The sequence below is a fragment of the uncultured Nitratireductor sp. genome (genome assembly GCF_913053745.1).
Classification (GTDB): domain Bacteria; phylum Pseudomonadota; class Alphaproteobacteria; order Rhizobiales; family Rhizobiaceae; genus Nitratireductor.
Genome location: NZ_CAJXGF010000007.1, coordinates 1 through 57,671 on the forward strand (window position 1 = coordinate 1; position 57,671 = coordinate 57,671).

Genomic DNA, 57,671 nt, shown 5'->3' on the forward strand with positions numbered 1-57,671 from the left:
CTTAAAGCAATACATCAAAACGATTGGTTTATTCAACAGCAAGGCTGAAAATGTCATCAAGACCTGTCGAATTTTAATTGAGCAACATAACAGTCAGGTCCCAGAAGATAGGGAAGCACTGGAAGCCTTACCTGGTGTTGGTCGCAAGACCGCTAACGTTATCTTAAACACCGTTTTTAAACACCCTGTCATTGCCGTAGACACGCATATCTTTCGTTTATCTAACAGAACAGGGCTGGCAAAAGGAAAAACGGTTAAGGCGGTCGAAGACAAACTTATGAAAGTTGTCCCGAAAGACTATCTGTTAGATGCGCATCACTGGCTAATATTACATGGCCGCTATGTCTGTCTGGCGCGTAAACCAAAATGTGACACCTGCTCTGTCACCCAATATTGTGACTATTACCGTGACCAGCAACGTCGTCAGTCACGAACTGCATCATAATGTTTGGTCAAAACCGACAAGAAATCAGACAAGTCTATTTCGATGTGTGGAAGAAATTCCATACTAGCGCCCCCCTCACTGAGCTCGAAAAACACATCGCTCATATCATTGAGCTTCATCCCGAATATCACGCCTTATTTAATCAACCAGATAAAATCGATCAAGACTACTTCGTTGAAGCTGGCGAAACCAACCCTTATTTACATATGGGGTTACATCTGGCTCTGCACGAACAGATTCAAACAAACAGACCCCAGGGTATTCGTGACATCTACCAGCAATTACTTCATGCCAAACAAGACCCACATCACTGTGATCACATGATGATGGACTGTCTGGCGCAATCAATATGGCAAGCGCAACGTGATGGCATGCCACCATCAGAAGACGAGTACCTAAACGCTTTGAAGCAGCTTTTGCCATAAATCACAGCAACTTAATTCATACTATTGGGTCATTAACATCAAATAGCCACAAGCGGAGCAAAGTGAATGAAAGCCTATGGATTTTTTCAAGCCAATGGACAAGCACAAGAACTTGAGCGCGAGACACCCTCACCCAAAGGGCATGATCTTCTTATCAAAATAGAAGCGATTGCTGTTAACCCTGTTGATACAAAAATTAAAGCCAGCCTGGATGACAATAATGACAAGGCCAAAATTATTGGTTGGGATGCCTCTGGCACTGTTGTCGAGACAGGTGACGATTGTGAATTATTTAACGTGGGTGATAAAGTTTTCTACGCTGGTGATGTCACGCGTGATGGCTGTTATGCCTCACATCAATTAGTTGATGAACGCATTGTCGGCAAGGCCCCACAAAATTTCACTGCTGAACAAGCTGCTGCCATGCCGCTTACCAGTATTACTGCGTGGGAAGCCCTATTCTCAAGAATGCGCATTCAGCCCGATATGGATAAAGGTAAAACCATCCTGATTGTTGGCGGTGCCGGCGGTGTAGGCTCAATTGCTATACAACTGGCTAAACAGGTTGCAAAGCTCAATGTCGTGGCAACAGCATCTCGTAAAGAGTCTATCGATTGGTGCTATGCAATGGGTGCAGATCACGTCATCAACCATCAACAATTAACGGATCATTACTCAGCATTAAATATTGCTGCTCCCGATTATATTTTATGCTTAGCAGATACTGACCCATACTACGATGAACTCACCGATTTGCTAGCCCCTCAAGGCATGATTTGTTTTGTTGTCACAAGCCAGCAAACTCACAATATAGACAAGCTCAAAAATAAAAGTGCAGGCATAGTCTGGGAGTTTATGTTTGCCAGACCTATGTACAAAACAGCCGATATGATCGAGCAACATCATATACTGAATAGCATCTCAGAAATGCTGGATATTAAAACGCTTAAATGTACTCACAAACAGACATTGGGGCCGATTTCTGCCAGCAATATTGAACAAGCCCACCAACGTTTACTATCCGGTCGTACTATAGGGAAAATATGTTTATCAGCAATAGAGAACTAATCCTTTCTGTTGCTTTTCGTGGCACAGAAAGTTCGTTAACCGTATAATCATCGCCATTATTAAAATAAGCAGAGGTTTTCAGTGAATAATAATAATTCTGGTCAATTTCTAATTGGTAGTATTGTCACCGTATTAATACTTTTCGGTTTGGTATTAGTTGTGCTGGATAACGCACTTGAATTAGGCAAGAATGCAACTGCTCCGGCCAGCATGGATGAAGAAGCCGTCGCTGAACGTATTAAACCCGTTGCAGAAGTCAATATTGGTGAGCCACCTGCTGTACAAGCAGCACCTGCAGAAGAAGATACCAATACTGGTGGCGGCGGTGAACAAATCGTGACGCAAGTCTGTGCTGCCTGCCATGGTGCTGGACTGATGAATTCACCAAAAATTGGTAATGCTGCAGACTGGGCTCCACGTATTGAAAAAGGTATCGACACCCTGCATAAACATGCTATTGAAGGATTTAATATGATGCCTGCTAAAGGTGGTCGTTCTGATCTGAGTGATGAAGCAATAATGGAAGCGGTAGACTACATGGTTGCTCAATCACAATAGCGTAAAGTCTGAAATGAACAAAAAAGCACTGTAGAGCGCTGCTCTACAGTGCTTTTTCATGTATAAATATAGAATATGAGCACCCGTTAGATAACAGGAAAATCAATGAATTTATTGGCGTTCAACTTACCTTTAGTTGCTCTAATCCCTTTTCTGGGCGCACCTATTGCCGCATGGGCTGCAAGATTTAATCGTGTTGCCTCAGCCTGGGTGGCGGGCATTGTCACCCTTTTAGCACTATTGATCTTGATGCCAGCTGTTCATATTCCTTTCGATAATGAAACACTGGTTCAGAGCTGGTCATGGCTACCTGCACTGGGTTTAGATTTCGCGTTTCGACTTGATGGCCTGTCGCTACTCTTTAGTTTTCTGATCTTACTGATTGGACTACTTGTCATTCTGTATGCACGCTATTATTTATCGGCTCAGGACTCAATGGGCCGTTTTTTTGCGTATTTATTGATGTTTATGGGCTCAATGTTAGGCATTGTGCTTTCAGAAAATTTAATCCAGCTTGTTATATTCTGGGAATTAACATCCTTAACGTCATTTTTATTGATCAGCTACTGGCAGTACAGCCAAGATGCCCGCGATGGTGCAAGAATGGCACTGACCATCACTGGTGCCGGTGGTTTAGCTATGTTGGCTGGCGTATTAATGATTGGCAATATGGTTGGCAGCTTTAATCTCACCGACGTGTTGGCATCAGGCGATCTTATTCGCCAAAATGAACACTATCTGACGGCATTAGTATTAATTTTATTGGGCGTATTTACCAAATCGGCTCAATTCCCTTTTCACTTCTGGCTGCCTCACGCCATGGCAGCACCGACCCCTGTATCGGCCTACTTACATTCAGCCACAATGGTGAAAGCCGGTATTTTTATTCTTGCTCGACTATTTCCGGTTCTTTCAGGCACTGAGGCCTGGGGTTGGTTAGTGGGCGGAGCTGGTATGATAACTATGGTGCTGGGCGCCTATACCGCACTCTTTAAGCATGATTTAAAAGGCTTGTTAGCCTATTCCACCATAAGTCATCTGGGATTAATCACGCTGTTGTTTGGTTTTAGCACCAAATTAGCCGCTGTGGCGGCCATCTTCCACATCATTAATCATGCGACCTTCAAAGCATCGTTATTCATGGTGGCTGGAATTATCGATCATGAATGTGGCACCCGCGATATGCGCAAAGTAAATGGCCTCTTAAAATACATGCCTCACACCGCATTACTCGCCATGATTGCGGCCTCTGCCATGGCAGGTGTTCCCCTTCTGAATGGCTTCCTGAGTAAGGAAATGTTTTTCCAACAAGCTTTAACCGCAACGGATCACCATACTCTTAGTTGGGCGATTCCCGTCATTGTGACATTCGGCGCCGTTTTTTCTGTTGCTTACTCGCTAAGATTTATCCACGATGTATTTTTTAATGGTGAACCTCAGGGCTTAAGCAAAACACCACATGAACCACCACGGTTTATGAAGATACCTGTCGATATTCTGGTATTGCTGTGTCTTGGGGTGGGTATGGTACCCATGCTGATTGTCGCCCCGATTCTAAGTGTGGCTGTCGCGGCGAGCATACAATCTGTACCACCTGATTATAGTCTTGCTATCTGGCATGGTTTCAATATCCCTTTATTAATGAGTTTTATTGCTCTGTTATTCGGCGTTATTGTCTATTTCTATCGGGAAAAATTATTCCGCTGGCACGATACAAATTTACCTCGTCTGGATGCGAAAACACTGTTTAACAGAATCACACACGGCTTGTTAGTGCTGAGTGGCAGAATCAGTCGATTATTTGATCGTGGCTCTTTGCAAAATGCCATTAGTTGGGTATTGCTATCTGGTGTCGCGGCAACGTTGTATGGATTTTTACAGTTTGATAGCCCACTGTTTGGTGACCGTACTTTACTGGATGCGAACCTGCTCACCATGGTGCAAGTGGGTATTCTTGTGATTGCCAGTATATTAACGGCGTTATTGCATCATCAAAGACTTGTTTCACTGATTATTATCGGTGTGATTGGTTTGATCGTCTCCCTGGGCTTTGTGAAATTCTCAGCACCTGATTTGGCTTTGACGCAATTATCCGTTGAAGTCGTCACGATTGTGCTGCTGTTATTGGCTCTGTTCTTCTTACCACAGCACAGTCCTCAGGAAAGAAGTCATAGACGACTGTTTCGCGACCTGGTTTTATCCATTTCTGCAGGTGTCACGGTGATGTTATTAGCCATGGCTGTAATGAGCCGGGATTACGCGAGTATTTCTGGATTCTTCCTTGAGAACAGCAAGCCTGGTGGCGGTGGCACTAACGTGGTGAATGTTATTCTAGTGGATTTCCGTGGCTTTGATACATTGGGCGAAATTGTTGTACTAGCCTTAGCTGGTCTGGGTATTTTTGCGCTACTCAAAGATCTGAAATTACCTGCACCGCAACGTGACATAGAGGGACGTGAGTGGAGTCATGATCCTCACCCGCCGATTATGCAAACACTGACAAGACTGCTATTCCCATTAATGTTAATGGTTGCCGTCTTTATCTTCTTGCGAGGTCACAACTTACCTGGTGGTGGCTTTATCGCAGGATTGATTGCTGCAGTAGCACTCATTTCACAGTATCTTGCAAACGGTATTGCCTGGACAAACGCCAGAATCAAAGTGGATATGCATAAAGTCATTGCGGTTGGTTTAACAGCAGCTTTTGTCACCGGGTTAGCAGCCATGTTCCTGTCTTATCCGTTCCTAACGACGACATTCACCTATCTGACATGGCCGATTGTTGGCAAATTTGAAATTGCCAGTGCCATGATATTTGATTTAGGTGTATTTCTGGTGGTCGTTGGTGCAACCGTACTTATTCTGGTCGAACTGGGTAAGCTCAGTCACGCATCTCATGGTTTAGCTCAACAGGAGAAAAAATAGATGGAGTGGTTAGTTGCCATCGCGATAGGTGTCATGACATCAAGTGGTGTCTACCTTGTGCTTCGGGCTCGTACCTTTCCTCTGGTACTGGGGTTAACGCTGATTTCCTATGCAGTGAATGTATTTTTATTCGTTATGGGACGCTTACAAATTGGTGAGGCTGCCATTATCTCTGCGGAAACAACCAAATATACCGATCCTCTTCCTCAGGCGCTGGTATTAACCGCCATCGTCATCGCATTTGGCATGACGGCCTTTTTGATTGTTCTGGCTTTAAAAGCACGTAGTGAACTGGGTAACGATCATGTCGATGGCATGAGTTATGTGGCTGAAGAACAGGAGAATAAAGTAGCAGGAGGAGATGCCAAATGACACTGTCACAGCTACCAATCCTGCTAATTTTGTTACCTTTATTGGGTGGCATACTGACATTATTTTCTCGGCCCAAAGGTATCCCGCTACAGCGTATAGTTAGCCTGATATTTACTACGGCTCTGCTCTTGCTGAGTATCTATACCGTCACTATCGCCAATAGTGGTGATTATTCTGTTTACTTACTTGGTAACTGGACAGCGCCATTTGGCATCGTGATGGTGTTGGATAAGCTATCTTCCTTGATGATACTGCTGACATCCATACTGGCAGTTATTGCATTGGCTTATGCCATTTCTCAGGGTACCGATAAAAAAGGTCAACATTTTCATGTGCTCTATCAAATCCAGCTTTTTGGTCTGAATGGTGCTTTCCTGACTGGTGACTTGTTTAACCTGTTTGTCTTCTTCGAAGTGCTGTTACTCGCATCATATGGCTTATTACTCCATGGCGGCGGCCGCCTTCGCACTAAAGGCGGGCTGCATTATGTCGTCATTAATCTGGTCGGCTCCAGCTTGTTTTTATTCGCTGTGGGCACACTCTATGGCATTTTGGGCACATTAAATATCGCTGATATGTCTACGCACATTGCTCAGCTGGACAGTGCTGATCAAGGTATTGTGGCAGCAGCTGGACTGCTTCTTTTAGTGGTGTTTGGTATCAAAGCGGCTATTTTCCCGCTCTATTTGTGGCTACCTGGTGCCTATGCCAATACCTCTGCTGCCGTGGCTGCTTTATTTGCGATCATGACCAAAGTGGGGCTCTACGCGATTATTCGTGTTCACGGCACCTTATTCTCAGAACAGGCAAACGCGCTATCTGGCTTGCATGCTGAGGTAGTATTAAATCTTGGCTTGGTCACGTTAACAATGGCCGTCCTTGGCGTATTTGCATCCCGTGCATTAAAAGAACAAACCGCTTTTCTGATACTGGCTTCCGTCGCCACGCTTTTGATTGGTATCGGGATTAATACAACCGAAGCGTTAGCGGCTACCTTGTATTATCTAATTCATTCCACGCTGATTGGTGCCGGATTATTTCTGGTAGCCGACATCATTGCTCGAGCCAGAGGCTCATACTCTGATAGGTTACGTCCTGGCGCCCCAATGAAACATGCCATTCTTTTAGGCTCTGTGTTTTTCATTACCGCTATTGCTATTGTAGGCATGCCACCACTGTCAGGGTTTATCGGTAAAGTAATGATTTTGGAAGCCGCGCTGAGCAGCACATTAAGTACCTGGATCTATGCCATCATTTTAATAGGCAGCTTATTAATGATTATGGCGATGGCACGGTCAGGCTCAATCATTTTCTATCAAACGGATACCTCTCTCGATGATGACAGTGAGAAGCTGAATATACGTGCATTGGCTCTGGCTTTAGTTTTAGTGCTAGCCAGTCCGATATTAGTCATTGCAGCCGGTCCTATATCTGATTTTACCCAGAGTGTGGCTTCACAACTGAATGATCATCAAGCTTATATTGATGCAGTAATGGGCCAGCCTGCCTATCAGGGAGGAGAATAATATGTGGCGAAAATGCTTTCCTCATCCATTTCTCACTCTGGCCTTATGGGCTATCTGGCTTTTATTGAATAACACCTTATCGGCTGGCCATATGATTTTAGGTGGCTTACTCGCAATATTTATTCCTTGGTTCAGTGCTGGATTCTGGGAGGAACGCGTCATGGTACGTCGGCCATGGTTGCTGATTAAGTTTTTCAGCTCTGTGCTCTGGCAGATAGTGATTGCCAATATTCACGTGGCGCGTCTTATTCTCATGTCCTCAGATAAACTGCGACCCGGTTTTGTTGAGATACCATTGGATTTAACATCACCATTGGCCATCAGTATTCTTGCCAATACCATTTCACTGACTCCCGGGACTGTCACCTGTGACTTGTCTAAAGACCAGAAAAAGCTGTTGATTCATGCCCTGCATATCGATGATGCCCAAGCTACCATTGATGAAATCAAACAGCTGTTTGAAAAACCGTTAAAGGAGATTTTCAACTAATGCTGAATATCGCCATCATTACAGCCTGCGTTATGGTGTGTACGGCCCTGCTATTGAGCCTTTATCGACTACTTATCGGTCCTAGTGTGCCGGATAGAATTCTGGCCCTCGATACACTGTATATTAATTCAATTGCCCTACTTATCCTGCTGGGTATTTTCCTGCGAAGCAATCTTTATTACGAAGCCGCTCTATTGATTGCGTTGATGGGGTTTATGGGTACACTCGCGCTAAGCAAATACCTGCTGCGCGGCGATATAATGGAATAAATCATGTTAGAAATTTTATTATCTATTCTGATTATTCTGGGTGGTTTCTTTACGCTGGTCGGTTCCCTAGGCTTATTCAAACTGCCTGACTTTTATATGCGTTTACATGGTCCCACCAAAGCCAGTACTCTAGGTGTCGGTGCTGTTCTGGTGGCATCTGCCATTCATTTCAGTACCAAAACTGATGGTATCAGCTTGCATGAAATACTGGTGACTTTATTTTTATTTATCACCGCTCCAGTCAGTGCACATTTGATGGCAAAGGCTGCACTTCATATTAAAGTCAGACAAGAAAAACGTACGTTGAATAAATCTGACCAGGAAGAATAATGCATATCTGGGTCGATGCCGATGCTTGTCCGGCTGTTATTAAAGAAATCCTGATTCGGGCTTCAAGACGCACCTCCCTGCCGCTGACCTTTATTGCAAACCACGCGATTAAGGTGCCGGCAGATAATCAAATTCAGTTTATTCAAGTCGCCTCAGGTTTTGACATGGCAGATGATGAGATAGCCCGCCGTGTTCAAATGAAAGATTTAGTTATCACTGCTGACATTCCACTTGCCAACGATGTGATTGATCGTGGCGGCATCTGCCTCAGCCCACGTGGTGAACTAATGGATAAAAGCAATATTGCTGCACGTTTAACCATGCGTAATTTTATGGATACCATGCGTTCAAGCGGTGTGGATACAGGTGGACAGAATGCCTTTAATCACCGTGACAGAATGCAGTTTGCCAATCAACTCGACAAAATTATTCAATCATCATTTTAATAAAAACCGAATAACCGGAACAATTGTATTGATAATTCTGTCTCAGCGATGGTTTTCACAAAGGAGAGAGAAATGATAAATGATTCGATAGACCGATATGGCAGTGTGACGCGTTTTTTCCACTGGTTAGTAGCCGTACTTGTTTTCCAACAATTTTTTAAATTTGCTGATCGGATTAACGATGGTAAACACTGGCTGGGGGATACATTTGGTCCCTATCATGTGTCGATAGGCGCAATCATTATGATTCTCGCCATAGTACGTTTGTTGTGGAGTATGAAACAAAAAAATCAACGTCCGATTATTGAAGGCGCCAACAGCAAACTGGTAAAAACGGTACATAGCATCATGTATTTTTGCCTGATTGCTATGCCACCACTGGGTGCACTGTATATCCATGGACATGGGTATCCAGTCAAAGTATTTGGTCAGGTACTCATTGAAAAACCAGCTGATAAAGTGCAATGGGCTCATGACATCGGCGAGTTACACTCAGTATTAGCTATCGTACTGGCTATTTTGGTGGTCGGCCATATTGGCGCTGCACTCTACCATCACTTTATACGTAAAGACGACACGCTTCGTCGCATGGTTTAGCATAAAAAAGCCCGGTCACTTCAGTCACCGGGCTTTTTTTTTATTTCAGCATTTGCCGAATATTAGAGAGATGCGCCTTACCACGCTCTTTGCGTTCTTCCGGATCAGCCTGTGTTTTTTCAGACATCCAAATCAGATCATCTGATGGTAACTCACGAAGAAAACGGCTTTCCTCACACTCCATCTTCTCACCATAACGCTTACGCGTATTAGCCATCGTCATGACCAGACTGCGTTGGGCTCGGGTAATACCGACATAGGTCAGGCGACGTTCTTCTTCGATGGTGCCTTCTTCGATACTGGTACGGTGAGGCAGGATTTCTTCTTCCATGCCAATCATGAAGACATGTGGAAACTCCAGACCTTTTGCGGCATGTAAGGTCATCAAATGCACGGCATCCGCTTGGTTTTCGTCTTCCTGACGATCCAGAATGTCCATCAATGTCAGTCTGGCTGCAATATCGCCAATACTTTTCTCTTCGGTATCATTTTCGATGATACGTTCAATCCAGCTCAACAGCTCGAGCACGTTGTCCATGCGCCGCTCTGCTTTATTCGGATCGCCACTGGTTTCTTCCAGCCAACCACGATATTCGATTTCTTCGACCATATCGCGGATCGCACTCATTAAGTCACCACGTTTAGCTCTATCTGCAATATCAACCAACCAATTAGCAAAATGGGTCAGATTCAGAATCGCTTTTTCAGGCAATTTTTCAGCCAGGCCCATCTCAAAGCAGGCACCAAACAAACTGGTTTTACGCTCAGTAGCATAATTTCCCAGAGCTTGTAGAGTGCTTGAACCTATACCACGGCGCGGCGTATTAATAACCCGAAGGAAGGCATTGTCATCATCCTGATTCGCCAGCAATCTCAGATAGGCCATGATGTCTTTCACTTCAATCCGTGAGAAAAACGATGTACCCCCGGTTAAGAAGTAAGGCACATTATGTTCACGTAATACGCGTTCAATCGGTCTGGACTGATGATTACTGCGATAGAGGATCGCATAATCTTTGAAACTCGCCTGATGTTTCAGCTTGTGATAAAGCAGCTCAGACACCACTTTTTCTGATTCATGATCATCATCTCGACAGCCGATCACCCGTATCGGATCACCCGCTCCCAGTGCACTCCATAATTGCTTTTCAAATACGTGAGGATTATTGCGTATCAGAGTATTAGCCACTCGTAGAATGCGGCTCATGGAACGGTAATTTTGTTCGAGTTTAATCAGTTTCAGACGAGGATAGTCGGTCTGTAGTTGTGCCAGGTTTTCTGGTCGTGCACCTCGCCATGAATAGACAGACTGATCATCATCACCTACCACTGTCAGTGCTTCACGAATGCCGACCAGCTGCTTGACCAGCTCATACTGGCAGCCATTGGTATCCTGATATTCATCCACTAACAAGTAGTGAATACGCGCTTGCCACTTTTTTAATACTTCAGGATTTTCACGAAACAACACCACTGGTTTGAGGATCAAATCATCAAAATCAACAGCGTTATAGGCTTGTAACGCAGCGGTATAAAGTGGATACACTTTCGCTGCGGCCATTTGCGTACCTGCTTCAGCAATTTGCATGGCCTTGTCAGGCAGAATCAGCTGATTCTTCCACTCTGAAATTTGCCACTGCACCTGTTCAGCATGCTCACTATCTGCAGCAAAATCACGTCCCATCAGATCACGTAATACCGCCAGACTGTCTTGAGCATCAAAAATAGAAAAACCACTGCGATATCCGAGTGATTTATATTCACGGCGTAGAATATTCAAACCAAGTGTGTGGAAAGTTGAGACCATCAAACCACGTGCTGCCGCCGAGTTTTGACGGCTGGCCATCAATTCAGACACACGTGTTTTCATCTCACGCGCCGCTTTATTGGTGAAAGTGACTGCAGCAATATTTTTGGCTGGAATACCACACTGCTCAATCAGATAGGCAATCTTTCGGGTTATTACCCGCGTCTTACCACTACCGGCACCAGCTAAAACTAAGAGGGGTCCATCTATATGACGCGCAGCTTCCTGCTGCTGCGAGTTAAGATCATTGAGCATTAACGCCTCTGAAAACTACATGATCAAACGAGTGTTTCCACTCAACAAATAAGGTAAAAAGCGGCAACATTAGTGACCTACATCAAGCCGACGATAGCTAATGGCTTCGCTGAGATGTTCAGTTTGTATTTGACGACTTCCTGCAAGATCAGCAATCGTTCTCGCCACTTTTAGAATTCGATGGTAGGCCCGTGCTGATAGTCCAAGGCGAACAATCGCCTTTTCCACTAGCTGATAATCGTCTTCACTCAACAGACACACATCCTCAATTTCTTTTTGGTCTAACAAATTATTGGCTTTACGCTGTCGTTCGAGCTGTCTCTTGCGGGCTTTTTCTACTCGATGCCGCACCTGCTCAGAATATTCGGCTGTCGCATCGACATGTTGATGTCTTAATAAGCTTTTATCTACCGCAGGCACGTCAACCAACATATCAATTCTGTCCAGCAATGGGCCGGAGACTTTAGCACGATAGCGACGAACTTGCTCTTCTGTGCACCGACAGCGAGACTCGCCCAGATAACCGCAAGGACAAGGATTCATGGCTGCCACCAGTTGAAAGCGGGCTGGAAACTCCGCCTGATGAGCTGCTCTCGACACCGAGATTTTGCCAGATTCTATTGGCTCGCGCAGCACTTCCAACACACGCCGGTCAAACTCAGGGAGTTCATCAAGAAAAAGTACGCCATTATGCGCTAATGATATTTCTCCCGGTCTCGGATGACTGCCTCCCCCCACTAAAGCCACAGCAGATGCTGTGTGATGAGGTGAACGAAATGGACGCTGACGCCAATGACCAGGATCAAAACCGTTAGAAGCAATAGAATGTATGGCTGCCGTTTCTACTGCTTCAGCTTCAGACATCGTGGTTAATATGCCAGGTAATCGGCTGGCAAGCATGGTTTTCCCTGTGCCAGGCGGTCCACAGAACAAAATACTGTGTGAGCCTGCTGCGGCAATCTCTAGTGCTCTTCTTGCATGAGACTGCCCTCGAATATCAATGAGATCTGGATAGTCTGCTGCATCAGATAAATCTGGCGAACTCGCCAGGTTAAGTCGTTGTTGTCCATGTAAATGCGCACATACGGCGAGCAAGTTATCTGCCCCAAAACTCTCACATTGTTCAATCAAGGCAGCTTCACCGGCATTGATTTCTGGCAGAATCAATGTACGTTTGGCTGCCGATGCGGCCAGTGCGGTTGGCAATACGCCACGCACAGAACGACATTCGCCAGCCAGCCCTAATTCACCAATAAATTCCTTATCAGCAATTGCTCGCAGCGGAATCTGGTTTGATGCCGCTAAGATGCCTAATGCTATGGGTAAATCAAACCGTCCACCTTCCTTGGGTAAATCTGCAGGTGCCAGATTGATAGTGATACGTTGTTGAGGGAAGGTAAACTGGGAGTTCAATATGGCAGAACGCACTCTATCCTTGCTTTCTTTCACCGCTGTTTCTGGCATCCCGACAATCGACAAACTAGGCAAACCATTCGATAGGTGCACTTCAATTGTGACTTCTTGGGCATGTATGCCTGTCACCGCACGGCTGTAAACCTTTGCGATACTCATACTCCATCCTTGGTTGAGTGTAAAAAAGAAATATTAGCCTAACTTTTTTTGAGATGCCGTGAAACTTGTCGAATAAATAAAGGACAAAAAAGCGTTGCGTTTTTACGAGCGAGGTTGCTTGTGTTAGTTTAGTAGCGCGCAACTCATCTAATACAAATCTCCGGAGTTTATATGTACAAGCCTAGCTTGAGGACTATTTTTTTATTAATTTCAAGCACATTGACCAATATCGCAGTAGCTGACCAAGTCGTTCTTGATGATGGCAGTATGCTCAAAGGGACAGTAAAACAAGTCGCAAATGGTCAATTAATCATGGACACAGCCTTCGCTAATGAAGTCACGATTGATTATGCTCGCGTCAGCCAAATCACTACTGATAAAAAATATCTGATTGAGTTAGACAGCCGCGACAGAATAGTCGGCCAACTATCTGTTGATAATAACGGCCAAGCGCAACTGACTAATACAGCATTCGGTAATGTGGATATTAACCCAAAAAATATCAAAAACGTTTGGGCTACTGATGCCACAAAACCTCAAATTCTTGCTGTACAACAAGAATATCAAGACGAAATCGAAACCATTAAAGCTGACAAAGAAAAAGAAGTTGAAGACATAAAAACGTCTTATGAAACAGCGATTAACGCGCTACGTGAAGAACGAAATCGTCTGCGTGATCCATGGAGCGGCAGCATTGCAATGGGTGTCACGGGTGCATCAGGTAATACAAATCGATTTGGCGCGCATGGTCGTGGTGAGCTGAACCGTGAAACAGATGCCGAACGCATGAATCTCTACATGGAAATTAACTTCCAGAAAGAAGATGGCGAACAAACCGCCAACCAAAAGCTGGCCGGTCTATCTTTAGAACGTGATATCAGCGAAATGTGGTTTGCTCGTGGTTCAGCCGACTTTGAAATTGATGAGTTTGAAGAATTAGACTTACGAGCCATTGCCGCAGCGAGTTTAGGTCGATTTTTCATTCGTGAAGATGATCTCAAATTCAAAGGCTTCGCCGGTCTGGGTTATCGCTTTGAAAGCTACAGCGATGGCACAAAAGATAAAGACCCAACAGGTGTATTAGGCTATGACGTCAAATACAAAATGAACAGTAAACTCAGTTTATTTCATGATCTGACCTACTACCCATCATTCAGCAGCCCTGGCACCAACTATCTGATTGTCACCAATTTTGGTGGAGAAATGCCTATTACTGAAAAAGAAGACTGGAAGTTACGTGCTAGCTTGCGTAGCAAATATAACAGTCAACCTGCTGAAGACGCTGAGACAACTGATACCACGTATCAAATGAACTTAGTCTATGATTGGGAATAAAGCTCTCTCTTAAAGACATAAAAAAAGGCGCTTGAAGCGCCTTTTTTATTGCTGATAGAAAAATAAAATTAATCTAAGTAAGTACAGCAGTAATCCACTAACTCTAAAATCTGGATATCGAATGATGAGTTAGCAGGCACATTGAAAGACTCGCCAGCTGTCACATCAATCCACTCTGCATCTCCTTTCAATCGATAGCTGAGTTTACCTGCCAGAATTTCCATCAATTCGGCTTTTTCAGTACCAAAGGTAAACTCGCCAGGCATCATAATGCCTAATGTTTTGTAGCTGCCATCAGCAAATGTCACTTTACGGCTGGTCACATTACCATCGAAATAAACGTTTGCTTCACGTGTGACCGTGACATTAGTAAATTCAGACATAGTGTTTCTCTTATTTAGGTGGGTTTTCTAACTCGGCGACACGTCGTTCCAGTGCCTCCAACTTTTCACGGGTACGCAGCAATACTTGCGCCTGTACATCAAACTCTTCACGCGTGACTAAATCCAGCTTGGTGAATGTCGCGGTGAGGGCTGAACGAATGTTCTTTTCAGCATCTTCCTGCATTTGCACTAAACCCGGTGGTAATGCTTTGCTGATGCTTTGTACGACTTCTTCAATTTTCTTAGTATCAATCATCATCTTTCCCCTTATATCTTCATGACTATTCTACGGCATTTAAAAACAGACTCAATTTGTTATTTCTTGCCTAATAAGGAACCCAGAATACCTCTGACAATTCGACGACCTAATTGACTGCCAATTGCACGCATCGTACTTTTTGCAAAGGCTTCCAGCACGGTTTCACGCCTTCTCTTAATTGTTTTGGGTTCGTCTTCAGGCTGATTCTTTTCAGCCTCCTGGGCTTTTAATGCACGCTCTGCCAGCACTTCATAGGCTGACTCTCTATCCAGCGTCTTGTCATAAACACCGGCCACTAAAGACGTGCTCAGCAGACTCTGTCTTTGCTGCTCAGTAATGGGACCAATCTGACTCTGTGGCGGTTTGATAAGCGTTTGCTGCACCACCTGCGGGCGACCTTTATCATCCAGTGTGGAGATCAGGGCTTCGCCCACACCTAAACTCGTCAGCTTTTCGCGGGTATCAAATTCTGGGTTATCACGGAACGTTTCAGCAGCTGCTTTTAACGCTTTTTGGTCTTTTACGGTGTATGCACGTAAAGCATGTTGAATGCGGTTGCCATGCGTGTAGCGTCCAAGTATCCACGCTCGCGCATCGCTTCGTCCAACGCCTGGATCTGATCCTCGTCGACGAACACTTTGAGATCGCCGGCATAGGTGAAGTCCACCTGGGTTGTGAGAAAGGTCGCCGAAGCGACGCGCTCGTCCTCGTCGGCCGCCATCAACGCCAGACCTGCTGCGAGCAAGGTGCCGCCAACGCAATAACCCATGGCATTGACGTGTTTTTCACCGGTTGCCTCTTGGATCGTGTCGAGAGCGAAGCGGATGCCCTCATCCACATAATCCGCCCAGTCGAGGCGCGCATGGCGCTCATCCGGATTGACCCAGGAAATGACGAAGACGGTGTGTCCCTGTTCCACCGCCCACCGGATGAACGAGCGCTTCGGATTGAGGTCGAGAATGTAGAACTTGTTGATCCAGGGGGGCACGACCAGGAGCGGGCGCTTTAGAACCTTCTTGGTGGCAGGTTCATACTGCAGGATTTCCACGAGCTGATTGCGCGCGATGACCTTTCCGGGCGTGGTGGCGATGTTCTCACCCACCTTGAACTTGGAGCTGTCCGACTGGCGCAATTTCAGATCGCCCTTGCCGGCAGCGATATCCTCGGCAAGCATGCGCATGCCTCGGACCAGATTTTCGCCATCGCTGGCCATCGTTTCCCGATAGAGTTCGGGATTGGTGAGCAGAAAATTCGACGGTGATAGCGCTTGGCTCATCTGCTCGACGTAGAACCGCGCCTTGTGACGCGTGACGTCGTCAAGATCGTCTGCGCCATCGACGAGGTCTACTGCCCAGCGCGAGGTGACGAGATAGGCCTGTTTCAAGAAACTGAAAAAGGCGTTGCGGCCCCATTCAGGATCTTGGAAGCGCCTATCATTCTCGGATGCCGATGCATAGTCGACGACGGTGTCTTCGCTCATGCGGCGGATGGCATTGGCCCAAATGCCCATGAACTCGGCAAAGAGCCTGGTCTGCGCTTCCAATGCGCGGGTGGGATCGCTGAGCCAGTATTCGCTCACACGGGAGAACGTTCTGATCATGTCGGCGAGTGGCGCCGCGGAGATGTCGCTCGATTCGCTCTTCTCCCGCGCTTCTGTCCACGAGGCGGCCGCTTTGCCAAGTTCCTCCAACGCTCGCGCAAGATTTTGCGCGAGACGATCAGGGTCTTTTGCGAAATACTGGTTTATCGTTGTATCTGTGTGATCTTTTGCGCCATTGGTCTTCTTGTCTTGAGCCATGATCTGCGCCCGAAACCTGGATACGCCTTTTAAGCGGCGCGGAGTTAACATAATCTCACGGGAGGCTCCCCGCGACCATCATGCATGGTAGTGGCTCGAATCGGAAGAGAATATGAAAATCAGATCTCAAGGCAGATTTTTTCGCGCTACCGGATTGATCGTGCCAACGGCGGTGCTTTTGCTGACCCTCGCGGGTTGCGTCAGCGCCAGCCTGGAAGACGCCGCACCTTCCGCTGCTGTCAGCACACCGACATCGCGGCCCGCGCCTGTGTCTGAGGTCGCCAATGCGCCCGGGGTGCGCAACACGGGCGCATATCCGGATCTCAACATACCGCCGGAATCGGCGGCAATCCCGATCGATGCGACTGAAAAGGATACGCTGACGCGTGATCTGTCAGCCGCTCGGGAGCGTTTGGCGGGAAGCGTGCCGTCCAGCAACGCAGACGCTGAGGCGCTTCGGTTGCGTCGCCTTGCGAAAACGCATGCATCGCGGCAGCTCGAAGAAATCGAAAAGTCTGAATAAGGCGAGCCGGCATCCCCTCGACCGGCTGTGGGATTGGGTATATGAGGACCGGGCGCGGGTTCCGCGCAACCCGCATTGAGGTACGACGATGGAAGAATTCCATAAGATCCGCCGGCTTCCGCCTTATGTGTTCGAACAGGTCAACCGCCTGAAGGCGAGCGCGCGTTCGCGTGGTGCCGACATTGTCGATCTGGGCATGGGCAATCCCGACCTGCCAACACCGCAGGCCATCGTCGACAAACTGTGTGATGTCGTGCGTGATCCCCGCACGCACCGCTATTCCTCGTCACGCGGCATTCCGGGCCTGCGCCGGGCACAGGCCGCCTATTACGAACGCCGCTTCGGGGTGAAGCTCGATCCCGAGACGCAGGTGGTCGCGACGCTGGGTTCCAAGGAAGGTTTCGCCAACATGGCCCAGGCGATCACGGCGCCGGGCGACGTTGTTTTGTGTCCGAACCCGACATATCCGATCCATGCCTTCGGCTTCATCATGTCAGGTGGCGTGGTGCGCGCTATTCCCGCAGAGCCGGACGCGCATTTCATCCCCGCACTGGAGCGCGCGGTGCGCTATTCGACGCCGAAGCCGCTGGCGTTGATCCTGAATTATCCCTCGAACCCGACGGCCTGTATGGCCTCGCTCGATTTCTACAGGGATGTTGTGGCGTTCGCCCGCAAGAACGATCTCATCATCCTGTCGGATCTTGCGTATTCGGAGATTTATTTCGACGGCAATCCGCCGCCCTCGGTTCTGGAAGTGCCCGGCGCGATGGATGTGACGGTGGAGTTCACCTCCATGTCGAAGACGTTTTCCATGCCCGGCTGGCGCATGGGGTTTGCGGTCGGCAACGAGCGCCTGATTGCCGCCTTGTCGCGGGTTAAGTCCTATCTGGATTATGGCGCGTTTACACCAATCCAGGTGGCGGCTGCGGCTGCACTGAACTCCGACGGTATGGAGATCGAAGAGGTGCGCGCAATCTATAAGCGCCGTCGCGACGTTTTGGTGGAATCCTTCGGTCGTGCGGGTTGGGACGTTCCACCTCCCCCGGCGACCATGTTCGCCTGGGTGCCTATCCCGCAGGCTTATAGCGATCTCGGGTCTTTGGAGTTTTCCAAACTGTTGGTCGAAAAGGCCGATGTGGCGGTTGCGCCTGGCATCGGTTTCGGTGAGTTCGGCGACCGGCATGTGCGCATCGCGCTTGTGGAGAACGAGCATCGGATTCGTCAGGCTGCACGCAGCATCAAGCGCTTTCTTGCAACCGCACCGGAAAACACCGACAACGTCATTCCGCTCGGCGCCCGGCGCTGAGCCCAATTCACTGAACTTTCGAGAAGGAGCACGCCGCATCATGGCCGAAGCGTTGCGTATTGGAATTGCGGGTTTGGGAACCGTGGGAGCTTCCGTCGTGCGCTGCATGACGGACAAGGAAGCGGAACTGACCCGGCAATGCGGACGCACGATGGCGCTGACGGCGGTTTCGGCGCGCGACCGCAACCGCGACCGCGGCATCGAGTTGGGGAACGCGCAATGGTTCGACGATCCGGTAGAACTGGCCGGTTCGGCCGAGATCGATGTCTTCGTCGAGTTGATTGGCGGTGACAGTGGGGCGGCTTACGATTCGGTGAAGGCCGCGCTCGAGGCTGGGCGTCACGTGGTGACGGCAAACAAGGCGCTTCTTTCCAAACACGGTGTGGCCTTGGCGGCGATCGCCGAAGAGAAGGGGGTTCTTCTTAATTATGAGGCTGCCGTCGCAGGCGGGATTCCGGTTATCAAGACCATGCGCGAGGCGCTGGCCGGAAACGAAGTGAGCCGCGTGTTCGGGATCATGAACGGCACGGCCAACTACATCCTGACGCGTATGGAAGAAGAAGGGCTTTCCTTCGAAGACTGCCTCGCCGAAGCGCAGCGCCTGGGTTACGCCGAGGCCGATCCGACCTTCGACATCGAAGGGCACGACACGGCACACAAATTGTCCATCCTTACCAGTCTGGCCTTCGGCTGCGAGATTTCGGCCGACGACATTTATATGGAGGGCATCTCCAATATCAGTCAGGCTGACATTCGCGCCGCCAGCGAGCTCGGTTACCGGATCAAACTGCTCGGCGTTGCCATGAAGACCGACAGCGGCATCGAGCAGCGTGTGCATCCGACCATGGTGCCGAACCAGTCGGTTATCGCGCAGGTGCATGGCGTGACCAACGCCGTCGCCATCGAGACCGACGTGCTTGGCGAGCTCCTTCTGTCCGGCCCGGGCGCCGGCGGCAGTGCAACCGCCTCAGCGGTGATCGGCGACATGGCCGACATTGCCAAGAGTCGCCCCGGCTTCCAGCACGGTCCCGTGTTCGGGCGCCCGGCTGCCAGGTTGAAGCCATACCAGCGCGCGCGCATGCGTTCGCATGAGGGAGGGTATTTCATTCGCATGACGGTGCATGATCGTGCCGGCGTCTTTGCTGCAATCGCCAAGCGTATGGCCGACAACGAGATTTCGCTGGAATCCATTGTGCAACATGCCGACGGGGGGCTTCCAGACGCACAGAAAAACGTGATTCTGGTGACACACGAAACGACCGAGGCCGCCGTGCGCAAGGCGGTTGACGGTGTGATGCGGGACGGTCATCTGGTCGATAAACCGCAAGTCATCCGCATTGAGCGGGCAGCCTGAGCCACAATTCATGGCTGTCACATTTATTCAATCGATTCATGTTTTTGACGGGGTGGCAGGGGACTTGCCGTCCCGCGCCGTCTTTGCCACAAGAAGCCGGCCCGCTCATGAGGAGTGGGAGAAAATCAGGATTTGGATAAATGTTGAAAGCCTCGCAGGCGGGTCTCGACCGCATTCTCACGCTGGAACTCGTTCGTGTGACGGAGCGCGCGGCCGTGGCTGCAGCACGTTTGCGCGGACGCGGCGACGAGAAGGCGGCGGACCAGGTGGCCGTTGACGCCATGCGCTCCGAACTCAACCGCCTGCCCATCAAGGGTACGGTGGTGATCGGCGAGGGGGAGCGCGACGAGGCGCCGATGCTCTATATCGGTGAGGAAGTGGGTGTGGGCGAGGGACCGGAGGTCGATATCGCGCTCGATCCGCTGGAGGGCACCACCATTTGCGCCAAGAACCTGCCGAACTCCCTGGCGGTGATTGCCATCGCCGAGCGTGGCAGCCTGCTTTATGCGCCCGATGTCTACATGGAGAAGATCGCTGTCGGCCCGGGCTACCCCGAGGGCGTCGTCGATCTGGATGCGCCGGCGGTGGAAAACATCGAGGCGTTGGCCAAGGCCAAAGGCGTTGCCGTTAATGAGATCACGGCTTGTATTCTCGACCGTCCGCGGCACGCGCGCCTTATCGACGAGGTGCGCGGCACGGGCGCTGCAATCCGCCTGATCGGCGACGGCGATGTGGCTGGAGTGATCCACACGACCGACCCGGACGAGACGGGCATCGACATTTATTTGGGCATCGGCGGTGCGCCGGAGGGTGTGCTGGCGGCGGCGGCACTGCGCTGCATCGGCGGCCAGATGCAGGGGCGCCTTCAGCTCAACACCGAAGAAAAGGTGGCGCGTGCGGCCAAGATGGGTATTTCCGATCCCACCAAGGTTTACCGTATGGACGAGATGGCCAAGGGTGACGTTCTGTTTGCGGCGACCGGTGTGACCGACGGCAACCTGCTTGCGGGCGTCAAGTTCGGCCGCGAGCAGATTTCCACTCACACCATCGTGATGCGTTCTTCTTCGCAGACGGTGCGCGAGATCATCGCCCGACATCAGGACCTTGATAAGTTCTGAGGGTGGGCCCCTGGGTTTTCTTTCCGGCCGCGGGACGGGGAGAAGGAAAAGGCCGCATTCCACTTTGCTTCGTCATCCTCGCTTTTGTCCGGAAGAACCATGCCAAAGCGGTTTTTGTAGTTCAGACCACAGCAATTCCACGGGCCGCTGCGGTGTGCGCTTGCCTTTGATCCACCGCTGTGAAACCTAGGCGGCGATGACTGGCGAGAAACGGTATTTCCTCGACGTTCGACACTCCGCGCGCGGTCTCGCGTGGGAGCATCGGCTCGACTTGCGCGGCGAGAATGCAGCCTTGGCCATGGCACAGACGCATGGCATTCCCGAAATCGTTGCACGGGTTCTGGCCGGGCGCGGGGTCGATATGGACGCGGCGGAGCGTTTCCTCGATCCCACCATCCGGGATCTGCTCCCCGATCCGTCAACCCTGACCGACATGGACAAGGCAGCCGAGCGGCTCGCGCATGCGGTTCGGCGCAGCGAAAAAGTGGCGATCTTCGGCGATTACGATGTGGACGGTGCGGCTTCATCGGCCATGATGAAGCGCTTCCTTGCCCATTACGGCCTCGATGCTGAGATCTATATACCCGACCGGATCTTTGAAGGTTATGGGCCTAATCCCGATGCGATGCGGGATCTGGCAGGGCGGGCTGGCTTGATCGTCACCGTGGATTGCGGCGTCAACAGCGCCGCCGCCGTCGCTGCCGCCAACGAGGCGGGGGCGGATGTGGTGATACTCGATCATCACCAGGTAGGTGGCGATCTGCCTGAGGCGATTGCGGTGGTAAATCCCAATCGCGAGGACGACTTGTCGGGACAAGGGCATTTGTGTGCCGCAGGCGTTGTGTTCCTTGCGCTGGTGCAAACGGCGAAGCATTTGCGCCAAGGCGGTTTCTCGAAGGTTCCGCCGGATTTGTTGGGTTTTCTGGACCTCGTCGCGCTTGGCACCGTTTGCGATGTGGTGCCGCTGGTCGGCGTCAACCGCGCCTTTGTCGTGAAAGGCCTGTTGACCGCCCGGCAGATGAAAACTCCGGGTCTGGCGGCATTGGCGCGGGTGTCGCGCATCGGGGAGCCGCTAACCCCGTATCATTTTGGCTTCATGATCGGTCCACGGATCAATGCGGGTGGGCGTATCGGCAATGCAGCGCTGGGCAGCAATCTGCTCGCCAGCGACGATCTCGTCGAGACCGCCAAAATCGCCGAGACGCTCAACCGTCTGAATACCGAGCGTCAAGATATGGAAACGGTCATGCTGGCAGAAGCGAAGGCGGAGGTCGACGCCGAGCTGATGGCCGGTGAAGGGCCTGCCGTTCTGGTAACGGCGAGCGACCGCTGGCATCCCGGCATCGTCGGACTGCTCGCTTCGCGTCTCAAGGACCACGCGCGGCGTCCCACGTTCGCCATTGCATTCGATCCGAACGGAAAGGGTACGGGCTCTGGACGCTCGATTCCCGGTTTCGACCTTGGCAAGGTCGTTCGCGAGGCGGTGAGAGAGGGACTGTTGGCCAAGGGCGGCGGTCACGCCATGGCCGCCGGCATTACGATTGAGCGCGAAAAGCTCGGACCGCTTCGGGCGTTTTTCGAGGAACGTGCCGCGGGGGCCGTCAAGCAATTGCGCGATGCGGAAAGCCTCAAGATCGACGCAGCACTTTCAGCCGACGGTGCGGGCTTTGCTCTCCTTGACGTGTTGGAGACGGCGGGCCCCTACGGTTCGGGTCATCCGACGCCAGTGCTGGCACTGCCACGCCATCGCCTTGCCGAAGCGCGCGTGGTGGGGAATGGTCATATCCGCGCAGAACTGCGTTCGCAGACCGGTGCACGCATGGAGGCTATCGCTTTCCGGGCCGCTGAAACCGATCTTGGAAACTTCCTGTTCGACAATCGCGGTGCCACCATTCACGCGGCGGGAACGCTTGCGGTCAATCACTGGAACGGAAACAAGCGCATTCAACTGAGATTGCAGGATGCGGCGAGCGCCTGAGTTGCGCATTTACCCGAGTACGGCAATCAGCCTATCGAGCTCGGAAAGACGTGCCTGGGTGGTTTCGTAGCCGATGGCTATGGCTTCGTCGGCACGATGAAATTCGGTAAGGCCGATATGCCCGAGTTTCGGTTGAAGCGACAGATCCGGTGGATCGCCGGCCATGCGGGCACGCGAAATCCGATCCTGGATAATGTTGAAAGCTTCGACCATGACGCCGGTAATGCCAAGGCGGTGATCGTGCTGGTGCGGCCCCTTGTCGACAATCAGCGCCGCAGGTTCGCCGTCTTCGGTTTCCTGTGGCAAGCCGGCCGAATGCTTGATCACCGCCGCGCGACCGAAAAGATCGTAATGCAGGTTCACTGCCATGACGAGCGGTTGCTCATAGGCGCGGCACGCAGAGACCGGGACGGGATTGACGAGTGCGCCGTCGACGAGCACGCGGCCGTTGCAGGTAACCGGTTCAAAAACACCGGGCAGTGCGTAGGAGGCCCGCATCGCCGTAATTAGCGATCCGCTCGAAAGCCAGATTTCGTGGCCGGTGCGGATTTCTGCTGCCACGCAGACGAAGGGTTTCGAAAGATCGTCGAACGAGACGTCTTGCAAGTGCTCCTGCATGCGTGCGGTCAGTTTCATGCCCCCGAACAGGCCGCTACCGCGGAAATTGATGTCCAGAAGGCCGAAGATGCGACGCTTGGTCAAGGAGCGGGCAAATTCTTCCAACTCGTCGAGCTTGCCGGCCAGATAACAACCGCCCACAAGTGCGCCGATAGACGTGCCAGCGATCATGCCAATGGGAACGTTGGCCTCGTCCAGAGCGCGCAGAACGCCGATATGGGCCCAGCCGCGAGCTGCGCCCCCGCCCAGAGCAAGCGCGATCCCGTTTCTGGGTTTCGGCTTTGGCACAGGGTCGATCACCGGCGGCTCCGGAGAAACCATATCGATTTCCCGGTTTTCATGCTTCCTGCGTAGAGATGCCCAATCGAGCATGTTCATCTCCTCGTCCCCTTTGCATCATGCCCGGGAACTGTATCGAATTGGTGAATATGCGTCGCTTTGGCGAACCGAACGGTTCAACGCAGTCTCACCGGGGAACCCGTAAAATGCTCATTTTTAGATGGGTGTTCCCTAGAAGAAAGTCTACGCTCGCAGCGTTCAAGAAATCGAGACCGACTTTCGGTCAAGCGTGTCCATCGTTATCAGCCAAAGGCTTCATGCCGAGGTCGATCAAAACGGCTTTGCCATCACGAATGCTTACATTGCGGTAGAAGCAGGAGCGGCGGCCGGTGTGGCAGGTGGCGCCGTCGCCGGCGACCTTGACGCTTAAATGCACCGCATCCTGATCGCAATCGGTGGCGATGGAGACGATGTGCTGAACATTGCCCGAGGTCTCCCCCTTCTTCCAAAGCTTACCGCGCGAGCGCGACCAGTAATGAGCCACGCCGGTTTCAAGGGTCGTGGCCAGTGCTTCGGCGTTCATGTGGGCCACCATTAAAAGCGCACTGGTTTCGGCATCCGTCACCACTGCAGTGACGAGGCCGGTGGCATCGAAGCGGGGTGAGAAAGCCGCACCCTCTTCGAGTGCGGCCTTGTCGGATGGAGCAGGGGGGAAGGTGATTGTCGTCATCAGCCGTGTTTGTCGCGCAACATGGTCATGAAACGCGCCTGTTCCTGCAAGTCTTCCCGGTAGACGCCGGTGAACGTGGTGGTGAGTGTTGTCGACCCCTGCTTGCGAATGCCGCGCATGGCCATGCACATATGCTCGGCCTCCACCAGTACGGCAACGCCGCGCGGCCTTAGAACGTCCTGGATCACGTGCGCGATCTGTGCAGTCATGGCTTCCTGCGTCTGAAGGCGCCGGGCGAAAATATCGACCACGCGGGCGACTTTGGACAGACCGACCACTTTGCCGTCCGGTAAATAGGCGACATGCGCCTTGCCGATGATCGGCACCATGTGATGTTCGCAATGGGAGTGGAACGAAATATCCTTGATCAGGACCATGTCGTTATAGCCCTGCACCTCCTCGAAGGTGCGGCCCAGTTCCTCTGCCGGGCATTGGTCGTAACCGGCGAACATTTCGCGGTATGCCTTGGCGACACGCTGTGGTGTTTCGATCAGCCCTTCGCGGTCGATGTCGTCGCCGGTCCAGCGCAGCAATGTGCGCACAGCGTTTTCCACCTCCTCTTGGGATGGGCGGTCGGTGACTGGCTTATCCATGTAGGATTTGTTCTCCGCTTTTTTTTCGCCTTGATCGGCGTGAGGCGGAAAGTTTTTGATAACAGCGTCCATAGAAGGCGTCTCCCGTAGTTCCTGTCTCAGCAGGAACGAGTTGAACGGTTCACGGCCTTATCCAGCGGGTATTGGAGAAATAATCTCAGCCCGGCCCGACAGCGGCGTGCGCGAAACTTGGATCCGCATAAGGCGCTCATGCCTTGTCGCGGACCCACAGCGGTCATTATATAAGGGATAGGAAGCAGAAAGAAAGGTGCCGAAACGACATTGATGTGTTTCGGATACGGCAGATCGGAAAATCTATGCTGGACGACGTCTACAACGCGAAAATTCTTGGTTTTGCCGGTAATATTCAGCGGATAGGGCGTCTGAACGATCCAGATGCCAGCGCCAAGGCGCATTCGAAACTCTGCGGATCGACAGTGATTGTCGATCTGAAGATGGAGAACGACACAGTGACCGACTTCGCGCATGAGGTGAAGGCCTGTGCGTTGGGACAGGCCTCTTCATCGATCATGGCGGCCCATGTGGTGGGCGCGAAGGCTGACGAACTGCGGAAGGTCCGCGAACAGATGTATGCCATGCTTAAGAATGAGGGGGTCCCGCCAAACGGCCGTTTTGAAGAGCTGAAGTATCTGGAGCCGGTGCGCGGTTACAAGGCACGCCACGCTTCCACGCTTTTGACCTTCGACGCGGTGGTCGACGCCATCGATCAGATCGAGAAGGCGCGCGCCGGAGCTGCCGCCTGACCCATGGCGCGGCCCGTTCGCAGCCGCAACTGGCAAGGGATATGGCCGAAGACACCCGGTCGCCTGTTCGGCACGGGTTGCGTGCGTCTCTACCAACTGACGCTGTCCGGTTTCATTGGCAATTCCTGCCGCCATTTTCCCACCTGTTCGGAATACGCCTATGAAGCGATTGCCCGGCATGGGCTCTGGTCGGGCGGCTGGATGGGACTTTTCCGCGTGGTGCGATGCGGGCCGGGTGGCACGCATGGGGTCGATCCGGTTCCCGACAAGCTCGACATGGACCTGAAATGGTGGGCGCCTTGGCGTTTCTGGCGCGTGGCCAGGCAGAAGGATGGACGTCGATGACGGTTCCAATGGACTATCTGCATGCCAGCCGCGATTTCCGGCGTTTTCTGGATGCGGTAAAAACGCAATCGATGCTCGCCACGCACAACCAGTGCTATGCGATGACACGCGCGGTGCTGCATGTTTTCCGCAGTCATATATCTATGAAGGACGCGCTGGAATTTGCGGAAATACTGCCGCCTTTGTTGCGGGTGATCTTTATCGAAGGCTGGAATCTAGACGCGGAGATCACCCCGTTTCCCGACCGTCAAACGCTCCTCGCAGAGGTGAAAGCGGTGCGCGCGCCACACAATGTCGCACCAGAGACCGCTATTGGCGATATCGCCGCCATCCTGCGTGCGGAGGTGGGGGAGGCGACCTTGCGGCGGGTCCTCAAATCGATGCCGCATGGAGCGGAAGCCTACTGGCTGACAAAGCCGTGACACGGCAGACCCCGGTTTGCCCTTTACGTTCGCGGTTGAAACGCTTATTCCGACCGCGCAAACTCAAACTGCCCAAACCACCCGCGCTCGTTGGCGGGACTGGATAAGGAGAAGTCTTATGGCCGAGGCCGTTTCCCTAAAATTTCCCGATGGCTCTGTCCGCGACTATGAGGCGGCGACGACTGGTGCCGACATTGCAGCCGGCATTTCCAAGTCGCTTGCCAAGAAATCGGTCGCTTATGCGCTCAATGGCGTGGTGCGCGATCTTTCCGATCCTGTCGGCATCTCCGGCGATTTCGAGATCGTCACGCGCGACGATCCGCGTGCGCTGGAATTGATCCGGCACGACGCCGCGCATGTGCTGGCCGAAGCTGTGCAGGAGCTTTGGCCTGGCACACAGGTCACCATCGGCCCGGTGATCGAGAACGGGTTCTATTACGATTTCGCCCGCAACGAACCCTTCACGCCCGAAGATCTGCCGGTCATCGAGAAGAAGATGGCGGAGATCATTGCGCGCAACAAGCCGTTCACCAAGGACGTGTGGTCGCGCGACAAGGCCAAGAAAGTGTTCGCCGAGAAAGGCGAGAGCTACAAGGTCGAACTGATCGATGCGATCCCCGAGGATCAGGACGTCAAGATCTACGCGCAGGGCGACTGGTTCGACCTTTGCCGCGGTCCGCACATGGTCTCGACCGGCCAGATCGGCAAGGCGTTCAAACTGATGAAAGTGGCGGGCGCCTATTGGCGCGGTGACGCCAACAATCCGATGCTGACCCGCATCTACGGCACGGCCTGGCAGACACAGGAAGAGCTCGACCAGTATCTGCACATGCTGGCAGAGGCCGAGAAGCGCGACCATCGCCGGCTCGGCCGCGAGATGGACCTGTTCCACTTTCAGGAAGAGGGGCCGGGCGTCGTTTTCTGGCACTCCAAGGGCTGGCGCATGTTCCAGAACCTCGTGAGCTACATGCGGCGCAGGCTCGCGACCGATGGTTATGATGAGGTGAACGCGCCCCAGGTGCTCGACAAGAGCCTTTGGGAGACCTCCGGTCACTGGGGCTGGTACAAGGAGAACATGTTCAAGGTCGAGTGCGCGGACGATGAGGCGGAAGATACCCGCACCTTCGCGCTGAAGCCGATGAACTGTCCCGGTCATGTGCAGATATTCAAGCACGGCCTGAAGTCCTATCGCGATCTGCCGATCCGGATGGCCGAATTCGGCAATGTGCATCGCTACGAGCCTTCGGGCGCGTTGCACGGCCTGATGCGCGTGCGCGGCTTCACGCAGGACGATGCGCACATCTTCTGTACTGAAGAGCAACTCGCCGCCGAATGTCTCAAGATCAACGATCTGATTCTTTCCACCTATGCTGATTTCGGTTTTGAGGAGATCACGGTCTTCTTCTCGACGCGGCCGGAAAAGCGTGTCGGTTCCGATGCGCTTTGGGATCACGCCGAAGAGATCATGAGCAAGGTTCTGGTGCAGATCGCCGAACAATCGGGCGGGCGCATCAAGACTGCAATCAATCCGGGCGACGGCGCGTTCTACGGACCGAAGTTCGATTATGTTCTCAAGGATGCCATCGGCCGCGAATGGCAATGCGGCACCACACAGATCGACTTCAATCTGCCGGAGCGTTTCGGTGCTTTCTACATCGATCACGACTCGGAGAAGAAGCAACCGGTCATGGTGCACCGGGCGATTTGCGGCTCGATGGAGCGTTTCCTGGGTATTCTGATAGAGAACTTCGCCGGCCATTTCCCGCTCTGGTTCGCACCGGTGCAGGTGGTGGTGGCGACGATCACGTCCGATGCCGACGAGTATGCGCTGAAGGTCACCGAGACCCTGAAGGAGGCCGGTCTTCTGGCCGAGGCGGATCTGCGCAACGAGAAGATCAACTACAAGGTCCGCGAGCACTCGCTGGCCAAGGTTCCGGTCATTCTCGTCTGCGGCAAGCGCGAAGCGGAAGAAGGCACAGTCAACATTCGCCGGCTGGGCAGTCGCGATCAGGCGTCCTTCTCGCTGGCCGATGTGACGGCGATGCTGGTCGACGAGGCGACGCCGCCGGATTTGAAGCGCAGGGTGCCTGCCTCGGCCGAATAGGCCACACGATCTCTGAGCTGAAAAAGCCGCGCTGGAGCGCGGCTTTTTCTTGGGTATTCGGTTTCGTCTATCTGATTGGGGAATTGATCAATCGGGGAACTGGTTGCGCGTGTCGAGCAGGTCCGTGGGCAAGAGTTCCACGTCCTGATTACGCCCTGGAACGACTGAAAAGTCCCTTTGATAGATTCGGTCGCGGTTCTTGGCGACGATGGTGTAATCGCCCTCGGCGAGTACCATGGAGGCATAGGCGCTTACCGTCTCATGAACGATTTCGCCGGTATCGGTGAGGATAGACCAGGCGGTGTCGGCGATGGCTTCACCGCCGCGTTCGCGCACGAGTTTCATGGTCAGGTCGGCGGCACGGTGTTCGACCGTCGCCTCAGTCAGTTTGCCAGCTTCCACTCGGATGTCGGAGCGAATAGCGGCGTTGATGGCGCCGTAATTGGAAAGAACGTGATATGTGCCGGCATTGAGGCGTACGATACTGCCGGGCTCGACATTCGGCAGGATCAGCGTTCCGTCGCCGATACTGTCTTCGCTTGCCTCATAGATCGAGAAGCGAAGCTGATTCTGTGGAATCCGCACTCCGCCTGGCAGGATTGCGTTGAGCTTGAGACCGCCGGCATCGAGAAACAAATCCTCGCGCATCGGATCGCGACCGACGGTGATGCGTTTGGTCACACCGGCACGGCCATAGGCAGCGTGGACGAGATAGCTACCCGGAGCGAGTTCGAAAACGCCGTTGCCGCCGCGCGCAGTGGCAACAAGCGGCAATTTCTCGTCTGCGCCCGGCTGTGTTCCGAAAATACGCCAGATCAGCCCGTCTGGAATTTCTGTACCGCCTTCGTTCAGATGCGCGACCAGCGTGACCTCGCCGGTATCAGCAATGGCGAGTGCATCGCTCACGGAAGCGGGGGCATAATTGTTCAGGCCGGGCAGGCGCAAGCCGTCGACAGCTCTCGAGGCATCGTCTTGTGCCTGCGCAGAAAACGCCAGCAGGGGCGAGACGTGCAGAGCGAGAAAAAAAAGGAAAGTTTTCGAAGAACCGCGCATGATAGACATGAACCCCAAGGCGGTGGCAATTTCAAGGCGATTGTGCGATCTGGTGCCGACGAAATGCCAGTGCGCTGGATTAGGAAGTTCGTTTGTTGTCGGATCGGGGTGTGCAGAGTTTCAACTGTGAAAACCGCGCCACGTGTCCCGAAAGATGAAACGGATTTCGAACCCGGGTCACTATCTTTTGCCAGCCATTCAGCCTGTTTCAGGCATCGCATACCCCACAGGAGATAGACATTGCATTCATCCGTGCTTGATTTCATGCTCGCGCGCCGCTCTACGCCGGTGAAGGACCTTGCGGAGCCGGCGCCTTCCCAAGAGGAGCTAGAGAGCATTCTGAAAGCGGCGTCGCGTGTGCCCGATCATGGACGGCTGACACCGTGGCGGTTTATTCTCTATCGGGGCGATGTGCGCGCTACGATCGGCGATGCGCTGGCCGAGCGCGCGGTGGAGCGCGAAGGCGAACTGCCGCAGGCGCGGATCGAGCAGGAGCGCACCCGCTTTTCACGTGCGCCGTTGGTGATCGGCGTGATTTGCGTGCCGAAGGAAAGCCCGGCAATTCCCGAATGGGAAATGTTCCTGTCCGGGGGCATGGCGGCGATGAACTTGATGATTGCCGCCAACGCGCTCGGTTACGGCACCAATCTAATCACCAACTGGTATTCCAACGATGCGGAAGGCCGACGCATCCTCGGGCTTGCGCCCCAGGAGCGTGTCATTGGCTTCGTCCATATCGGCTCATACGATGTGGAACTGATGGAGCGTCCGCGTCCGGAGCTTGCGACCATCGTTTCCGACTATGCCGGCCCTTGGGAGGCATGATGTTTTACGAACCTTTCAAGGGACATGGCCTGCCGCACGATCCTTTCAAGGCCATCGTTTCACCGCGCCCCATCGGCTGGATTTCGACCCTTTCGAAAGACGGGTCTGCCAATCTCGCTCCCTATTCGTTTTTCAACGCGATCTCCTCCAATCCGCATCTGGTATTCTTCTCCTCCGAGGGGGCGAAAGACAGCGCTACTCACGCCCAAGAGACCGGTGAATTTGTCGTCAATCTTGCAAGCCGCAACTTGGCCGAACAGTTGAACGCCAGCGCGGTGGATGCGCCGCGCGGGGTTAGCGAATTCGCATATGCCGGGTTGACGCAAGCGCCGTCGACGCTGGTGAAGCCGCCGCGTGTGGCCGAATGCCACGCAGCGCTTGAATGCAAGGTTACCGAGGTGCGCCGACCTGTTGGGCTCAACGGCGCCTCGGCTGGCGTAATCGTCGTCACCGGCGAGGTGATCGGTGTTCATATCAGCGACGCGGTGCTGAGGGATGGGCTGTTCGATGCCGTCGCGGCCGGCAATATGGCGCGCCTTGGCTATCGAGATTATTCATCGGTAACGGAGGTTTTCCAGATGACGCGGCCTCAGTGGGAGAGCGACTGACGTCGCATCAGCGCGATGACGCCTCTCCCGCTCGTGCAAGCACCCGTTCGGCAAGGGCAAGGTGCGGACGATCATACATGCGTCCACCGACATTGACGACACCGGCATTGCCTGCCGCAGCGAAAGCTTCGACCACAGTCCGGGCCTTCTCGATTTCGTCCGCAGACGGCGTGAAGGTGGCATTGATCGACGCGATCTGTCTGGGATGAATGGCCATTTTGGCCACAAAGCCATCGCGCGCGGCCAGTTGGCAGTCCCGTTCGAATGCATCCGTATCCGAAAAATTGGGGAACACCGTATCGATGGCGGGCACACCGGCCGCGGCGGCGGCAAGCAAAGTCATGCTGCGCGCGAACTGAAAGAGCGGCGTGTAGCTGCCATCTTCATTGCGTGCGGCGAGGGCACCGATATCCGCCGACAAGTCTTCCGCCCCCCAGGTAAGGCCGGAGAGCCGTTCGCTCGCTCCACGATAGCTGGAGGCGTTGAGGACACCCATCGCTGTCTCGGTGATGATCGGAAGGATACGGGTTCGCCCGTCTTCAATGCCGTTTTCGGCCTCGTGAACGCGCAGCGCTGTAGCCAGATGCGCCACATCGCCGCCGTCTTCTGCCTTGGGTAGAACGATGCCGTCGGGACGTGCGTCCATGATGCCGGCGAGATCCTTGTCGGTCAGACCGCTCGCCAGATCGTTGACCCGGACATAAAGCTGCGCGCGTGTGCGGGCGCGCCCCGATTTCAGGAAGGTGGCGGCTATTTGTCGGCTTGCTGCCTTGTTGTCCGGGCTTACCGAATCTTCCAGGTCGATGATGAGCACGTCGCTCTCGGAACCAAGAGCCTTTTCCAGCTTGCGCTCCGAATCGCCGGGTACGAACAGAAGCGAACGCATCGTCATCTGGCTTTCTTCTTGAGGATCATCGCTTGGCGCAGGCAGCGCGCCACAAGCCTGTTATCCTGATTGTAGGCGCGGTGCTCGAATTCAACGATGCCGCGATCGGGTTTGGACTTCGATTCGCGTACGAATTTCACCTCCGTCTCGACGCGGATCGTATCGCCATGGAACACCGGGTGAGGGAAACTGGTCTCCGTCATGCCCAAATTGGCCACCGTCGTGCCGAGCGTCGTGTCGTGGACGGAGATGCCGATCATTAGGCCTAGAGTGAATAGCGAATTGACAAGCGGTTTGCCCCATTCGGTCTTTTCGGCGAAGTCGAAGTCGATGTGGAGCGGTTGCGGATTCAGCGTCATGGTCGAAAACAGCATGTTGTCGCTTTCAGTGACGCTTTTGCGCAGCGTGTGCTGGAACACCTGTCCCGGATGAAATTCGTGAAGATACAGACCGGCCATTCGGCTTCTCCAATCCTGCTTTTCCGACGGATCCTCCATGTCTTGATAGGCGTGTGGGAGCCCCCTCGCAAGCGGGCACTTATGGTAAACGTTTCCTATACGAATTCCCGCTAGGGTCGCTTCAGACAGGGTGGGAGCGTGACTTCGGTGCAAGTGGTTCAGCATTTTCTAAGATGGATGGAAACGGCCAAAGTGGGCGAGCGAGCGGGAGCCGCGGCGGCCCTTGCAAGAGCTTATCTCGAAAAGGAATTGCCCTTCGAGGACCGTTACGCGGCCGAGGCCGCGTTGACGGCACTGCTCGACGATCCGTCTTCCAAGGTTCGTGCGGCGCTGGCCGAAGCGCTCTCGATAAGCCGGCATGCACCCATTCAGGTGGTTGCCGCTCTTGCCGCCGATCAGCCGGACGTTGCTGCGCCAATTCTGGCGCGCTCGCCGGTGCTTTCCGACACCGATCTGGTAGACCGCGTGGCCGATGGCCGTTCAGACACACAGCGACTGATTGCGCAGAGGCCGCAACTCGCCATGGGTGTTTCTGCGGCCATTGCCGAGGTCGGGTCGCGGGATGCCTGCCTCGCCATGCTCGATAATCCCAGTGCCGATATCGCGGCATTGAGTTTCAGGCGCATGATTGAACGCCATGGTGGCGATGCTGGTCTGCGCGAAGCGTTATCGGCAGACCGACGCCTGCCGTCCGACTGCCGGCATGTGCTTCTGGTGCAACTTGGCGAGGCTTTGCGGGAGGCGCCGCTTGTCAAGGCTCTGGTTGGCGCGGCGCGGGCCGAGAAATTGACGCGGGAGGCTTGTATTCGCGCGTCGCTGACGTTGATCGAGAGCATCGATCCCAGCGAGCACACTGCACTGGTGGAGCATTTGCGCATTCGTGGCGATTTAACGGTCGGGTTTATCGTGCGCACGGTCGCCCATGGGAAGATCGACTTCTTCGGCAATGTGCTTATGGCGCTCACAGGGCAGTCACACAGCCGCGTGAAGGGATTGTTGGTGAACGGACGCGATCTCGCTATTGCGACACTCCTACAAAAAGCCGGATTGGCAAAACCGGTCCATCGGCCCGTTATCCGAGCGCTTTCGGTGTGGCGGGATGTGGCACAGGGCAAGCGCGTCGCCGGCGCTCAGGAAGTCTCTTGGCTGATGCTCGAGAGCATTGGCGCAACGCCTGGACAGGCCGGTCCCGACGCCGAAGCGACCGACCTTGCAGGTCTGTTACGGTCCGTCCATCTCGACGCGCTGCGCGAGAATGCGCGTCTCCAGGCACAAGCGATCGCGGCAGCCTGAACTCAAACATCCAAGCGCGAATCAGCGGATCAGATATCCAGTTCTTCTGCGAACTCCGCATTGTCCTGGATAAAGCGAAAGCGCGCTTCCGGCTTGGTGCCCATGAGCGAGTCTATCGTGCTTCTGGTCGCTTCTTGACCGTCGAGAACCGTCACGCGCAGCAGAGTGCGCCTGGCAGGGTCCATGGTTGTTTCCTTGAGCTGGCTCGCCATCATCTCACCAAGGCCCTTGAAGCGGCCAACATCCACCTTGCCGCGGCCGGTGAATTCTGTCGCCAACAACTCGTCCTTGTGGGCGTCGTCGCGTGCATACATGGTTTTGCCGCCTTGGCTGATGCGGTAGAGCGGTGGAACCGCCATATAAAGATGCCCGTTTTCGATGAGTTGCGGCATTTCCTGATAAAAGAAAGTGATCAACAGAGAGGCGATATGCGCTCCGTCCACGTCGGCATCCGTCATGATGATCACGCGGTCGTAGCGCAGATCGTCTTCGCGATATTTCGAGCGTGTGCCGCAGCCGAGCGCCTGTGTAATGTCTGAAATCTGCTGGTTGGCGGCGAGTTTGCTCGTGCCGGCGCTGGCCACGTTCAGGATTTTGCCACGCAGCGGCAGTACGGCCTGGCTGGCGCGGTTGCGCGCCTGTTTGGCGGAGCCGCCGGCCGAGTCGCCCTCGACGATGAAGATTTCGGCACCGGCCGCGGCGCCCATGGTGCAGTCGGCGAGTTTGCCGGGCAGGCGTAGTTTGCGCACGGCACTCTTGCGGCTGACCTCGCGTTCCTGACGGCGGCGCAGGCGCTCGTCGGCGCGCGCCACGACCCAGTCGAGCAGCTTGGAGGCTTCCTGCGGGTTCTCCGCAAGCCAGTGATCGAAGGGATCGCGCACGGCGTTTTCGACAATGCGCATGGCGGCAGCCGTCGCCAGCTTGTCCTTGGTCTGACCGACGAATTCCGGTTCGCGTACGAATACGGAGAGCATGCCGGCGGCAGAGATCATCACGTCTTCGGATGTGATGATGGAGGCGCGCTTGTTGCCGGTGAGTTCTGCGTAGCTGCGCAGGCCACGCAGGAGCGCATTGCGGAAGCCGGTTTCGTGCGTGCCGCCCTCAGGCGTCGGTACGGTGTTGCAGTATGAATTGAGCATGGCGTCGCCGCCATACCAGGTGATTGCCCATTCCACGGCGCCATGGCCGGAATTTTTTTCGCTACGGCCCGAGAACACTTCTTTCGTGACCTGAAACTGCCCGTCGAGCGAGGCATTCAGATAGTCCTTGAGGCCGCCGGGGAAATGGAAGGTGGCCTTGTCCGGGGTCTCGTCCTTTTCGCCGATCAGCTCGGGTGCGCAGATCCAACGGATTTCGACACCGCCGAACAGATAGGCCTTGGACCGGGCCATCCGATAGAGGCGCGCCGGCATAAATTTGGCACCCTTGCCGAAAATTTCCTCATCCGGTTTGAAGCGCACCTTGGTGCCGCGGCGATTGTGGACATCGCCGAGCTGTTCGAGCCCGCCTTGCGGCAGGCCGCGTGAAAACGTTTGGCGGAAAAGCTGGCGATTGCGGGCCACCTCGACTTCGAGGAGTTCGGAAAGGGCGTTAACCACAGACACGCCCACGCCATGCAGGCCGCCGGAGGTCTCATAGACCTTGGAATCGAATTTGCCGCCGGCGTGCAGTGTCGTCATGATCACTTCGAGCGCCGACTTGTCCTTGAATTTCGGATGCGGATCGATGGGAATGCCGCGACCATTGTCGGTGACGGAGAGATAGCCTTCCGCGTCCAGCTCCACTTCGATGAAGGTGGCGTGACCGGCCACCGCTTCGTCCATGGAGTTGTCGATGACTTCGGCGAACAGATGATGCAGCGCCTTGTCGTCGGTGCCACCGATATACATGCCGGGACGGCGACGAACAGGCTCAAGGCCTTCCAGAACCTCGATGTCGGCAGCGCTGTAGCCATCCCCAGACGATGCGCGTGACGACGCGGGGCGCGGCGCGGGCTTGCGTTCGGGCGCAGTTGGCTCGGGCGTTTTCGCACGTTCTACATTGGTGGTCATTCCGGCGAAGAGGTCGTTGTTGTCGTCCATGAAGCGTGTGGTTTCCTGTCCGCGAATCACATCTCAGTTTGCCATGGATTCCAGGGCAAAGCGAAGCCTGTTCCGGTTCCGTTCGGAGTGTGTGGACGACGCTTTATCAGAAAGCGCGGGCCCCAGCCAAGAGCCATGGGCGAAATGGGTGATCATCTCCCTCCGACGGGGGGAGATGATCTTATTGATTGGTCTAACTCGCCAGCGCCTCGATGGGTGGGCAGGCGCAGACCAGATTGCGGTCGCCGCCGACATTGTCGACGCGTGAGACCGGCGGCCAGAATTTGGACGCCGCCGCGAGCGAACCTTCGGGGAAGGCGGCCTCGGCGCGACTGTAGGGATGGGGCCAGTCGTCGGCCATCAACTCCATTGCCGTGTGCGGTGCGTTGGCGAGCGGATTGTTGTCCTTGGGCCAGTCGCCTTTTTCCACGCGAGCCGCTTCATCGGCAATGGAGATCATCGCCTGGCAGAAGCGGTCGATTTCGCTTTTCGGTTCCGACTCGGTGGGTTCCACCATCAGCGTCCCGGCGACGGGAAAACTCATGGTCGGTGCGTGGAAGCCGTAATCGATGAGCCGCTTGGCGATGTCGTCGACGGTGACGCCGGCCCGGTCCTTGAAGACGCGCGTGTCGAGGATACATTCATGCGCCACGCGGTCGTTGCGGCCCTTGTAGAGTACTGGGTAGTGCTCTTTAAGGCTGTGGGCGATGTAATTGGCGTTGAGAATCGCCATTTCCGTCGCCCGCTTGAGACCGTCGCCGCCCATCATGCGAATATACATCCAGGTGATCGGCAGGATCGACGCGCTGCCGTATGGCGCCGCGGCCACCGCATGACCACTGCCAAGCGCCACATGCCCCGGCACGAACGGTTTCAGGTGCGCCTTGACGCCGATGGGACCGACGCCCGGTCCACCACCGCCATGGGGAATGCAGAAGGTCTTGTGCAGATTCAGGTGGCAGACATCCGCGCCCAGATCGCCCGGACGGGCAAGCCCGACCATTGCGTTGAGATTGGCGCCGTCGAAATAGACCTGGCCGCCATGCTCGTGGATCAACGCGCACATGTCGCGCACGCCTTCCTCGAACACGCCGTGGGTGGACGGGTAGGTAAGCATGAGAGCGGCAAGCCTGTCTGAATGTTCTGCCGCCTTCGCCGTCAGATCGTTCTGATCGATATTGCCATCGTCTGTGCAGCGCACGACCACCACCCGCATACCCGCCATCGAGGCGGAAGCCGGATTGGTGCCATGAGCGGAGGAGGGGATGAGACAGATGTCGCGGTCAGCCTCGCCACGCTCGGCATGGTAGCGGCGGATCGCCAGAAGGCCGGCATACTCGCCCTGGCTGCCGGCATTGGGCTGCAGCGAGACCGCATCGAAGCCGGTGATTTCCGAGAGCCAGCGGTCGAGATCCTCGGTCATCTGGCGATAACCCACCGTGTGTTCGGCCGGTGCAAAGGGGTGCAGGCCTGCCACTTCCGGCCAACTGACGGGCATCATCTCTGCGGCGGCATTGAGCTTCATGGTGCAGGAGCCGAGCGGGATCATGGCGCGGTCAAGCGCAAGATCCTTGTCGGCGAGCCTGCGCAGAAAGCGCATCATTTCGGTTTCCGAGCGGTGCGAATGGAAATCCGGTTGGGTGAGAAAGCTTCGTCCGCGTGCTTCGAAGGGCGCAAGACGAGGGGCGCTCTCCGGCAATTCCGCGCCGAACAGGGTGGCAAGGCCTGCCAGATCGTCCTCCCCGGTGGTTTCGTCGAGATTGATGCCGAGCCGGTCGGCATCAACGATGCGCAGAAGACGACCATCGGCCTCGGCCTGCGCGGCGATCTGCTTGGCTTTGCCCGGAACGGTTACCGTGACCGTGTCGAAGATCACGTCGCCGGCGAGCTGAATGCCTGCGGCCTTCAGCCCTGCATGCAAACGCGCTGTCCGTTCGTGCACGGCTTCGGCTATGGCCACGAGCCCCCCCGGCCCATGCCAGATCGCGTACGCAGCCGCCATGTTGGCGAGCAGCGCCTGCGCGGTGCAGATGTTGGAGGTGGCCTTGTCGCGGCGGATGTGCTGTTCGCGGGTCTGGAGCGCCAGTCGATAGCCCGCACGGCCGTGCGCATCGGTCGACTGGCCGACAAGACGGCCGGGCATGAGGCGCGTCAGCTTGTCCGAAACGGCGCAGTAAGCAGCGTGTGGTCCGCCAAAGCCCATTGGAACGCCGAAGCGTTGCATCGAGCCGACGGCTATGTCCGCACCAAGCTCTGCAGGCGTCTTGCTCAGGATGAGGCCGAGCGGATCGGCGACCATGATAATTACGACACCCTTTTCCTTTGCTTCGGAAATCAGGGCGCCATGGTCGCCGTAGACGCCATAGGTATCGGCCCAGGGCACGATCAGCGCGAATGTGTCATCGTCGATCGTGTCGCCGTCGACTTCGATGCCCAGCGGTGCTGCGCGGGTGACCACCACGTCGTGTGTTTGCGGGTGGAGTTCTCCGGCAAATGCCAGTCTGCTGCGTTTCGAGCGGTGATGGCGCCAGGCAATGCCCACGGCTTCGGCCACGGCCGAGCCTTCGTCCAGCAGCGAGGCGGAGGCGACCGGCAGGCCGGTCAGTTCCGTCACCAGCGTCTGGAAATGGAACAAAAGCTCAAGGCGGCCCTGGCTGATCTCCGACTGGTAGGGCGTGTAAGCCGTATACCAGGCGGGGTTCTCGAACAGGTTGCGCTGGATGACCGGCGGCACCTTTACGCCGTGATAGCCGGCGCCGATGAAGCTTTTCAGCACCTTGTTCTGGCGCATGGCGGCGCCAAGCTCGTCAAGTGCCTCGGATTCGCTGGCTGCCGGCGGCAGATCGAGCGGGCGATCGAGGCGAATCGAATTCGGCACCGCCTGCGAAATCAGCGTTTCGAGCGACGGCACGCCAAGCGTGGCCAGCATAGACTTGGTTTCTTCGCCACGCGGACCGATGTGGCGGGCAGCGAAGGGAACGGTGTTCTTGGACATGATGTTTCCTCAGGCAATCGACGCCTTGTAGGCGGCTTCGTCCATCAGGCCTTCAAGCTGGCTCTCATCGGCAAGTTTCATCTTCCACAGCCATCCATCGCCAGTTGGGGCGGAATTGACGAGCGCGGGATCGCTGGTCAGGGCTTCGTTCACCTCGGAGACTTCTCCGTCTGCCGGGGCGTAGACGTCGGAGGCGGCTTTGACGGATTCCACGACGACGGCTGTGTCGCCCCTGGACAGTTCCGCGCCGCTTTCCGGCAGTTCCACGAACACCAAATCGCCAAGCTGCTCCTGCGCGTAGTCGGTGATGCCGACCGTTGCGACGCCGTTCTCTACTTTGATCCACTCGTGATCTTCGGTGAAATAGATTTGGCTCATCTGGCTGTTATCCTTTTTTGTAGCGCTGCGGCGTGAAGGGAAGGGGGTGAACGTCTAGCGCGATGCGATTGCCGCGCACTTCGGTAAAAAGGTGGGTTCCGGGTTTGGAGAGCGCCTTGGCGACATAGCCCATGGCAACCGGATGACCGGCGGTGGGACCGAAACCGCCAGAGGTGACACGGCCAACGGTCTCGCCTGTCTCGTTGATGAGCGGCGCGCCCGCGCGCACGGGCTGGCGACCTTCCGGCTTCAGGCCGACGCGCTTTTCCTTAGCGCCATTGGCAATAATCCTCTGCAGGGCCTGCGCACCGATGAAATCTCCCTGTTCGCGCAGCGCCTTGGGAACGGCCCAGAGGATTGCGGCGCTTGCAGGGTCGGTATTCTCGTCGAGGTCCTGCCCGTGCAGGCAAAGTCCCGCTTCCAGGCGCAGACTGTCGCGAGCGGCGAGCCCAACCCACTGCACGCGATCGTCTTCGAGCAGTGTACGGGCGAAGCGCTCCGCTTCGTTGGCGGGGAGGGCGACCTCGAAACCGTCTTCACCCGTATAGCCGGAGCGGGCGGCGAACCAGCCATCGCGCGGTTCCGTACCGGTCATGAATGTCAGGTCGCTCAGATCAAGGCCGGCAGCGATCATTACGGCCTCGGCATCGGGGCCCTGCAGCGCCAGAAGAACGCGTTCCAGCGGTGTAAAGGAAACGTCGAAATCCGAGGCGATGGCACGCAAATGCGCTTCATCCTTCGCGGCATTACCGGCATTCGCCACAATCATGAAGCGGCTTTCGCCGAGGCGGGTGACGATCAGGTCATCGATGATGCCGGCCTGCTCATTGAGAAGGACAGTATATTTCGACTGACCTTCCTTCAGGTCAGTCGCTTCGAGCGGGCAGGCGCGCGAAAGGAAACCGGTTGTTCCTACGCCTTCGATCTCGAACAATTGCATGTGGGAGATGTCGAACAGGCCCGCGCTCTCACGTGTGTGCAGGTGCTCTTTCATCACGCCGGCGGGATAGGTCAGCGGCATACGCCAGCCGGCGAATGTGCCGAAACGCGCACCTGCATCTTCATGCAGCGCTTCCAGCGGCAGATGTTTTGGGGATTTCGCGTCGCTCATCATTCCTCCAGAATCGCACGCATGCCGCGTCAAGCGACATGTTCGTGCCCCTCTGTCGGAAGCCTGAGAGACTCGCGCAGCCGGAACCCTGTCGACCACGCTTACACCTTCGGCGCGGGGATCGCTCCCCGACTTTCCAGAGTGTCTTGCCCCGTCTACGGTTCTTTTGCCTGAGAGATTTCGGGCGATTTCCCCTTCGGCGTCCGCGCCGGATAAACACAGCGCAGCTCTCTCCCGCAGACAGGCAGGGCTTTTGCCCTCGACGGCTGGAAACTAGCGCAGGCAGCAGTCTTTGTCACCTGCCATTCAAATGCTTCAGGCTCTGCCATGCGCTATTCTGTGCACAATCGAGGGGATGCCGGGCCGGTGGCTTCAGCTCACTCCGCCGGCCCGCGCAAGGTCTGCTTCGATTTGCGTGACCAAGCGGTTTGTCTCGTCTTGAAGTTTGCGGATGCGCTTCAGATTCGCCGAAACTGCATTGACGAGCTCGGACCGGCTTTCGTCCGCGGGTGAGACGCCGACACCGTGCAGGAGCCATGAAAGACTTACGTTCAGAACACCTGCGAGCATGGCAAGACGGTTGGCGCGCGGTTGCGAGCGGTCGCTCTCCCAAGCCTGTATCGTTGCGGCTTTGACGCCGAGACGGCGCGCCAGTTCGGCAACTGAGAGACCGGCGGCATCGCGCGCCCGGGAAAGGCGGCCACCCATTGTGTCGCGATCGGGCGTGTCGGAATAGATATGTGCGGTGTCCTGCACCAGTCGGCACCTCCGTTGGTCCATCATCTTCGCCGAATGATCCCGCATCATAGAGCGGGTTTTCCTCGGAAAGCATGCCGGATGCGACACGCCAGCACAAGTTTGCGCCGGTGTGTCGATTGGCGCGAGAGGGAAAAAGTCTTTTCTGGCAGGGTATTAGCTGAAGAATGTGAGGGTTTGATTCATCGGCTTCACATTGGGATTCAACTTACGCCGCTGCAAGGCGTTCCGCGTGCCAGGCAAGGTGGCCGTCCATAAAGGTGGAGATGAAGAAATAGGAGTGGTCATAGCCCTCGCGCATCTTGAGCGTGAGGGGAATGCCGGCCTTCTGGCAGGCCGTTTCGAACAGCCAGGGGCGCAGACCCTCGTCGAGAAAACCGTCGGCGGTGCCCTGATCGATCAGAAACTCGCGGAAGCGGGCACCATCGGCAACGAGTGCGCAGGCGTCGTGTCCGCGCCAGGCAGCCTCGTCCGTTCCCAGATATTTCTCCAGCGCCGGCTTCGACCAGTCAGCCGTCGAGGGTTCGACGATGGGCGCGAAGGCGGAGCAGCTCTTGAAACGGCCCGGGTTTTTCAGCGCGATGGTCAGGGCACCGTGGCCACCCATGGAATGACCGAAAATGCCCTGGCGATCCATGTCTGCCGGAAAGCGTTCGGCGATCAGCGCCGGCAATTCCTCGGTGATGTAGGAATACATGCGGTAGTTTTTGACAAAGGGCTCCTGCGTGGCGTCCACATAGAAGCCGGCGCCCTTGCCGAACTGCCAATTGTCCGCCTCGTCGGGCACGTGGTCGCCGCGGGGGCTGGTGTCCGGGCAGACGACGATCAGACCGAGCTCTGCAGCCATGCGCCGATATTCGCCCTTGTCCATGACATTCGCATGGGTGCAGGTCAGACCTGACAGGTACCACAGCACGGGGCAGGGACGTTCGGCAGCCTGAGGAGGCACGAACACGGCGAATGTCATGTCGCACTGGCATGTTTCGGATGAGTGGCTGTAAACGCCCTGCACGCCGCCATGGGCGCGGGCGGTGGAGACGGTCTTCATGAGGTCAGTCCTTTTGTTCTTTCAAGGCGCGGCGCACGGTGCGATCGAGCGCCTGAAGAAAATCGGAGCGGTCGCGTGCAGTGAAACCGGCATTGTAGCCCTTGATTTCGCCTGCCTCGCGCAGATCCTGCTTGAGGTTGCGCATGGCCACCGCCATGCCGATCGTTTCGGGCGTGAAGGCGCGGCCGGTGGGGCCGAGCGCATGCACGTTGCGCTCCACCAAGCGTGCGGCCAACGGCACATCGGCCGTGATGGCGATGTCGCCGACCACGGCGTTGTCCACGATCCAGTCGTCGGCGGCATCGGCGGTGCCCGGCACCACCACATGTCGCACCATGGGATCCCGCGAGGGGCGCAGCCCGCCATTGGAAACATAGACGATGACGAGCCCGTGCCGCTCGGCGACACGGGCTGCTTCGGGTTTCACCGGACAGGCGTCCGCATCAACATAGATGGTCGTCAAGGCGATGGCCTCAGTAAACCACCACGGAGCGGATGGATTCGCCCGCATGCATGAGATCGAAGCCCTTGTTGATGTCTTCCAGCGACAGGGTGTGCGTGATCATCGGGTCGATGTCGATCTTGCCCTCCATGTACCAGTCGACGATCTTCGGCACATCCGTGCGTCCTCGTGCGCCACCGAAGGCGGTGCCCTTCCAGGTGCGACCGGTGACGAGTTGGAAGGGACGGGTGGAAATTTCCTGACCCGCGCCGGCCACGCCGATGATGATCGATTCACCCCAGCCGCGATGCGCGCTTTCCAGCGCCTGACGCATGACATTCACATTGCCAGTACAGTCGAACGTGTAGTCCGCGCCGCCGATCTGGTCCGCGCCGCGCTTGGTCATGTTGACGAGATAGGGAACGAGGTCTTCGCCGGCTTCCTTCGGATTGACGAAGTGCGTCATGCCGAATTTCTTGCCCCATTCCTTCTTGTCGTTGTTCAGGTCCACGCCGATAATCATGTCGGCTCCGGCAAGTCGTAGGCCCTGAATGACGTTGAGGCCGATGCCGCCGAGGCCGAAGACAATCGCCGTCGAGCCGATCTCGACCTTGGCCGTGTTGATGACTGCGCCAACGCCCGTGGTCACACCGCAACCGATATAGCAGATCTTGTCGAAGGGCGCGTCCGGATTGACCTTGGCGACGGCAATCTCGGGCAGAACGGTGAAATTCGAGAAAGTCGAACAGCCCATATAATGATGCAGTTTCTCGCCGTTGATGGAGAAACGGCTCGTGCCGTCGGGCATCAGGCCCTGGCCCTGAGTGGAGCGGATGGCGGTGCAAAGATTGGTCTTCTGCGACAGGCAGGACGGGCACTCGCGGCATTCGGGCGTGTAAAGCGGGATGACGTGATCGCCCTTACTGAGACTTGTCACGCCGGGGCCGACATCGACCACGACGCCCGCGCCCTCATGGCCGAGAATAGCCGGGAAGATGCCTTCGGGGTCCGCGCCAGACAGGGTGAATTCATCCGTATGGCAGATGCCGGTCGCCTTCACCTCGATCAGCACTTCGCCTTCGCGCGGGCCGTCGAGGTCGATCTCCATGATTTCAAGTGGTTTTCCTGCCTGAACGGCGATGGCGGCGCGGGTTTTCATGGACAACTCTCCTGCAAGTCCGGAATCTGAAGACGAAAGTTTCAGGAATTGTTCTGAGCCGCAAGTCTGATCAGGCAGCAGGATGACGTATTCCGACAAACCCGGTTCTCATGTGACAAATGTGTGAAACGCTTGAGCGCAGACATGCGAAGCCATAGAACAGAGTGAAAATCGCTCGTGGGGAAACGCCGTTCATGTTTAAGAAGATCCTCGTCGCCAATCGCGGTGAAATCGCCTGCCGGGTCATGAAGACGGCGAGGAGGATGGGCATCGCCACCGTTGCGGTTTACTCAGACGCGGATGCTGATGCTGTACATGTGGAGATGGCCGACGAGGCGGTGCACATCGGCCCGCCCGCTGCCAATCAGAGTTATCTGGTGGCAGACAGGATCATTGCCGCCTGCAAGGAGACCGGCGCGGAGGCCGTGCATCCCGGCTACGGCTTTCTCTCCGAAAATGCGGCTTTCTGCGAGAAGCTTGAGGCTGAAGACATCGTTTTCATCGGCCCCAAACCCAAGGCCATTCAAGCCATGGGGGACAAGATTACCTCCAAGAAGATTGCCGCCGAGGCCGGCGTCTCGACCGTTCCCGGTTTCATGGGGTTGATCGACGATGCCGAACACGCGGTCCGGATTGCCGGCGAGATCGGCTATCCGGTGATGATAAAGGCGTCGGCGGGCGGCGGCGGTAAGGGCATGCGTATCGCTTGGAATGATGGCGAAGCGCGTGAAGGGTTCGAGCGTTCGAAGTCGGAAGCTGCGTCGTCTTTCGGCGACGATCGCATTTTCATCGAGAAATTCGTGGAGGAACCGCGCCACATCGAGATTCAGGTGCTGGCGGATGCGCATGGCAATTGCCTTTATCTGGGCGAGCGCGAGTGTTCCATTCAGCGCCGCAATCAGAAGGTGGTCGAGGAAGCGCCGTCGCCTTTCCTCGATGCCGAGACCCGCGCCGCCATGGGCGCACAGTCGGTGGCGCTGGCGAAAGCCGTTGATTATCAAAGCGCTGGCACGGTCGAGTTCATCGTCGACAGGAACCGCAATTTCTATTTTCTGGAAATGAACACGCGCCTTCAGGTGGAGCACCCGGTGACGGAGCTTGTCACCGGCATCGACCTGGTGGAGCAGATGCTGCGCGTGGCGGCGGGCGAGGCGCTTTCCTTCGGTCAGGCGGATGTGAAGCTCAATGGCTGGGCCATCGAAAGCCGCATCTATGCCGAAGACCCGGTGCGCAACTTCCTGCCGTCCATCGGCCGGCTGACCCGCTATCGCCCGCCTGAGGAGGGGCGTTTCGGCGATGCCGTCCTGCGCAATGATACGGGCGTGACGGAAGGGTCGGAGATTTCCATGTTCTACGACCCGATGATCGCAAAGCTCTGCACCTGGGCGCCCGAGCGTCTCGATGCGATCAATGCGATGAGCGAGGCGCTGGACCGCTTCGTGATCGACGGGATCGAGCACAACATTCCCTTCCTCGCAGCCTTGATGAGCCATCCGCGCTGGCGTGAGGGCCGGCTGTCGACCGGCTTCATTGCCGAGGAATTTCCAGACGGTTTCGCGCCGCCTGCGCCGATGGCGGGCGAGCGGGCGGTTTTGGCTGCGGTGGCGCTCGCCGTGGAACTCTTGCGGCGTGATCGGCTGGATCGCCTCACCGGGCGTTTGGCACCGCATTCGGGCGAACTGAAACGCGACTGGGTGGTGCGGCTCGACGACGAGTATCTGTCGATCAGTCTTGTCGAGGGCATGATTTCCATTCCGCTTGAAATGGACATTCGCATAGATGATGCTGATCCGTTGACGGTGCGGTCTTCCTGGCGGCCGGGGGAACCCGTATGGGCGGGCGATGTCAACGGTCGCGCGGTTGCGGTGCAGGTGCGGCCAATTCTGAACGGGGTGCGTCTGGCCTGGCAGGGCGTTACGGCCAGTGCGCGTGTTATGCTGCCGCGTATCGCCGATCTCGACCGGCTGATGCCGGTGCGCGAAGCGCCCGACACATCGAAGATGCTGTTGTGCCCCATGCCGGGGCTGGTCGTGTCCATAGCCGTCACCGGAGGGCAGGAGGTCAAGGCGGGCGAGATCCTTGCCGTGGTCGAAGCCATGAAGATGGAAAATGTCCTTCGCGCCGAACGCGACGGAACCGTGACGAAGATCAATGCCGAACCTGGTGACAGCCTCGCTGTCGACGCAATCATCATGGAATTCGAGTAGGAGCTTTCCGAATGGCGGATAATGACTGGCGGGCAGCGGTGCTGTTCGATCTCGATGGCACGCTGACAAACCCGTTTGTCGGTATTTCAAACGGCGTTCGCCATGCGATGGAAAAGATGGGGCGTGGCGCGCCGGACGATGAAACCATCCGCTCGCATATCGGGCCGCCGCTCCACGTGACGTTCGCCACGCTTCTTGAGACGGAGGACGAGGCGCGTGTCTGGGAAGCCGTGGGGCACTACCGCGAACGTTACCAGCGTATCGGAAAGTTCGAGAACGAACTCATCCCGGGGATCAAGGACGTCCTGGCGCATTGCGTCGACGCGGGCCGCTTTTTATCCGTGGCAACGTCGAAGATGGAAAGCTACAGCAAGGATATCATCGCCCATTTCGGCTTGGAGGATTTCTTCGATGCGGTCCACGGTTCGGCGCCGGACGGAACCAATGCCAACAAGGCGGATCTGATCCGCCATATCCTGGCAAACGAGCCAATCGATGCGGGCAATGCTGTGATGATCGGCGACCGGCTTCACGATGTCGCCGGCGCCATGGCGAATGGCGTCCCGGCGATCGGTGTCCTCTGGGGCTTTGGCGACAGGGCCGAGCTTGTGGACGCCGGCGCGGTCGGGATCGTAGAGAACCCGGAAGCGCTCTCGGCGGCGATAAACCGGCTTCTCGCACCCGAGGCGGTCTGAGGCCCAGAAAGCCGTGCGTGGACGGTGTCGGGTCTTTACCCATCGCCTTCAATGCGGAACAATAAAGTTCCGAGTCTTCAAGAATCGAGCGGCAACTTATGGCGAGCGACAGGCGTTTGCGCGATCCGATCTTCGCGGCGGCGGAGCGTGAAAAGAACCGGCCGGAGCGGCCTTTCATTCACCTGAAGGTGCATTCCGCCTATTCGTTGCTCGAAGGCGCGTTGCCGCTCGGAAAGGTCATCGGCCATGCGTTGAAGGACGAGGCGCCGGCCATTGCCGTCACCGACACCAACAATCTGTTCGGTGCGCTTGAATTTGCACAGAAGGCTTCGAAGGAAGGGCTTCAGCCGATCGTCGGCTGTCAGCTCGACTGCGCTTTTGAGGATGCGCTGTCGGAAAGCCGGCGCGGCAGCGCACGCAAGAGCGGGCCGCAATACGATCCCCTGCTGCTGATCGCCGCGACGGAAGCCGGTTATACAAATCTGGTGCGGCTGGTGAGCCGTTCTTATCTCGAGAACGAACCGGGGGCAGCGACCCATATTTCCACCGAATGGCTGAGCGAGCTTTCCGACGGCATCATATGCCTGTCTGGCGGACCCCGCGGCCCGGTCGGCGCTGCGCTCAAGGCGGAGCGTCCCGAAGTGGCCGAGCGGCGCCTTCTGTTCCTCAAGGCGTGTTTCGGAAACAGGCTCTATGTGGAGCTCGAGCGGGTTGAGGGCTATGATCGTGCGGTCGAGGCCGCGACGGTCGATCTTGCCTACAAGCACGAATTGCCGCTTGTCGCCACCAATGAGGCATTTTTTCCGGCACGCGACGATTTCGAGGCCCACGACGCACTGATCGCCATTGCCGAGAGCGCTGTCATCGCCATGGATGACCGGCGTCAGCTTACACCGGACAATTACCTGAAGAGCCAGGCGGAGATGGCGCGGCTGTTTTCTGATCTGCCGGAAGCCGTCGACAATACGATCGAGATCGCCAGGCGCTGCTCCTATTTCCCCAGAACCCATCCGCCGATTCTGCCACGCTTCACCGGCGCCGATGCGGCCGATGCGGAGGCCGCACTGCAAGCAGAGGCCGACGAATTGCGACGCCAGGCGCGGGAAGGACTGGAGCGCCGGCTCGAAACACAGGGCATGGCGCCGGGTTACGAGCGCGAGGATTATACCGAACGTCTCGACTATGAGCTCGGCATTATCGAGCGGATGAAGTTTCCGGGTTACTTCCTGATCGTTGCCGACTTCATCAAATGGGCCAAGGCGCAGGACATTCCCGTGGGGCCTGGACGCGGTTCTGGCGCCGGCTCGCTTGTCGCTTATGCGCTCACGATCACGGATGTCGATCCGCTGCGTTTTTCGCTGCTGTTCGAACGCTTCCTCAATCCCGACCGCGTGTCGATGCCCGACTTCGATATCGATTTTTGTCAGGACCGCCGCGAAGAGGTGATCCGCTACGTGCAGGAGAAGTACGGCCGCGACCAGGTGGGGCAGATCATCACTTTCGGTACGCTGCAGGCCCGCGCGGTCTTGCGCGATGTCGGGCGCGTGCTCCAGATGCCCTACGGTCAGGTGGACCGGCTGTGCAAGATGGTGCCCTCCAATCCAGCCAATCCGACGCCGCTGCCCAAGGCGATCGAGGACGAACCCCGCTTTGCCGAGGAGGTCGAAAAGGAGCCAATCGTCGGCACGCTGCTGGATTATGCCCAGAAGCTCGAGGGCCTTTACCGCCACGCTTCGACGCACGCCGCCGGTATCGTGATCGGTGACCGGCCGCTTTCGGAGCTCGTCCCGATGTACCGAGACCCGCGCTCCGACATGCCGGTCACCCAGTTCAACATGAAATGGGTCGAGCAAGCGGGGCTGGTGAAGTTCGACTTTCTCGGCCTTAAAACGCTGACAGTACTGGAAACGGCGGTGAAGTTGATCCGCCGGCACGGCATTGAGATCGACCTGTCACGTATCCCGCTCGACGATCCGGAGACGTATGCGATGCTCTCGCGCGGCGAGACGGTTGGCGTGTTCCAGGTGGAATCGGCAGGCATGCGTAAGGCTCTCATCGGCATGAGGCCGGACCGGGTGGAGGACATCATCGCTCTGGTGGCGCTCTATCGTCCGGGTCCCATGGAGAACATCCCGACCTACAATGCCCGCAAGCATGGCGAGGAGGAAATCGCCTCGATCCACCCGAAAATCGACCATCTGGTGAAGGAGACGCAAGGCGTTATCGTTTACCAGGAGCAGGTGATGCAGATCGCGCAGGAGCTGGCCGGCTACACGCTTGGACAGGCTGATCTTCTGCGCCGGGCCATGGGCAAGAAGATCCGCGCCGAGATGGAGAAGCAGCGCGGCATTTTTGTGGAAGGTGCCACGGAGCGCGGCGTTTCCAAGCAGCAGGCCGATTTCATCTTCGACCTTCTGGCCAAGTTCGCCGACTACGGCTTCAACAAGTCGCACGCCGCAGCCTACGCCATCGTCTCATATCAGACGGCCTATCTGAAGGCACATTACCCGGTCGAATTCCTGGCTGCGTCGATGACCTACGACATGGCCAACTCCGACAAGCTCAACGACTTTCGCCGTGACGCGATGCGTCTGGGCATCGAGGTCGTGTCTCCGTCGGTTCTGACCTCGCATCGCCCGTTCGAAGTGGGAGAGAACAAGATTTTCTATGCACTCGCCGCCATCAAAGGCGTCGGCGAGGCCGCGGTCGAGCACATTGTCGAGAAACGCAACGAGAAGCAGTTCGAAAGCCTTGAGGATTTCTGTGCTCGCATCGACCCGAAAATCGTCGGCAAGCGTGTCTTCGAAAGCCTGATCCAGGCTGGCGCTTTCGACTGCTTCGGTCACGACCGTGCGGCGCTTTTCGGCGGAATCGACAGGCTGATGGGCATGGCCGCCCGCACGGCGGAAGATGCGGCCATGGGGCAGGGCGACATTTTCGGCATGTCGGACGGTGGCGAGCCGCAGAAGATACACCTGCCGACGGTCGAGCCGTGGACGGCGGCCGACAAATTGCACCGCGAGTTTCAGGTCGTGGGTTGTTATCTCTCCGCGCATCCGCTGGACGAATATGCCGAAATTCTCGAGAAGATGCGGGTGCAGAACTGGGGTGATTTCCAGGCAGCGGTCAAGCGCGGGGCGAGCGCCGGTCGACTTGCTGGCACCGTGACCTCCAAGCAGGAACGGCGCACACGTACAGGCAACAAAATGGGGATCATCCAATTGTCCGACGCCACCGGACAGTATGAAGCGGTACTGTTTTCGGAGGCGCTGGCACAGTATCGCGACCTTCTGGAAGCGGGCTCCTCCGTCGTTGTCATGGTGGGCGCGGAAAACAGACCCGAGGGTGTCAATTTACGCATTCAGGGCGTCCAGTCGCTGGAGGAAGAAGCTTGCCGGATGCAAAAGGCATTGCGTATTTATCTGCGCGATCCGAAGCCGCTCGCCGCCATTTCCTCGCAACTGACCCAGCGCGGCGATGCGCAGGTAAGTCTCGTCGTCATCAAGGAAGGTGGGCAAGGCGAGATTGAGGTCGGATTGCCAAACCGTTACCGCATCTCACCACAGATCGCTGCGGCCATGCGCGCCGTTCCGGGCGTGGTCGAGGTGGAGTTGGTTTAAGGCGCTCGCCGGGACAACCGCACTGCAACTGCTGATCGTTGTTTCGATGTCCGTTTGTGGTTAGAAGGCCCGGCTGTCTGATTCATAGTCGGGGAAACAATTTCATGACATCTTCAGAAACGGCGGTCGCGAGCCGTGAAGTGCCGGCGTATCTCGAATTCTCCTTTACTGGCCGGGCTCTGGAGTATTTCGGCATATGGATCGTCAACCTGTTCTTGTCGATCATCACGCTCGGCATCTACACCGCCTGGGCCAAGGTACGTCGGCTCCGCTATTTTTATGGAAACACCTGGCTCGACGGGCACAATTTCGAATACCACGCCCGCCCTGTCAGCATTCTGATCGGACGCATCATCGTTGTGTCGTTGTTGATCGCCTACAATCTGCTTGTCAGTGTCTCACCCTTCTTCGGACTATTGATTTTTCTGTATCTTTTGGCCTTTCCATGGCTTCTCAACAAATCGATGTCGTTCAATGCGCGCATGACGAGCTACCGCAATGTGCGGCTCAATTTCCGTGGATCGTACTGGGGGGCGTTGTTGGCCTTCGTGATCATGCCCGTTGTGGCGCTGCTGACCGCCGGTCTCCTGTTCCCGCTCGCCTCCAAGCTTTCCAACGATTACATCGGTCGTCATCTCGGATACGGCTCGGCGCGGTTCGAAACGCGGGCGCCGCTGAAAGCGCTTTATGGCAATCTGGGCTCAACGATTCTCTTCGTTATCATGGTGACTTTGGTATGCGCCGGGATCGGTTTTGTGATCGGTTCATCGATGGTCTCCGTCGGCAACATGATCGAGAAGGGTGGTGACGAGTTGCTGGATGTACTGACCTTCGGCCCCATCACCGGGGCGCTTATCGGTGGCTACATTGCGTTGGCCGTCGCTTATCTCTTCTATGCTGCCGGAGTGCGCAACGTCGCCTACAATCATACGGTGCTTGACGGGAAACATCGCCTGACCTCCAGCGTCGGCCGGTTGCGCTATGTCTGGATTCTCGTCTCCAACCTGTTTGCGACGATTTTGACACTCGGGCTCCTGCGTCCTTGGGCCGCTGTCCGAACCTGGCGCTATCTGGCGAGCAGCACGGGCCTTCTTGCCGCGGGCTCACTCGATCATTTCGTTGATGAGGCGGCGCCAGAGGGGAGCGTAGGAGCGGCTGAATTCTTCGATATCGAAGGCATCGATTTCGGGCTTTGAGCGCTTGCGCTATCGTGCGAAGACGCAGAACCATGCTCGGAGAAGGTGAGCCATGATAAAGGGACGCTATTTTCCGGCCGGCTCGGCGCGCGTCGTTGCGGCCAGTCTCTCCGGGACGCGAGATCGGCTCGTCCTGCATCTGGAAAACGAACCGGATGCGGCCGATGCGAAGCTTACCTCAGTCTCCGATCCGATTGCGGGTGTTCCACGCAAGCTAACCTTTGCAGATGGCGGCGTTTTCGAAGCACCGCTTGGAGCGGACGTGGACGGTTTGTTGAAAACCGGCGGAACCTTTTTCGCACGGCTCACGCGACTTGAAGCCAATCTCGGACTGGTGGCCGCTGTGGCTGTGGTGACGATAGGACTCGTCTTTGCTGCCTATCGTTTCGGCATCCCGCTTCTGGCATCCGGAGCCGCGGCGATTACTCCGGCGCCCGTCGTTGCGGCGATGGATCGCGGGACGCTGGAGACTGTCGACCGTGCCGTCTTTTCACCGTCGCAATTGAACGCCGGGCGGCGACGGAAACTGCAGGCAATGTTCGAGGAACTGTCGCAACTTGCCGGCGACGACGGGCCGGCGCTGCGGCTGGAGTTGCGCCAGGGCGGCATGATCGGCCCAAACGCGCTGGCCTTGCCGGGTGGGACAATCATCGTCACCGACGAGCTTGTCGGGCTTGCCGCATCGGATGATGAGATCGCCGGTGTTATGGCGCACGAGATCGGCCATGTCCGTGAGAGGCACTCACTGCAGCAGATCTATCGTGTGCTTGGCATCGGTTTTATGGTCGGCCTGGTCGGCGGCGATGCGAGTCAACTGGTGGACGACGTGGTGACACAAGCCAGTGCACTTCAAGCTCTCGTCTATTCGCGCGAATTCGAAACCCATGCGGACCTATACAGCGTCGGGCTGATGGTGAAGGCGGGGCGCGACCCTCTGGCGTTCGTGGGGCTTCTCGATCGGATTGTCAGAGATGCGGGCGGTTCCGGCGAAACCGGGTGGCTGGCAACGCATCCAGGCACCAAGGACCGGCGAGAAGCCGTGCGCAAGCGCGCCGAGGCGCTGGACGGGGCAGGTGAGACAGCGCAGGAGTAGGGCCATCGCGCGCCGTCATTCCCTGTCGTCGCCATCGCGTTGCTTTCCGTGTCCGAACGTATATCCGGTCTCCACCGCCTGTTTGCCGAACTTTTCGCGCAGGCTGTCTATGGCGCCTTCAGCCAGTGCACGCTTGTGCGATAGGCGGTCGACCAGATCGGGCGGATCGGCCTTGGCCGCGTCTGTCAGGTCGCTCACCCCGATGCCCAGAAGGCGAAAGCGTGTGCCGTCGACCTCGCGTTTCAAAAGGTCGAGGCCGGTGTGAAAAATACGGTCGGCCAACCGGGTCGGATCGCCCAACTGCCGATTGCGCGTGCGAATGCGAAAGTCGGCGGTCTTGAGTTTCAGAACGACGGTGCGGCCGGCAATTTCGGCTTTCTTGAGGCGGGTGGAGACGCGTTCCGACAGTGCCCGCAGCACAGGCACCAGTTCCTCCGTCCGGGAAAGGTCGACGTTGAACGTGGTTTCGGAGGAAACGCTTTTGGCCTCGCTGCGTGGCTTCACGGTGCGCTCATCCATTCCCCGGGAAAGATGATAAAGTCGGTCCCCCATGGTGCCGTAGCGGCGCATCAGATCGCCGCGCTCCATGGTTTGAAGCTGGCCGATGGTACGTAACCCATCCTTGGCGAGCGTGGCGGCGAAGGCTTTACCCACACCCCAGATAAGCGTCACGGGTTGCTGCCCGAGGAAGGAGAAGGCCTCCTCCCTACCGATGACGGAGAAACCGCGCGGCTTGTCCAGATCCGAGGCGACTTTGGCGAGGAATTTACAATAGGAAAGCCCAACCGATACGGTGATGCCAACCTCCTCTTCCACTTGGCGTGCAAAACGCGCCAGCACCAGGGCGGGCGGTGCGCTGTGCAGCTTTTCGGTGCCGGCGAGATCTAGAAAGGCCTCGTCTATGGAGAGCGGCTCGACCATGGGGGTCAACGCTTCCATCATCGAGCGCACCTGGCGCCCGACGCTGACATACTTTTCCATGTCCGGCTTGATGACGATGGCTTCGGGACAGGCTTCCAATGCCTTGAACATGGGCATGGCCGAGTGCACGCCGTACATGCGCGCCACGTAGCAGGCGGCGGAGACCACGCCGCGCTGGCCGCCGCCGACGATGACCGGCTTGTCGCGCAGCTTGGGACGGTCGCGCTTTTCGACGCTGGCGTAGAAGGCGTCGCAGTCGATGTGGGCCAGACTGAGGCGGTCCAGCTCCTCGTGCCAGATCAGGCGCAGACCGCCACAGGCCGGACAACGTTGCGGCCGCGTGCCGGGGGCGGCCGACTCCGGTTCGGGAAAAGTCTCCAGGCAGTCGCGGCAAAGTCCGGGCACGGCTCAGGATGCCTCGGCCAGGGCGGCCGGCAGTTCCTCCGGCCGCCACAGACGGGCGGCGCCAAAGACGCCGCTGGAATCGCCGTGGCGCGCCTTCAGGAGCCGGGTGGCGATGTTGTCGGAGAAGACGTAGCGCGGCAGCAGCGCCGGCACCGTCTCGTAGAAGCGGTCCACGTTGGACAGTCCGCCGCCCAGCACCACGGCGTCGGGATCGAGGATGTTGATCACCTGGGCCAGGGCGCGGGCCAGGCGGTCCTCGTAGCGGGTGACGGCGGCCAGCGCCTCGGGCTCGCCCTGCTGGGCGCGCTCCACGATTTCCTTTGCCGTGAGTTCGGGGGCAGCAATATCGGGGCCGCCGGCGCGCCGGAAGTCGTCAGCCATGCCGGGGCCGGAGAGAAAGGTCTCGATACAGCCCTGCTTGCCGCAATAGCAGTCGGGCCCGGGCAGTTCCGCCGCGCTGCGCCAGGGCAGGGGATTGTGGCCCCATTCGCCGGCGATGGCGTTGCAGCCGATCAGTGGGCGGCCGTGGACCACGATGCCGCCGCCGGTCCCGGTGCCGAGGATGGCGGCGAAGACCACGTCCGCGCCCGCGGCGGCGCCGTCGGCGGCCTCGGAGAGGGCCAGGCAGTTGGCGTCGTTCATGAGCCGCACCGGACGGCCGAAGGCGGCGGCGAGGTCGCGATCGAGGGTCTGATTTAGCAGCCAGGTAGAATTGGCATTCTTGATCAAACCTGTGGTTGCCGACAGCGCGCCTGGAATGCCGACGCCGATGCTGCCGCGCCGGCCGGTCTCCTGTTCAAGCTGTTGAACCAGCGCCGTAATCGCGCTTATGGTGGCGTTGTAGTCACGGCGCGGGGTCGGCACGCGCCTGCGGACGATTACGGCGCCGTCGCTGTCGAGGGCGGCGGCCTCAATTTTTGTGCCGCCAAGGTCCACCCCGATCTGCATGAACTCCCTATCTTTTTGAGACCTACGACTGTTCCGGAAAGCGCTGGAATGTTAGCAAAGCTTACCAAATATTAACTTTATTCCTCTATCAATGAAGCTGTGTCGGCGGTCGTGCCACTCACGGTAGAGAGGGGCAGGACGCAGCCGCGAATTCAGGAAATGTCGGTGCCGTCTTTCACCAGACTGTGCCCTTTACTCACGGGGGTCCCATCGGGCAGGGCAAGCATATGATGAATGGAACGAATATCGTCAAGGATACTGGCGTGGCGAAGACCGTACTGATCGTCGAGGACAACGAGCTCAACATGAAGCTCTTCCACGATCTGCTAGAGGCGCACGGTTACAACATCCTGCAGACCAAGGACGGCATGGAGGCCTTGCGCCTGGCGCGTGAGCACCATCCGGATCTGATCCTCATGGATATTCAGTTGCCGGAGGTCTCCGGCCTGGAGGTCACGAAGTGGATCAAGGAAGACGACAATCTGAAATCGATTCCGGTCGTCGCCGTCACCGCCTTCGCGATGAAGGGTGACGAAGAGAAGATCCGCGAGGGTGGCTGCGAGGCTTACATCGCCAAGCCGATCTCCGTCACGAATTTCCTGGAGACCGTCGAGCGGTTCCTCAACTAGCCGCCGCGGGACCTTTTCCGATATGACCGCGCGGATTCTGGTCGTCGATGACATTCCGGCGAATGTCAAACTGCTCGAGGTCAAGCTGACCGCCGAGTACTTCGACGTCGTGACGGCGTCCGACGGCCCTTCGGCTATTGAACTGGCGCACAGCCAAGCGCCGGACCTCATCCTCAGTGACGTCATGATGCCCGGCATGGACGGCTTCGAGCTGTGCCAGCGGCTGAAGGCGGACCCCGAGACCAGCCATATTCCTTTGGTCATGGTGACGGCGCTGAGCGACGTCGCCGACCGCGTGCGCGGCCTGGAGGCCGGCGCCGACGACTTCCTGACCAAGCCGGTCAACGACATCGCGCTCTTCGCGCGCGTTCGCTCGCTGGCGCGGCTCAAGCAGATGATGGACGAACTGCGGGTCCGCCAGGCCGCCAGCGGCAACGGTGAGATGCTCACCGAAGCCGACCTGGAGAACGACAGTGAGCTGGGCGATGCGAAGATCCTGCTGGCCGATTCCAGCGAGACCCTGGCCGGCAAGGTGGAGAGCTACCTGGCCGAGGACGGGCACCGGACCCATCACGTCAAGACCGGCCAGGCCGCCCTGGCCCTGGCGCAGGCCGAAGCCTTCGACCTGCTGATCGTCAGCCTGCACCTGGGCCAGGAAGACGGCCTCAGGCTGTGCTCGCAGTTTCGCTCGCAGGACGACACGCGCCACGTGCCGATCCTGCTGCTGCTGGACGAAGAAGACCTGCCGCGCCTGCCCAAGGGGCTGGAGATCGGCGTCACCGACTATCTGATCAAGCCGATCGACCGGAACGAATTGCGCGCCCGCACGCGCACCCAGATTCGCCGCCGCCGCTACCATGACAAGCTGCGCGAGATGCTGCAGCGCTCCGTGGCGCTGGCCTACACCGACACCCTGACGGGGGTCTACAACCGCCGCTACATGAACGCGCACCTGGACCGCAAGATCATGGAGATCGCGGAGACGGTGAAGCCGGTGTCGCTCCTGATGTTCGACATCGATCACTTCAAGAGCATCAACGATTCCCATGGTCACAACGCCGGCGACGAAGTGCTGGTCGAACTGGCCAAGCGGGTATCACGCGGTGTGCGCGACATCGACCTGGTGTCGCGCTACGGCGGCGAGGAGTTCGTCATCGTCATGCCCGATGCCGACGTCGAGGTGGCGGTGAACGTGGCCGAGCGTGTCCGCGCCCTGGTCAGCGATCAGCCCTTCACGGTCTCCGGGCAGGTGGGGGAACTGGACGTCAGCATCTCGGTCGGGGTCGCCACCACGCGCGACCCGACGGAGACCACCGAGTCCCTGATCGGCCGCGCCGACGAAGCGCTTTACCGGGCGAAGGGACGGGGCCGCAACTGCGTCTGTTCGGCGGAACTGGACCAGCTCGCCCAGCGCCACGCCCCCCTGCCGGCCGCCGGCGAGTAGCCTTCCAAAAGCGCCCCGGGCGGCAGATCTCCCAGACCTGAAAGAGCCCCTTAAGCGGGGGAGAGGCGGAATCGAAAAGCGGCCGCCTGCAAAGGCGACCGCTCGACTCGGTAAAGCAGGAAGTTTCCCGCTTACTTCATCTTCGATTCCTTGAAGATCACGTGCTTGCGCGCCACGGGATCGAATTTCCGCAACTCAAGCTTTTCGGTCATGGTGCGCGGGTTCTTCTTGGCCACGTAGAAGTAGCCCGTGTCCGCGGTGCTCACCATCTTGATCAGTTGCGTGGCTGGCTTGGCCATATCCGCTGTCCTTTACCTGAACTCATCGAGGTTGCCGGGAAAATACTGTGCCTCGGGCAACTGTCAAGCCCGGCGCTGCCGCCGCGCCTTGCGCAAGGCAAATTAGGAATAAAGACCTTTGATTAGG

Annotated in this window: 54 protein-coding genes, 2 pseudogenes and 1 riboswitch (1 of these 57 running past the window's edge); of the genes and pseudogenes, 32 read left to right on the plus strand and 24 right to left on the minus strand. The window is 56.6% G+C overall.

The window, feature by feature from the left end; translation table 11 throughout:
- The 12 genes and pseudogenes from QZ638_RS02270 to QZ638_RS02325 form a co-directional block, all read left to right on the plus strand.
- Positions 1-445: pseudogene (locus QZ638_RS02270) on the plus strand (endonuclease III); the annotation flags it as partial.
- Complete coding sequence (locus tag QZ638_RS02275) at positions 445-870, plus strand: DUF1841 family protein (RefSeq protein ID WP_289243407.1); 426 nt, start codon at positions 445-447, stop codon at positions 868-870. The pseudogene QZ638_RS02270 and the gene QZ638_RS02275, both read left to right, overlap by 1 nt.
- A gap of 66 nt (positions 871-936) precedes the next feature.
- Entirely contained in the window at positions 937-1,938 is a 1,002-nt protein-coding gene (locus QZ638_RS02280) for a zinc-binding alcohol dehydrogenase family protein (protein ID WP_289243406.1), read from the plus strand.
- Between the two features lie 81 nt (positions 1,939-2,019).
- Positions 2,020-2,496: a cytochrome c5 family protein gene (locus QZ638_RS02285; RefSeq protein ID WP_295806327.1), complete on the plus strand. Its 477-nt coding sequence runs from the start codon at positions 2,020-2,022 to the stop codon at positions 2,494-2,496.
- Between the two features lie 105 nt (positions 2,497-2,601).
- Positions 2,602-5,421, plus strand: coding sequence for a monovalent cation/H+ antiporter subunit A (locus QZ638_RS02290; RefSeq protein ID WP_295806329.1), 2,820 nt, complete (start codon positions 2,602-2,604; stop codon positions 5,419-5,421).
- Complete coding sequence (locus QZ638_RS02295) at positions 5,422-5,793, plus strand: Na+/H+ antiporter subunit C (protein WP_289243403.1); 372 nt, start codon at positions 5,422-5,424, stop codon at positions 5,791-5,793.
- Positions 5,790-7,319 carry a monovalent cation/H+ antiporter subunit D gene (locus QZ638_RS02300; RefSeq protein WP_295806333.1) on the plus strand — a complete coding sequence of 510 codons (1,530 nt, stop codon included), beginning with the start codon at positions 5,790-5,792 and terminating at the stop codon, positions 7,317-7,319. The genes QZ638_RS02295 and QZ638_RS02300 overlap by 4 nt, the downstream gene beginning before the upstream one ends.
- 1 nt (position 7,320) lies before the next feature.
- Positions 7,321-7,809, plus strand: a complete 489-nt coding sequence (locus QZ638_RS02305) for a Na+/H+ antiporter subunit E (RefSeq protein WP_295806336.1) — start codon at positions 7,321-7,323, stop codon at positions 7,807-7,809.
- Entirely contained in the window at positions 7,809-8,078 is a 270-nt protein-coding gene (locus QZ638_RS02310; protein WP_007146389.1) for a K+/H+ antiporter subunit F, read from the plus strand. The genes QZ638_RS02305 and QZ638_RS02310 overlap by 1 nt, the downstream gene beginning before the upstream one ends.
- Positions 8,079-8,081: 3 nt before the next feature.
- Positions 8,082-8,408: a Na+/H+ antiporter subunit G gene (locus tag QZ638_RS02315; protein ID WP_286304176.1), complete on the plus strand. Its 327-nt coding sequence runs from the start codon at positions 8,082-8,084 to the stop codon at positions 8,406-8,408.
- Positions 8,408-8,854, plus strand: coding sequence for a YaiI/YqxD family protein (locus QZ638_RS02320; RefSeq protein WP_286304175.1), 447 nt, complete (start codon positions 8,408-8,410; stop codon positions 8,852-8,854). Before QZ638_RS02315 ends, QZ638_RS02320 begins: the two co-directional genes overlap by 1 nt.
- Positions 8,855-8,926: 72 nt before the next feature.
- Positions 8,927-9,451, plus strand: a complete 525-nt coding sequence (locus QZ638_RS02325; protein ID WP_289243401.1) for a cytochrome b — start codon at positions 8,927-8,929, stop codon at positions 9,449-9,451.
- Between the two features lie 40 nt (positions 9,452-9,491).
- Here the strand turns inward: QZ638_RS02325 and rep are convergent, their stop codons facing one another.
- Entirely contained in the window at positions 9,492-11,513 is a 2,022-nt protein-coding gene (gene rep / locus QZ638_RS02330) for a DNA helicase Rep (protein WP_295806351.1), read from the minus strand.
- A 69-nt stretch (positions 11,514-11,582) separates the two neighbouring features.
- Positions 11,583-13,085: a YifB family Mg chelatase-like AAA ATPase gene (locus QZ638_RS02335; RefSeq protein WP_295806354.1), complete on the minus strand. Its 1,503-nt coding sequence runs from the start codon at positions 13,083-13,085 to the stop codon at positions 11,583-11,585.
- A gap of 171 nt (positions 13,086-13,256) precedes the next feature.
- Between QZ638_RS02335 and QZ638_RS02340 the strand changes: the two genes are divergently transcribed.
- On the plus strand, positions 13,257-14,420 hold the full coding sequence (locus QZ638_RS02340; protein WP_289243399.1) for a YdiY family protein: 1,164 nt from the start codon (positions 13,257-13,259) through the stop codon (positions 14,418-14,420).
- Positions 14,421-14,488: 68 nt separating this feature from the next.
- On the opposite strand, the gene QZ638_RS02345 is transcribed toward QZ638_RS02340, so the two are convergent.
- From QZ638_RS02345 to QZ638_RS02360, 4 genes and pseudogenes are all read right to left on the minus strand, one after another.
- Positions 14,489-14,803, minus strand: a complete 315-nt coding sequence (locus tag QZ638_RS02345) for a pyrimidine/purine nucleoside phosphorylase (protein ID WP_286304171.1) — start codon at positions 14,801-14,803, stop codon at positions 14,489-14,491.
- Positions 14,804-14,813: 10 nt separating this feature from the next.
- Entirely contained in the window at positions 14,814-15,059 is a 246-nt protein-coding gene (locus tag QZ638_RS02350) for an accessory factor UbiK family protein (RefSeq protein ID WP_289243476.1), read from the minus strand.
- A 59-nt stretch (positions 15,060-15,118) separates the two neighbouring features.
- Positions 15,119-15,643: a helicase HerA-like domain-containing protein gene (locus QZ638_RS02355; protein ID WP_295806455.1), complete on the minus strand. Its 525-nt coding sequence runs from the start codon at positions 15,641-15,643 to the stop codon at positions 15,119-15,121.
- Positions 15,601-16,860 (minus strand): annotated as a pseudogene (locus QZ638_RS02360) (alpha/beta fold hydrolase); the annotation flags it as partial. The pseudogene QZ638_RS02360 and the gene QZ638_RS02355, both read right to left, overlap by 43 nt.
- Positions 16,861-16,972: 112 nt before the next feature.
- Between QZ638_RS02360 and QZ638_RS02365 the strand changes: the two are divergent.
- From QZ638_RS02365 to recJ, 5 genes are all read left to right on the plus strand, one after another.
- Positions 16,973-17,383, plus strand: a complete 411-nt coding sequence (locus QZ638_RS02365) for a hypothetical protein (protein ID WP_295806363.1) — start codon at positions 16,973-16,975, stop codon at positions 17,381-17,383.
- Between the two features lie 88 nt (positions 17,384-17,471).
- A complete protein-coding gene (locus QZ638_RS02370; protein WP_295806366.1) occupies positions 17,472-18,689 on the plus strand; it encodes an LL-diaminopimelate aminotransferase in 1,218 nt (405 codons plus the stop codon).
- A gap of 40 nt (positions 18,690-18,729) precedes the next feature.
- Complete coding sequence (locus QZ638_RS02375; RefSeq protein WP_295806369.1) at positions 18,730-20,043, plus strand: homoserine dehydrogenase; 1,314 nt, start codon at positions 18,730-18,732, stop codon at positions 20,041-20,043.
- A 140-nt stretch (positions 20,044-20,183) separates the two neighbouring features.
- Positions 20,184-21,161 carry a class II fructose-bisphosphatase gene (glpX, locus tag QZ638_RS02380; protein ID WP_295806372.1) on the plus strand — a complete coding sequence of 326 codons (978 nt, stop codon included), beginning with the start codon at positions 20,184-20,186 and terminating at the stop codon, positions 21,159-21,161.
- Positions 21,162-21,357: 196 nt separating this feature from the next.
- The gene (recJ, locus tag QZ638_RS02385; RefSeq protein WP_295806374.1) at positions 21,358-23,139 is read left to right on the plus strand and encodes a single-stranded-DNA-specific exonuclease RecJ; all 1,782 of its coding nucleotides are present in this window, start codon (positions 21,358-21,360) and stop codon (positions 23,137-23,139) included.
- Between the two features lie 9 nt (positions 23,140-23,148).
- On the opposite strand, the gene QZ638_RS02390 is transcribed toward recJ, so the two are convergent.
- The 3 genes from QZ638_RS02390 to folE all read right to left on the minus strand — a co-directional run bounded on the left by QZ638_RS02390 (position 23,149) and on the right by folE (position 25,431).
- Positions 23,149-24,129, minus strand: coding sequence for a patatin family protein (locus QZ638_RS02390; RefSeq protein ID WP_295806378.1), 981 nt, complete (start codon positions 24,127-24,129; stop codon positions 23,149-23,151).
- Positions 24,130-24,319: 190 nt separating this feature from the next.
- The gene (hisI, locus tag QZ638_RS02395) at positions 24,320-24,766 is read right to left on the minus strand and encodes a phosphoribosyl-AMP cyclohydrolase (protein WP_295806380.1); all 447 of its coding nucleotides are present in this window, start codon (positions 24,764-24,766) and stop codon (positions 24,320-24,322) included.
- Positions 24,766-25,431 carry a GTP cyclohydrolase I FolE gene (gene folE / locus QZ638_RS02400; RefSeq protein ID WP_295806382.1) on the minus strand — a complete coding sequence of 222 codons (666 nt, stop codon included), beginning with the start codon at positions 25,429-25,431 and terminating at the stop codon, positions 24,766-24,768. Before folE ends, hisI begins: the two co-directional genes overlap by 1 nt.
- A gap of 245 nt (positions 25,432-25,676) precedes the next feature.
- Between folE and QZ638_RS02405 the strand changes: the two genes are divergently transcribed.
- The 4 genes from QZ638_RS02405 to thrS all read left to right on the plus strand — a co-directional run bounded on the left by QZ638_RS02405 (position 25,677) and on the right by thrS (position 28,994).
- Positions 25,677-26,123, plus strand: a complete 447-nt coding sequence (locus tag QZ638_RS02405) for an iron-sulfur cluster assembly scaffold protein (RefSeq protein ID WP_295806384.1) — start codon at positions 25,677-25,679, stop codon at positions 26,121-26,123.
- Positions 26,124-26,126: 3 nt separating this feature from the next.
- Positions 26,127-26,468, plus strand: a complete 342-nt coding sequence (gene yidD / locus QZ638_RS02410) for a membrane protein insertion efficiency factor YidD (RefSeq protein WP_295806387.1) — start codon at positions 26,127-26,129, stop codon at positions 26,466-26,468.
- Positions 26,465-26,890, plus strand: coding sequence for a DUF2267 domain-containing protein (locus QZ638_RS02415; protein WP_295806389.1), 426 nt, complete (start codon positions 26,465-26,467; stop codon positions 26,888-26,890). Before yidD ends, QZ638_RS02415 begins: the two co-directional genes overlap by 4 nt.
- Positions 26,891-27,008: 118 nt before the next feature.
- Positions 27,009-28,994: a threonine--tRNA ligase gene (gene thrS, locus QZ638_RS02420; RefSeq protein ID WP_295806392.1), complete on the plus strand. Its 1,986-nt coding sequence runs from the start codon at positions 27,009-27,011 to the stop codon at positions 28,992-28,994.
- Between the two features lie 87 nt (positions 28,995-29,081).
- Here the strand turns inward: thrS and QZ638_RS02425 are convergent, their stop codons facing one another.
- Positions 29,082-30,047 (minus strand): hypothetical protein, encoded by a 966-nt coding sequence (locus QZ638_RS02425; RefSeq protein WP_295806457.1) that lies wholly within the window; start codon positions 30,045-30,047, stop codon positions 29,082-29,084.
- A gap of 240 nt (positions 30,048-30,287) precedes the next feature.
- Between QZ638_RS02425 and QZ638_RS02430 the strand changes: the two genes are divergently transcribed.
- Positions 30,288-30,872, plus strand: coding sequence for a nitroreductase (locus QZ638_RS02430; protein ID WP_295806395.1), 585 nt, complete (start codon positions 30,288-30,290; stop codon positions 30,870-30,872).
- Positions 30,872-31,480: a flavin reductase family protein gene (locus QZ638_RS02435; RefSeq protein ID WP_295806401.1), complete on the plus strand. Its 609-nt coding sequence runs from the start codon at positions 30,872-30,874 to the stop codon at positions 31,478-31,480. Before QZ638_RS02430 ends, QZ638_RS02435 begins: the two co-directional genes overlap by 1 nt.
- A 7-nt stretch (positions 31,481-31,487) precedes the next feature.
- Here QZ638_RS02435 and QZ638_RS02440 read toward each other — a convergent pair whose 3' ends face one another.
- Both QZ638_RS02440 and QZ638_RS02445 read right to left on the minus strand, forming a co-directional pair.
- Positions 31,488-32,366: a CoA ester lyase gene (locus QZ638_RS02440; RefSeq protein ID WP_295806459.1), complete on the minus strand. Its 879-nt coding sequence runs from the start codon at positions 32,364-32,366 to the stop codon at positions 31,488-31,490.
- Between the two features lie 2 nt (positions 32,367-32,368).
- Positions 32,369-32,824: a MaoC family dehydratase gene (locus QZ638_RS02445; protein ID WP_295806403.1), complete on the minus strand. Its 456-nt coding sequence runs from the start codon at positions 32,822-32,824 to the stop codon at positions 32,369-32,371.
- A 177-nt stretch (positions 32,825-33,001) separates the two neighbouring features.
- Between QZ638_RS02445 and QZ638_RS02450 the strand changes: the two genes are divergently transcribed.
- A complete protein-coding gene (locus QZ638_RS02450; protein ID WP_295806462.1) occupies positions 33,002-34,117 on the plus strand; it encodes a DUF2336 domain-containing protein in 1,116 nt (371 codons plus the stop codon).
- Between the two features lie 29 nt (positions 34,118-34,146).
- Here QZ638_RS02450 and parE read toward each other — a convergent pair whose 3' ends face one another.
- The 8 genes from parE to QZ638_RS02490 all read right to left on the minus strand — a co-directional run bounded on the left by parE (position 34,147) and on the right by QZ638_RS02490 (position 44,087).
- Positions 34,147-36,198, minus strand: coding sequence for a DNA topoisomerase IV subunit B (gene parE, locus QZ638_RS02455; protein ID WP_295806405.1), 2,052 nt, complete (start codon positions 36,196-36,198; stop codon positions 34,147-34,149).
- 193 nt (positions 36,199-36,391) lie between these two features.
- The gene (gene gcvP / locus QZ638_RS02460) at positions 36,392-39,193 is read right to left on the minus strand and encodes an aminomethyl-transferring glycine dehydrogenase (RefSeq protein ID WP_295806409.1); all 2,802 of its coding nucleotides are present in this window, start codon (positions 39,191-39,193) and stop codon (positions 36,392-36,394) included.
- A 9-nt stretch (positions 39,194-39,202) separates the two neighbouring features.
- Positions 39,203-39,571: a glycine cleavage system protein GcvH gene (gene gcvH / locus QZ638_RS02465; protein WP_295806412.1), complete on the minus strand. Its 369-nt coding sequence runs from the start codon at positions 39,569-39,571 to the stop codon at positions 39,203-39,205.
- A gap of 7 nt (positions 39,572-39,578) precedes the next feature.
- Positions 39,579-40,682 (minus strand): glycine cleavage system aminomethyltransferase GcvT, encoded by a 1,104-nt coding sequence (gene gcvT / locus QZ638_RS02470; RefSeq protein ID WP_295806415.1) that lies wholly within the window; start codon positions 40,680-40,682, stop codon positions 39,579-39,581.
- 148 nt (positions 40,683-40,830) lie between these two features.
- Positions 40,831-40,929: riboswitch (glycine riboswitch) on the minus strand.
- Positions 40,930-41,054: 125 nt separating this feature from the next.
- Positions 41,055-41,438, minus strand: a complete 384-nt coding sequence (locus QZ638_RS02475; RefSeq protein WP_295806419.1) for a helix-turn-helix transcriptional regulator — start codon at positions 41,436-41,438, stop codon at positions 41,055-41,057.
- Positions 41,439-41,646: 208 nt separating this feature from the next.
- A complete protein-coding gene (fghA, locus tag QZ638_RS02480; RefSeq protein ID WP_295806421.1) occupies positions 41,647-42,486 on the minus strand; it encodes an S-formylglutathione hydrolase in 840 nt (279 codons plus the stop codon).
- A gap of 4 nt (positions 42,487-42,490) precedes the next feature.
- Positions 42,491-42,955 (minus strand): YaiI/YqxD family protein, encoded by a 465-nt coding sequence (locus tag QZ638_RS02485; RefSeq protein ID WP_295806465.1) that lies wholly within the window; start codon positions 42,953-42,955, stop codon positions 42,491-42,493.
- Between the two features lie 4 nt (positions 42,956-42,959).
- A complete protein-coding gene (locus QZ638_RS02490; RefSeq protein WP_295806423.1) occupies positions 42,960-44,087 on the minus strand; it encodes an S-(hydroxymethyl)glutathione dehydrogenase/class III alcohol dehydrogenase in 1,128 nt (375 codons plus the stop codon).
- A 194-nt stretch (positions 44,088-44,281) separates the two neighbouring features.
- Here QZ638_RS02490 and QZ638_RS02495 point away from each other — a divergent pair, with 194 nt between their 5' ends.
- The 5 genes from QZ638_RS02495 (at position 44,282) to QZ638_RS02515 (ending at position 52,898) form a co-directional block, all read left to right on the plus strand.
- On the plus strand, positions 44,282-46,294 hold the full coding sequence (locus QZ638_RS02495) for an acetyl/propionyl/methylcrotonyl-CoA carboxylase subunit alpha (protein ID WP_295806426.1): 2,013 nt from the start codon (positions 44,282-44,284) through the stop codon (positions 46,292-46,294).
- An 11-nt stretch (positions 46,295-46,305) separates the two neighbouring features.
- The gene (locus tag QZ638_RS02500) at positions 46,306-46,989 is read left to right on the plus strand and encodes an HAD hydrolase-like protein (RefSeq protein WP_295806429.1); all 684 of its coding nucleotides are present in this window, start codon (positions 46,306-46,308) and stop codon (positions 46,987-46,989) included.
- Positions 46,990-47,087: 98 nt separating this feature from the next.
- Positions 47,088-50,609, plus strand: coding sequence for a DNA polymerase III subunit alpha (dnaE, locus tag QZ638_RS02505; protein ID WP_295806431.1), 3,522 nt, complete (start codon positions 47,088-47,090; stop codon positions 50,607-50,609).
- Positions 50,610-50,713: 104 nt separating this feature from the next.
- The gene (locus QZ638_RS02510) at positions 50,714-51,805 is read left to right on the plus strand and encodes a YjgN family protein (protein WP_295806433.1); all 1,092 of its coding nucleotides are present in this window, start codon (positions 50,714-50,716) and stop codon (positions 51,803-51,805) included.
- Between the two features lie 52 nt (positions 51,806-51,857).
- The gene (locus QZ638_RS02515; protein WP_295806438.1) at positions 51,858-52,898 is read left to right on the plus strand and encodes a M48 family metallopeptidase; all 1,041 of its coding nucleotides are present in this window, start codon (positions 51,858-51,860) and stop codon (positions 52,896-52,898) included.
- Between the two features lie 15 nt (positions 52,899-52,913).
- On the opposite strand, the gene QZ638_RS02520 is transcribed toward QZ638_RS02515, so the two are convergent.
- Both QZ638_RS02520 and QZ638_RS02525 read right to left on the minus strand, forming a co-directional pair.
- The gene (locus tag QZ638_RS02520; protein ID WP_295806441.1) at positions 52,914-54,224 is read right to left on the minus strand and encodes a DNA polymerase IV; all 1,311 of its coding nucleotides are present in this window, start codon (positions 54,222-54,224) and stop codon (positions 52,914-52,916) included.
- A gap of 3 nt (positions 54,225-54,227) precedes the next feature.
- The gene (locus QZ638_RS02525; protein ID WP_295806443.1) at positions 54,228-55,172 is read right to left on the minus strand and encodes an ROK family protein; all 945 of its coding nucleotides are present in this window, start codon (positions 55,170-55,172) and stop codon (positions 54,228-54,230) included.
- Between the two features lie 263 nt (positions 55,173-55,435).
- Here QZ638_RS02525 and QZ638_RS02530 point away from each other — a divergent pair, with 263 nt between their 5' ends.
- Positions 55,436-55,801: a response regulator gene (locus QZ638_RS02530; protein WP_295806445.1), complete on the plus strand. Its 366-nt coding sequence runs from the start codon at positions 55,436-55,438 to the stop codon at positions 55,799-55,801.
- A gap of 22 nt (positions 55,802-55,823) precedes the next feature.
- Positions 55,824-57,245, plus strand: coding sequence for a PleD family two-component system response regulator (locus tag QZ638_RS02535; protein ID WP_295806447.1), 1,422 nt, complete (start codon positions 55,824-55,826; stop codon positions 57,243-57,245).
- 131 nt (positions 57,246-57,376) lie between these two features.
- Here the strand turns inward: QZ638_RS02535 and rpmG are convergent, their stop codons facing one another.
- Together rpmG and QZ638_RS02545 are read right to left on the minus strand one after the other, a co-directional pair.
- Entirely contained in the window at positions 57,377-57,544 is a 168-nt protein-coding gene (gene rpmG, locus QZ638_RS02540; protein ID WP_193370876.1) for a 50S ribosomal protein L33, read from the minus strand.
- 122 nt (positions 57,545-57,666) lie between these two features.
- Positions 57,667-57,671, minus strand: part of the annotated coding region (locus tag QZ638_RS02545) for a S41 family peptidase (protein ID WP_295806453.1) (this coding region is incomplete at its 5' end). The annotated region continues 512 nt past the right edge of the window; 5 of its 517 annotated nt are in view.

Bases quoted from the DNA above. Each gene is read 5' to 3' on its own strand.
- QZ638_RS02275 (WP_289243407.1), top strand. From the start codon at position 445: ATGTTTGGTCAAAACCGACAAGAAATCAGACAAGTCTATTTCGATGTG.
- QZ638_RS02280 (WP_289243406.1), top strand. From the start codon at position 937: ATGAAAGCCTATGGATTTTTTCAAGCCAATGGACAAGCACAAGAACTT.
- QZ638_RS02290 (WP_295806329.1), top strand. From the start codon at position 2,602: ATGAATTTATTGGCGTTCAACTTACCTTTAGTTGCTCTAATCCCTTTT.
- QZ638_RS02295 (WP_289243403.1), top strand. From the start codon at position 5,422: ATGGAGTGGTTAGTTGCCATCGCGATAGGTGTCATGACATCAAGTGGT.
- QZ638_RS02300 (WP_295806333.1), top strand. From the start codon at position 5,790: ATGACACTGTCACAGCTACCAATCCTGCTAATTTTGTTACCTTTATTG.
- QZ638_RS02305 (WP_295806336.1), top strand. From the start codon at position 7,321: ATGTGGCGAAAATGCTTTCCTCATCCATTTCTCACTCTGGCCTTATGG.
- QZ638_RS02310 (WP_007146389.1), top strand. From the start codon at position 7,809: ATGCTGAATATCGCCATCATTACAGCCTGCGTTATGGTGTGTACGGCC.
- QZ638_RS02315 (WP_286304176.1), top strand. From the start codon at position 8,082: ATGTTAGAAATTTTATTATCTATTCTGATTATTCTGGGTGGTTTCTTT.
- QZ638_RS02320 (WP_286304175.1), top strand. From the start codon at position 8,408: ATGCATATCTGGGTCGATGCCGATGCTTGTCCGGCTGTTATTAAAGAA.
- QZ638_RS02325 (WP_289243401.1), top strand. From the start codon at position 8,927: ATGATAAATGATTCGATAGACCGATATGGCAGTGTGACGCGTTTTTTC.
- rep (WP_295806351.1), bottom strand. From the start codon at position 11,513: ATGCTCAATGATCTTAACTCGCAGCAGCAGGAAGCTGCGCGTCATATA.
- QZ638_RS02335 (WP_295806354.1), bottom strand. From the start codon at position 13,085: ATGAGTATCGCAAAGGTTTACAGCCGTGCGGTGACAGGCATACATGCC.
- QZ638_RS02340 (WP_289243399.1), top strand. From the start codon at position 13,257: ATGTACAAGCCTAGCTTGAGGACTATTTTTTTATTAATTTCAAGCACA.
- QZ638_RS02345 (WP_286304171.1), bottom strand. From the start codon at position 14,803: ATGTCTGAATTTACTAATGTCACGGTCACACGTGAAGCAAACGTTTAT.
- QZ638_RS02350 (WP_289243476.1), bottom strand. From the start codon at position 15,059: ATGATTGATACTAAGAAAATTGAAGAAGTCGTACAAAGCATCAGCAAA.
- QZ638_RS02365 (WP_295806363.1), top strand. From the start codon at position 16,973: ATGAAAATCAGATCTCAAGGCAGATTTTTTCGCGCTACCGGATTGATC.
- QZ638_RS02370 (WP_295806366.1), top strand. From the start codon at position 17,472: ATGGAAGAATTCCATAAGATCCGCCGGCTTCCGCCTTATGTGTTCGAA.
- QZ638_RS02375 (WP_295806369.1), top strand. From the start codon at position 18,730: ATGGCCGAAGCGTTGCGTATTGGAATTGCGGGTTTGGGAACCGTGGGA.
- glpX (WP_295806372.1), top strand. From the start codon at position 20,184: ATGTTGAAAGCCTCGCAGGCGGGTCTCGACCGCATTCTCACGCTGGAA.
- recJ (WP_295806374.1), top strand. From the start codon at position 21,358: ATGACTGGCGAGAAACGGTATTTCCTCGACGTTCGACACTCCGCGCGC.
- QZ638_RS02390 (WP_295806378.1), bottom strand. From the start codon at position 24,129: ATGCTCGATTGGGCATCTCTACGCAGGAAGCATGAAAACCGGGAAATC.
- hisI (WP_295806380.1), bottom strand. From the start codon at position 24,766: ATGACGACAATCACCTTCCCCCCTGCTCCATCCGACAAGGCCGCACTC.
- folE (WP_295806382.1), bottom strand. From the start codon at position 25,431: ATGGACGCTGTTATCAAAAACTTTCCGCCTCACGCCGATCAAGGCGAA.
- QZ638_RS02405 (WP_295806384.1), top strand. From the start codon at position 25,677: ATGCTGGACGACGTCTACAACGCGAAAATTCTTGGTTTTGCCGGTAAT.
- yidD (WP_295806387.1), top strand. From the start codon at position 26,127: ATGGCGCGGCCCGTTCGCAGCCGCAACTGGCAAGGGATATGGCCGAAG.
- QZ638_RS02415 (WP_295806389.1), top strand. From the start codon at position 26,465: ATGACGGTTCCAATGGACTATCTGCATGCCAGCCGCGATTTCCGGCGT.
- thrS (WP_295806392.1), top strand. From the start codon at position 27,009: ATGGCCGAGGCCGTTTCCCTAAAATTTCCCGATGGCTCTGTCCGCGAC.
- QZ638_RS02425 (WP_295806457.1), bottom strand. From the start codon at position 30,047: ATGCGCGGTTCTTCGAAAACTTTCCTTTTTTTTCTCGCTCTGCACGTC.
- QZ638_RS02435 (WP_295806401.1), top strand. From the start codon at position 30,872: ATGTTTTACGAACCTTTCAAGGGACATGGCCTGCCGCACGATCCTTTC.
- QZ638_RS02440 (WP_295806459.1), bottom strand. From the start codon at position 32,366: ATGCGTTCGCTTCTGTTCGTACCCGGCGATTCGGAGCGCAAGCTGGAA.
- QZ638_RS02445 (WP_295806403.1), bottom strand. From the start codon at position 32,824: ATGGCCGGTCTGTATCTTCACGAATTTCATCCGGGACAGGTGTTCCAG.
- QZ638_RS02450 (WP_295806462.1), top strand. From the start codon at position 33,002: ATGGAAACGGCCAAAGTGGGCGAGCGAGCGGGAGCCGCGGCGGCCCTT.
- parE (WP_295806405.1), bottom strand. From the start codon at position 36,198: ATGGACGACAACAACGACCTCTTCGCCGGAATGACCACCAATGTAGAA.
- gcvP (WP_295806409.1), bottom strand. From the start codon at position 39,193: ATGTCCAAGAACACCGTTCCCTTCGCTGCCCGCCACATCGGTCCGCGT.
- gcvH (WP_295806412.1), bottom strand. From the start codon at position 39,571: ATGAGCCAAATCTATTTCACCGAAGATCACGAGTGGATCAAAGTAGAG.
- gcvT (WP_295806415.1), bottom strand. From the start codon at position 40,682: ATGAGCGACGCGAAATCCCCAAAACATCTGCCGCTGGAAGCGCTGCAT.
- fghA (WP_295806421.1), bottom strand. From the start codon at position 42,486: ATGAAGACCGTCTCCACCGCCCGCGCCCATGGCGGCGTGCAGGGCGTT.
- QZ638_RS02490 (WP_295806423.1), bottom strand. From the start codon at position 44,087: ATGAAAACCCGCGCCGCCATCGCCGTTCAGGCAGGAAAACCACTTGAA.
- QZ638_RS02495 (WP_295806426.1), top strand. From the start codon at position 44,282: ATGTTTAAGAAGATCCTCGTCGCCAATCGCGGTGAAATCGCCTGCCGG.
- QZ638_RS02500 (WP_295806429.1), top strand. From the start codon at position 46,306: ATGGCGGATAATGACTGGCGGGCAGCGGTGCTGTTCGATCTCGATGGC.
- dnaE (WP_295806431.1), top strand. From the start codon at position 47,088: ATGGCGAGCGACAGGCGTTTGCGCGATCCGATCTTCGCGGCGGCGGAG.
- QZ638_RS02510 (WP_295806433.1), top strand. From the start codon at position 50,714: ATGACATCTTCAGAAACGGCGGTCGCGAGCCGTGAAGTGCCGGCGTAT.
- QZ638_RS02515 (WP_295806438.1), top strand. From the start codon at position 51,858: ATGATAAAGGGACGCTATTTTCCGGCCGGCTCGGCGCGCGTCGTTGCG.
- QZ638_RS02525 (WP_295806443.1), bottom strand. From the start codon at position 55,172: ATGCAGATCGGGGTGGACCTTGGCGGCACAAAAATTGAGGCCGCCGCC.
- QZ638_RS02535 (WP_295806447.1), top strand. From the start codon at position 55,824: ATGACCGCGCGGATTCTGGTCGTCGATGACATTCCGGCGAATGTCAAA.
- rpmG (WP_193370876.1), bottom strand. From the start codon at position 57,544: ATGGCCAAGCCAGCCACGCAACTGATCAAGATGGTGAGCACCGCGGAC.